We start from the raw sequence: 57671 nt of genomic DNA on the forward strand, positions 1-57671 counted from the left end.
TAAAATCTTTAAAAATATTTAAAAATTTTCTAAGAAGTCTGATAGTACTACACTATCCTTATTCTTTTAGGCGTGTTCAGCTCACCTCTATTGTATAGGATACTTAAATCCACAACTTTACTTTTTCTTAATATGTTTAATGCTCCATTACAATCTGCATTTATGAGTTTACCTTTTTTTGTTTGATATAGTCCTCTTTTTATTCTTTTTCCACTGAATATATATTCTTTTTGATTTTCTTTATCATATATTGGAATTTCATCTCCATCAAAGAAACTTGCTTTTGATGTATAACTCTCTTCTTGCAGTTTAAATTCTATTCCATATAGTTTACATAGATATATTAATTTATCTCTTAATTTTCCATATGGTATATTCACAAAATTTTGATTATTTATACTTCCTATATTTGAATTTCTTTGAAAATCCTCATTATATCCTAAAACTATCTTTCCTATATCATTATTAAGACAATAATTTACAATTATTCTTCCTGCTTTTGAAAGATAATCATTTATACGATTATTTCTCTTTCTAGTTATTCTCTTTTGTCTTAATGTTGTGCGGGAGGTCTTTTGTTTATCTTTTATGCTTTGTAATTTTGCATTTATCTTGTTATAGTATTGATTTATTGATTTTAATTTTCTACCATCTATTAAAAATGATGCTCCATTATTAGTTACACAAGTACAAAGATTGTCTATACCTAAATCTATTCCTAGTCCATTTTCTTTATTTAATTCCCTTTGAACTTCTTCTACTTCATAAGTATATTGAATTTCAAAGTACCTAGAATGTTGTTTGGGTATTATTCTAATCTCTTTTATTTTCTTGCCTTTTAATACTGGTGGTAGTTTAATTTTAACTTCTTGATGAGTTTTCTTAAACGAATTTGAATAAGGAACTATCAGAATATCATCTTTTAATCTTACAAAACCTATAACAAGAGTTGTAAATCCATCTTTAGCAAGATATTTAGGTAATTTTATTTTTTTATTATCATATTGACCATTCTTAGCAAGTTTTAAAAGTCCAAAAAATGATTTGAAACTTCCGTCTACTTCTTTTAGAATTTGTTGAGCCATATTAGAATTTAATTTCTTGTAATTCTCACTGTTTTTAAGCATTTTATAGTTTTCATTATAACTTAAATACTTTTTCTTATTAAAATAGTATTGTCTAATATTATATATAGCTTCATTAGTTAAGTTCTTTGCTATATGACATAGATATTTTAAAATTCTAAACTCCTTTTTACTAAGATGTTTTACTTGTTGTTTTAAAGTTAAATACATAGATATCACCTCCTTTTCATCAGAGATATTATACCATGTATTCTACATTTTATCTGTCAAAAAAGTAATATTTTTTATTTATTTTTAAATATTTTTAAAGTTTTTAAAACCCCACAACAGTGGGAAGCGTCGTTCACATAAGTTCGCTACTACTTATGCAGTTCTCAAAGATTTTATATCTTATGAACTTCTTGTTATCTCTAACAAGCACAGACTATATCTTATCCATATCTTATATTCATAACAATTATATTTGTTACTACCTAAGATTTAGGTGAAACCACTTCCAATACCAATCGCTTGTATTGTACTCCCCTCACGAGGGATAGTCGTTGAACTTTCCTTTTCAGGCTTAGCTGCTGATTGTCTATTATCATAATGTTTAGGATTTAACCTTGCACCATCTAGTATATTTTTTTTGCTTTCGCTACCTTCACATTTGCCTCTTATGAGTAAGATTGCTATGTTGTGGTCATACTAGCTTTAAGAGTTCCCAGCAATTCAGTTTCTTTGTTGCACGGTTTTTCTTCCGTGTCTACATACAAGTTTCCCTATATGCTTACTAAAATTCTCAAACAATTCATCTCATGACTAAAAGTCGCGAGTGTTCTTGCATTATTTAATAAAATTCCTTTTGCAATGTTTCATAACTCATATTTTTAGGCTTGAATACGACTGTTTCAGTGTCGTAGTAATACCAGTCCTCTGTAAGCAATCTGCCTTCTTCTTTTAACTGATTAAAAAAAGGTGTTCCTGGATACGGAGTAATTATGTTATATCTTGGCACATCTACTCCAATTTCCTCAATAATATCGGGAATTTGGCGAATTGACTCCACTGTGTCAGTTTCCATTCCTATCATAAGTGTGGAAAGGACTGATATTCCATAAGATTGAATCGTTTTTACGAGTTTTTTGTATTCTGCGACATTGTTAAATTTTTTATTTACTCCATCAAGATTTTCCTGAACAAAACTTTCCAAGCCAATAACCAAGCCTATACAGCCAGATTCTTTCATTAACTGCAGAATTTTTTTATCATTACCGATATTTATTGTTGCGGAAGCCGTCCATTTTATTTTTAATTTTTTCAATTCTTCCATTAGCTGAATGGCGTAATTTCTGTTGCCTAAAAAGTTTGGATCAAGGAATATCCATTTTTTGGGCTTATTTGTTTTTATTTCATTTATCACGTACTCTATGCTTTTTATCTGATTTTTTCCAGAATACATCTTTGTGATGGAGCAGTAGGAGCATTTATTTGGACAGCCGTTGTTTGCGACGATTGTGCCATAATTTTTGAAATATTTTTTATTTTTCAAAAGTTTTCGGTTTAATGGCTTCGGTTCATAATCATTTCCAACGAGGTTAAAATATTCTCTTTTTGGAGTTCCATTTGTAAAATCTTCAAGAAACATCGGAAATGAAATTTCAGCAGCGCCCGTAATTACTGTATCAAAATATTGTAATGCCTCTTCTTTCAAAGCTGTCGCATAATGTCCGCCAATTAATGTATACGCTCCTTTATTTTTCCAAAACTTGGCAATCTCTTTTGCCCTTTTCGATCCTGAAATTACCGAAGAAATACAAATTACATCAAATTTTTCATTTTCATATTTTTTAGAAGTAGCATCCCATTTTTCCACACCTTCGTCGACAATAACGACATCAGCGTTATACTTTCTGTCAATTAGTGATTCCAGCGTTATTAACGTAATTTGCGGATAATATTTTCTTTTGTGAATCGAGTTGTATTTGTAAATGTTATCCTTTGCTAAAACAAGCATTATTCTCATAATTTTATTCCTTTTTTGTTATAAACTTCTTTTCGATTGATATAATTTACAGCAAGAAATACAAGGGCATGTTTAAAATTGGCAGCACCGTCAAATAGCCTTTTCCAGATACTCGAATGTCTGTTATATTCCACCTTGCACTTCAAAATTCCCGCCTCAAATTCCTCGATCGTCATATTATATGGCTCAAAGCACGCTTTCCCATAACGAAAGTTCTCATCCAGCCACCATCTTTCATAAAGAAGTCTTCCTTCTTTTTTTAATCTTTCATAAAAAGGAGTTCCTGGTATCGGCAATGCCGGGTTAAAGCCTGCAAGAAAAAATTTATGCTTTTTAGAAAATTCCAGAATCTCATCAAAGCAGTTTTTATCATCATAATCATACCCAATTACATAGCTTGCGTGTACAAGTATCCTGTATTTTTTATAGATATCAATGATTTTTTCATAGTCAAACTTATAATTTGCAACCTTTTTCATCTTCTTAATATTTTTTATATTTATATTTTCAAATCCCAGAAGCATTTCAATGCACCCCGCTTCTGACATCAATTTTATCAATTTCTCATCTCTTGCAATATCAATACTGCCTTGACAAGCCCATTTTATCTTCAATTTTTTCAATTCTTCAAATAACTGCAAAGCCTTTTTCTTATTGGCAAAAATATTATCATCCACAAAATAAACAATTTTTGCCCTTTTATTCGTTCTAAAAATTTCTTTTACCTCGTTTATCACATTTTCAATGCTCCTATGCTGAAAATCTCCCTTGTGAACCGCTCCAATTGTACAAAATTCACATTGGTGCATACACCCTCGTCCAAACTGAACTGGTACGACAAAAGAATATTTTTTCCCCTTGTAAATGCTTCTGTCGTAGACAACATCATTAATATCAGGCAATTTTGTACACCCATATCTCTTTTTTGGTACTCCATTTTCCAAATCACGCAAAAATTCATTCCAGGTAATCTCACCACTTCCCACACAAACCGTATCAGCATGTTCCTGCACCTCATCAGGCATAAGTGAAGCGTGATACCCTCCAATCATCACATAAACCCCACGTTTCCTATAATTATCCGCCAGTTCATAAGCCCGTCTAGCCGTCATCGTAAACGTAGAAATCACAACTAAATCAACCTCAAGATCCATCGGAATATCCTCAATCCTATCATCAAACAGCATAAGCTCATGTCTAGTCTTATCCGTAAGCCCCGAAAGCACCGCAAAAGCCAGTGGCTCTATCGCATCATTGGAACGTTTCCCCCCCATATTTGGACGTAAAAAAGCTATTTTCATTTTTCTTCTCCTTATCAATAATTTAATTTATTATCTTAAACATTATAATTAAATTTAAAATTTTATTTATATAAAGTTTTTAACTATTTTTTAAATATCACAATTGGTATTATTGAATTAAAATGTTGTGATTTTTTTGGAATAAAATTGATTGTCCGAGCAAAGCAAGTTTCATTTTCGCAGTAATTTTAAGTTTATCCAAATAATTAAAATCTTGGAAATTAATAATAAATATTTTTTAGTTTAATAAACCGGCGGAGCTTTTATTTGTTCAGCTACGACTGTCTGACGACTGGAAGGAGGAGTTTCGGAGCTGGGCAAATAAAAGTCGGAGTCTAGCCATAGGTGCAGGATTTGCGGCAATGAGCAATCCTGCGAAAAAAAGAAAAACATAATAAAAATAGTAAAAACTGTTATTAAACAAAATAATCTAATATTAAATTCTATCAGAAAATAGAAACTATAATTCCTTGCTAATATAGTATGTAATTCAAATTTTAAGATTAACATCAGATATTTGGAATATCAGAATTATCTGTCATTTTTTCAAAAGTAAATTCCTCCAATTTATCTGCATAATGTCTGTATCCTAAATTTGTATTTAGAAGAATTGGTGCAATAATGCTAAATCTTGCAATTCTTTTTAAAATTGAGCTTACTTTATAAGTTTCCCTCCAAGCGTAAATTCCACCTTCCTGAAGTTCCTGTGCTGTCATTTTTTTTGGATGGAATACAGCGTGCTGAACGTCATACATTGTCCAGTTTTTTTCAAAAATTCTGCCTTGCTTTTGCAAATCATTGTAAAGTTTTGTTTTAGGAAATGGAGTTAATATAGAATATCTTGGCAAGTCAACTTTCATTTTTATTACTTCCTCCACAGTTCGCTTGAATATATCCTTATCATCGCCATCTGCACCGAATGTAAAAGTTCCGTTTACAGCAATATCATAATGATGCAGCTTTTTCATAAGCAAATGGTAATCAGCCATAACATTTACCCCTTTATTCATAGCCCGCAACGATTCCTTCGAAACAGCTTCAAATCCAATAAGCAAGCCCTTACAGCCACTTTTTGCCATTAGCTTTATCATTTCGTCATCGTGAACAAGGTTGGAAGTTGCCAGCCCGAACCACCATTTTTTTAATGGTATCAGTTCTAAGAACAATTTTTTTGCATAATTTTTGTCGGCAATTAAATTTAAATCTAAGAATAAAACTTCCTTTTTCTTAAAAGTCTCAATTTCCGCAATAATTTCATTAATCGGTCTTTTTAAAAATGTTGGATATAAAGCCTTTCCAACGCAGAAAGAACAGTCAAAAGAGCAGCCTTTGGTTGCCTCAATGCTGTTTATCGAAACATATCTTTCCTTTTTCAAAAGTTCCCTTTTTGGTAATTTCAAATTTTCCAGGCTATTTTCCTTCTGCACATAAAATTTCTTTAAACTGTTATTTCTCGCATCTTCCATTATTTCCGTAAAAAGCCATTCAGAACGCCCAATTACAACAGAATCACAATGCTGTATCGCCTCTTCTGGACAAAGTGTCGGATGCGGTCCACCTAAAATAACCTTTTTTCCTTTGCTTTTAAAGTATCTTGCGTATTTATACACTCTTTCCGAGGTTCCCGTAATAGAAGTCATAACCACAATATCCGCATCCAGTTCAAGCGGTATTTTTTCAATTGTTTCATCATGAATTACAACTTCGATGTCTTCTGGGATATACGCCGCAAGTGTCGATAATGTGAGCGGTGCATAGTGAATCGCCTTCTTAAATGTTCCGTTAAACCTGTACATTGCCCCTGCCGGTGCCAGTAATGCCACTTTCATTCTCCAAATCCTCCTGCAAATTTATTTTCCCAGCCAAAATTTTTATCTAGCAGCCGATATTTTATATCGCCTATTTTCTGCTTTTTCGATTTTTCAGCCGTATAAGTCTTTAATCCATCCTTTTCTATTAAAAATACTCTTACTTTCCTCAACTGCCCCAATTTATACGCATATTCATAATGAAATGCCTTGCATAAACTGCTATTAATTTCATTTTCAATTTGTTTCCAATTAAATTTTCTATCTTCTTTTTTTATTTCTAAAAATAAAGTATAAAAAATTCCCCCCGTTTCATTTTTTACTGGTGCAAACAGTAAAAATTCCCCCTTTATATTATTTTCTTCCAATGTTGTTAAAACCTGCTTTTCCACAAACGAATTTTTTAACTTTTCCCCGACAATGTCAGAAAAATTGTTCATTCTCCCAACAAACTTTACAATTGGAATTTTATGATAAAATCCTGTAACTTCCACAATATCATTCGTATTATATCTGTAAAGCCCTGCATTTGTCGTAACAACAACGCAATAACGCTCTCCCATCTCCAATTCATCCAAAAGTTTTGGGCTCCTGTTTTCCAGCTTATCATCAGAAACCTGAATAAATTCATAAAAAAACGAGTTATAGGCAATAGCGCTCCCATTTTTCACATTTTCCAGCGGAAAACTTACGATGCATTCCGTTGACATAAGCCCTTTTCCCTGAAATTTCAAATTTATGTTTTTTTTATTGGGATTCAATTTTTTCTTCAATTTTATAAAAATTTCATAGGAATCACTATCCGCCCAGCAGCCAACAAGCGAAAGCTTTTCCCAAATCACAGAGTAATCCACAAAGTTTTCCACAATTTTATTTCCTGATTTAGTTTCCAAATTCTTATTTTCAGCCATGATTTCATTCTCGTTATTTTTTTCCGTAATTTCCAAATTCTGAGTTTTATCATTTTTACTCAAAATATTTTTTTCATATTCATCAAAATAATTTATCAAAAATTTACTTCTATTTTTTTTCCACAATTTTCTATACTTTTTCTTAATAATCTGAAAATACTTTTTATTTCCCAAATTTTTATCGGCAAAAAACTCAGTGCCTAAATCCTCGCTTTTTACAATTTGACAAATCACTTTATGATTTTTTTCAATAAAGTCAAGCAAAATCATAAGAAACGATGGACTCCAGACAGAAATCATCGTAAGATTTTCTGACAAAAGCAGAAACACCGCTGTAATCAGCAAAAAATCCTCCATATTCTGAATGTTTTTTATTTCTTTCGGAACTGTAAACAGTTTATTTAAGAAAAATGCAGAAACTTTATCAAAATATGAAGTATCATCTTCGATTCCCACACGGATTCCTCCACTAGTTATAGCTTCTCGCCTTAAAATAGGAGAAACAGACCAGTAGGAACTTCCAAGAAAAAGTCTTTTATTATTTTGATATAAATTGTAAATCCATGCAAAAACGCCATTCATATAGCTTTTCAAAAATTTCTCTGTGTATGGAATATATTTCACATCGGATGTACTTCCGCTCGTAAGTTCAAATAGCTTGATTTTATCACTCAAAAGAACATTGTTTTCCCCACTTTTTTCCTTTTCTACAAACTCCTTAATATCCTCATAATTCACAATCGGAATTTTATTCTGAAACTTTTCTATTAATTCTTTTTCATTTTCTGCATTTAAAATTTGGCTTTCTGTTTCAAAAGTTTTTAAATATTCTGTATTTTTATTAGTTTTCAATATTTCCAAAAGTATTTTTACTTGTGTTTCCCGAATTTTATTTTTACTTTTTATATTGGAAATAAAATCTTTGTAGGATTTTTTACAAAAAAATATGAATAATCTGTTTAAAATCACATATTTTAAATTTTTTACTTCATAAAATTTACTTTTTTTACCGAATTTTTTCATCTAAATTATCTCCAATTGGCAAATCCTGAAATTTCTTTATAACAGCCTTCTGCCCAAAGCTCAAAAACAGATACATAATGGAAAATGGTATATTTTTTGTCCTTTTTAACACATCAAAAGTTCTTCCCAAAATATTTTTTACAGAATGATAGGCATATCTTACTGCAATACACCTGTCACGAAATTCATTTGTAGAAATATCATAAGGTTCAAAAAATAAATATGAATATTTTTGCGGCTCCAGCCACCACTTTTTGTACAAAAGCCTTCCTTCCTTTTCCATTTTAAAATAAAGTTCGGTATTTGGGAAAGGTACGAGATAGTTAAACTGGACAAATTCCAGATGGTTTTTCTGTGCAAATTTTACAGTATCTTCAAACGTAGTGCCGATTTTTTCCTCAAACCCAAAAACGAATGTGGCATAAATTCCAATGTTGTATTTATGTATAATCCGTGTTGATTCCTCAATATCTCCCAGCTTGTAGCTCCATTCCTTTTTCATATTGTCAAGAGCCTGCTTGTTTATTGATTCATAACCGATTAAAATAAAAAGGCATCCGCTATCTCGCATAGCCGCAAGCAGTTTCTCGTTTTTTGCCATCGTTATCGCCCCTTGCGAAATCCATTTTTTCTTTAACGGCTTTATCTTCTCACAAAGCTCCAACGCATATTTCGGATCTGCAACAAAGTTATCATCAGCAAAAAATATATATTTTGACTTTATATGCTTCAATTCCTCAATTACACTATCAACAGGTCTTTTAGCATACCGTTTCTTATTAACTGCCGAAATTGCGCAAAATTCACAGTGATGAGGACACCCACGCCCAGTTTCCACAACTGAAATTAAATATTTTTTCTTAAAAATACTTCTGTCGGGTATTAAAAATTTATTGCTAAGCCCCCCAATATAGAGTTTCTTTTCTGTCCCGTTCTTATAATCCTCAATAATTTTCCCCCAAATATCATCAGCATATCCTGTAACTACAGAATCTGCATACTTCATAGCCTCTTCTGGAACAAGCGAAGCATGTGTCCCCCCAACAATAACCTTCTTTCCTTTTTCCCTAAATCTTTTAGCAATCTCATATCCGTGCCGTGCCGTATACGTTTCCAAAGTAATTACAACAATATCTGCATCGTTATCATAGTCAATTGCCTCAATCCTCTCATCAATCAGCTCACACTCAATATCATAAGGAGTCAATGCCCGCAAGTAAGCAAACGTAAGTGGCTCAAACGTCCTCAACTGAAAAATATATTTCTGTCCCTTTTTCTTTCCAAATCCAGGATAAACAAACAACATCTTCATAAAATTCACCTTTTTTATTTATTTAGCTTACAATATTTTATCATAAAAATCATTGAATTTTATTTTTTTAAAAAATCAAATTTTATTTTTTTAATCAAACTATTTAATTTCAAAAATTAAAAAATTTCCTTCAAAACCCGTTTTCCCAAATTTGTTAAATTATCAAAGGAAATTTCGGCAAGGCACACCAGCTCATCCCCTTTTTTATAATTAGGATTTTTCTCTAAAAAAAACTGTATATTTTTATTTTTCAGCTGTTTTTCTGACAGTACAACGACATTTTCCCGCAAAAAGTCATTTGTTCCATCATTTTTTACAATTCCGTTTTCCTTGCAGTATCTGCTGTCATATATTTTTTCAGCATAAATATCTTTTATTTTTTTCTCCATCTCACTTTCAGTATAATCCGCCTTTGGACAAAAATTTTTAAAATAAGTTGGTAAATACATATATGTCTTTATCCCTTTAGAAATCAAGAACCAATAAGTTTTCACGCCATTTTTCATATTTTTTTCACTTTCCAGAAGGCAGTATTTTATCCATTCCTTCTGAAATTCAATTCCCCATGAAAATCCCTTTTCAATAATAGTGTCCCCAGAAAAAAATCCGACTATTTTCTTGTTAACTGTTTTTTCCTCATCCTCTTTTTTATTCTCAATATTTAGCTCCATTTTTTTTATTGTAGAAAATCCCTTTAATTCATTATTTTCAAACAACAGAAAAACATCATTTTTATCATACAAATCTCTTAAAAATTTATCTTTTTTCATATTTTCATAATGTTTTTTCATAAGTAAAAACATATTTTCCACAATTTTATTATTATTTTTTATATCTTTTACAGCAAAAATTTTACATTCCATTACAATAAAAAAACTCCTAATTTTTTGTTTAATAAATTATACCTCATATTTTATTCATAACAAAATAAAAATAATAATTTGATGGTTTAAAAATTTTAGGGGCAGATTTTTTAATTTCAAATTTTTTAGGTTATTCTTGATTACAAGATGTTATTTTGTTTAATATTATTTTTTTATTTTTTACATAAGGGGAAAGGACCGCCATTTCCCCTTATAATCCCCACGCTCGTCTAAGCATTTTTTTGAAGCAAAGCCGAAACTCGCGCTAAACGTGCTCAAACAGTCGTCTTTACTCCAAAAAAATCACGACACTTTTTGTATAATAGTAAAATTTAAACCGTTGGAGCATTTTTATGTGCTGACAAAACTGCCCCGCCGTAAGCGAGTTTTTTGGCAGTGCATAAAAATGTCTTGAGCCTTGCCGGGGTGCCGGGGTGCGGCGATGAGCACTTCTGCTTAAAAAAGGAATAGAAAAAAATTGTTATTTTAGTAATTTTCTGGATTGAATGAAAAACTTAAAATAGAAGTTTTTATTTACCTTTAAATGTTTTGCTTCATCTCAATTTTTTTATTATGATTGAAAAATTTTTCAAATAATGGTAATATTATTCTTGTATAATTTTATAAAAATAAAAAAATTTTAAACATAATTATTAAAGGAGAAGAATGAAAAAAGCAGTTTATAAAAAAGTTTTTTCTATAGGACTTCCAGTTGCAATAGAAAATATGATTTATAGCCTTATGAATTTTATTGATATTTTTATGGTTGGAAAAAATAATGTGGCATTGGGGCTTGGAACGGTTGCGGTTGCTGGAACAGGATTTGCTAATCAGATATTTATGATTTTTATGACTTCACTTTTTGGAATGAACAGTGGCGGTGGAATTTTGGCGGCTCAGTATTTCGGAAATAAAGATTATAAAAATTTGAAACGATGTCTTGGAATTACGGTCATTGTTGGATTTGTATTTTCCTTACTTTTTTTCTTTGGCGGGATTTTTATTCCAGAAGTTATAATTTCAGTGTTTACGAAAGATGCCAAAGTTATAAGAGTAGGAGTAGCATATATAAGAATAGTGGCTTGGATTTATCCTCTGGTGGGAGTTGGATTCGCGTTTAATATGCAGCTTCGTGCGATTGGAAAGACGAAATATTCATTTTATTCAAGTGTCATCGGACTTGTTGTAAATTTGATGTTTAATACTGTGTTAATATTTGGATATTTTGGTTTTCCTGCGTTAGGAGTTAGAGGGGCTGCAATTGCGACTGTTATAGCAAGGATTGTAAGCACCTTTTATATAATTTTTATAATTTATAAATTGAAGTTGCCGATTGCGGGGAAAATAAATGAATTGTTTGATTTATCACTGCAATTTTTCGTAAAAGTTATGAAAATTTCACTTCCCGTGTTTTTGCACGAAATATTTTGGGTTTTGGGAGCTAGTGTCTATATCGTCATTTTTGGAAGAATGGGGACAAATTATGCGGCTTCAATTCAAACTGTAAAAGCGATAAGCAGTCTCGTTTTGACATTATTTTTTGGACTTTCAAGTGCAACTTCAGCGATTATAGGTAATGAAATCGGTGCGGGAAATGAAGAGAATGCTTATAATTATTCTGTGATTTTGTTAAAGGTCTCTTTTTTTTGCGGTATTTTAGTAGGAATTTTTGTGCTTTTATTTAGTCCAGTAATTTTGTCACTAATGGGTATTTCTAAAAGTATTTACCCGCTCACAAAGCAGATTGTAAAATCGGAAGTACTTATAATTATTGTGAAATCTTTAAGTTTACAGCTTTTAGTGGGCATTTTAAGAGCTGGAGGAGATGTAATTTGGACGATATTTATGGATTTAGTTCCACTGTGGTTTGTCGCAATTCCAATTACATATTTTACAGGACTTCAGCTGGGATGGCCAATTTATATAGTTTATTTACTTTCGTGCAGTGATGAAGTTATAAAAATTTTACCTTGTATAAGAAGGTTAAAGAGTAGAAAATGGATTAACAATCTGGTAAGCTAGGGAGAATAAAAAATGAAAAAAAATATAATAAAAAAAAGTTTTGCAGTAAGTATTCTATTTTTTCTTGTGTCGTGTTCCACAATAAAAACACCGCCTGAAGGAGTTGATTATGAAAGTCCGATTAGGGATAGTAAAAATGTTGATTTTCATTACGATTTAACATATTTGGACAAAGATGGAAACGTTAAATACGATAGAAAAATTTGGGATGCAACTTACGAAGTCGTCGATAACGCAAAAGATTATCTGATAATTGAAATGTTTTTGTTTAACGACATTTACAACAAAGATGTGGATAAATTTCCTGAATTTGCAAAAGAATATACGAGAAGACTTATAAAAAAGAAAATGGAAAATCCAAATTTAAAAGTATATGTATTATCGGACGAAAATAATGATTTATATGGAGCATTTGAACACCCATTTATCACGGAGATGAAAAATGCTGGAATAGATGTTATAACTGTGGATATTTACAAGTTAAAAGACACTTTTCCGTGGTATTCGCCAATTTGGAGAAGTGTTATAGAGCCTCTTGGAAATCCACAAAATAAAGGTTGGATTCCCAATTTTTATGGACCGATGTGGCCAAAACTTACGCTTAGAAATTTATTTCGAGCTTTAAATGTAAAGGCTGATCACAGAAAAATATTCTTAAATGAAGACAAAGTCGTAATTGCGAGTGCAAATATTCACGATCCCAGTTATTTCCACGAAAATGTGGCGATTTCAGCGGATGGAGAAATAACCAAAGATGTTTTAAACGATTTGCAGTTAGTTGCAAAATTTTCAGGCGGAAATATAGATGTTTCAAGTGAGAGTGAAAGTAAGAAACCCATTCGTGTAAAACAATCTGAAAAATCAGAACCTGAATTTAAAGAAGATGAAAATTTGAAGACAGATTTACAAAAGCAAGTTGAAAAAATTGAAAAAAATAAAGAAAATTTTGTTGAAAAAGGGACAAAAGATTTTTTTGAAACGGGGGAACTTACAAAAAAAGAAAATGTATTACAAAATGATGAATTAGCTAATAATTACAAATTGCAGTTTGAGTCAGAAGCTATGATTGGAAAAAATTTGGACAAAGATATTGATAGTCTAAAGGCTGGAGATGAAATTCTTATGGGAATGTACTTTTTGGCGGATAAACCAGTTATAAATAGACTTATAAAAGCTGCTAATCGTGGGGTAAAAGTGAGAATTATTTTTGACAGGAGCAGGGACGCTTTTGGAATGAGTACGAATGGACTTCCAAATAAACCTGTTTCAAAAAAGTTAAAGAAAAAGACAAGAAATAAAATTGAGATAAAATGGTATTTCACAAATAATGAGCAATACCATACAAAGATAATGCTAATGAAAAAAACAGATGGAAGTGTTATAATACATACTGGCTCAGCAAATTATATCAAGAAAAATATTCGTGGTTATATAATGGACGCAAATTTCAGAATTTTGACAGATAAAGATTCTAAATTGACAAAAGATGTCTACGACTATTTTAACAGGCTGTGGGAAAATAAAGATGGACTGTTTACAATAAATTTTGATGATGAGCCAACAACAAAAGCAAGTCAAGATTTTATGTACAAAATATTAGATGCGGCCCAATTAGGTTCGTTTTGAAGTAGTATTAAAAATAATATAAATAAATTTTAAAGAGAGGGAAAAACTATGAAAATGAGAAAAAAAATAACATTTTTACTAATTTTATTAGCGTTGGGAACAATGACGGTGTCTTGTAAAAAGAAAGTTAAGAATAAATCAGCACAGACACAAATTTCAAATAAACCGATAAACACAGATATTTTTAATTTAGGAGCACAAGGTCAGCAAGGAAACCCAAATATTCAAAATTTAACTCCAGAAGAACAACAAAAATTAATTGACAACCAAATTGATCCTGTAAAAGTTTCTGAAGCGTTGACAAAGGCACAAAATGGAGACAAAGAGTCAATTATGTCGTTAGCGCAACTTTATTACAATTTAAAAGATACTAACAAAGTAAAACAAATTTTGCAATACGGAGTTGACAGAGGCTATCCAGAAGCAATTTATAACCTGGCAGTAATTTTAAAACAGGAAGGAAATACAGACCAAGCAAATAAACTTATGGCACAACTTCCAAGAACAGCTGAAAGAGTTGCAAGAAGACAAGGCGGTGGAAGTAGTGGCGGACCAGTTGTAATTAGACAACTTAGAATGCGACCAGGAGCAGAAGAATACAACAGAGCCGTAGATTTGGTAAAAGCTAAAAAATACGACGAGGCCAAAAAATATTTTGAAAAAGCTTATAATGCTGGAATCAAAGAAGCAGATGTACGTATAGCGCTTATAAATAAAGAACAGAAAAATACGCAGGAATCTGTGAAATGGTTTCAAAAAGCTGCTAACCGTGGTGTAAAGGAAGCAAATTTTGAAGTCGGAGCAATGCTTTATGACAGTGGAAAACAAGAAGAAGCTAGACCTTATTTGTTAAAAGCGTATAAAGCGGGAAATAAATCACTTGCAATGCCTATTGCAATGTCGTATCAAAATCAAAACAACACATCTGAAGCATTAAAATGGTACAAAATTGCAGCACAAAATGGTGATAAAAACGCCAAAGCAACACTTGAAAGATTAGAAAGACCAAATAGTTCAAATACAGCACAAGAAAAAAGTAATTCTAGCTCAAAAAATGAAACAACTAAAAGCAGTACAACTTTTTTAGGAAATCAAAATTCAAAAAGTCTTACAGAAAGTACATTAAACAGTGTTAAGAGCAAAGGTAAAGCTGAAGAGGAGAAAAAAGTAGAAGAAAAAAAAGAAACAGCAAGTGGAAAACATTCAGGTGATAAAAAAGAAGTAAACATAGACGAGATCATGAATAATAAAGCAAAGGAATACAGTAAGTAAAAAAAGTTTGACATTCAAAAAAAAATATTGTATACTAAGTGCAAGTAATTTAAAATTAAATAGCTTATCAAGAGAGATACTAGGGACAGGCCCGTTTTGAGTATCCAGCAACCTGTATTTACAAGGTGCTAAATCCTGGCATTAAATGCGAAGATAAGAATTATAATTCTCTTCCGAGCAGGAAGAGTTTTTTTTAACAATTTAAAATGAAATTTAGGAGGAAAAAATGAGAAAAAAAATTTATTTTACATCAGAATTTGTATCTCCAGGACATCCAGATAAAATTTGTGATCAAATTTCTGACGCAATATTAGACGCTTGTCTAAAAGATGACGAAAATTCTAGAGTTGCCTGTGAAGCATTTGCAACAACAGGATTAGTTGCAGTAGGTGGAGAAATCACAACCAAAACGTATGTGGATGTGCAAAAAGTTGTGCGAGAAAAGATAACTGAAATTGGGTATAGACCGGGAATGGGATTTGATGCTGATTGCGGTGTACTAAATACTATTCATTCTCAGTCGCCTGATATTTCGATGGGAGTTGACACAGGCGGAGCTGGAGATCAAGGAATTATGTTTGGTGGAGCGGTAAACGAGACAGAAGAATTTATGCCATTAGCACTTGTCCTATCTCGTGGAATTATTCAGAAATTGACAGAACTTACGAGAAATAAAGAACTTGCCTGGGCTAGGCCCGATGCTAAAGCACAAGTTACGCTTGCCTATGATGAAGATGGAACTGTTTTAGAAGTGGATACAATAGTTTTATCAGTTCAGCACAATGAAGAAGTTAATCAGAATCAGATTGAGAAAAATTTAAAAGAAAAAGTAATAAAACCTGTGCTTGAAAAATATGATTTAAAAATTGACAAAGTTAGAAAATTTCATATAAATCCGACTGGGAGATTTGTAATTGGTGGGCCTCACGGAGATTCTGGGCTTACTGGAAGAAAAATTATAATTGACACTTACGGTGGATATTTTAGACATGGTGGAGGAGCTTTTTCCGGAAAGGACCCATCGAAAGTTGACAGATCAGCAGCTTATGCGGCAAGATGGATTGCTAAAAATATTGTTGCGGCAGGGCTTGCCACTAAATGTGAGGTTCAGCTGTCTTATGCGATAGGAGTTGCCGAGCCAGTGTCAATAAGAGTGGAAACATTCGGAACTGGAGTTGTGGATGAAGTTAAAATCGAAGAAGCTGTTTCAAAAATTTTTGATTTGACGCCTAGAGGAATCGAAAAAGCTCTAAGTTTAAGAAAACCGTCATTTAGATATCAAGATTTAGCGGCATTTGGTCATATTGGTAGAACCGATATTGACTTACCTTGGGAAAAATTGGATAAAGTTGAAGAAATAAAAGAAGCTTTAAAATAAACATTAACTGTTAAGGAGGAATTTGTGAAAAAATCTTGGATTTTATTTTTCGTTATAGTTATTTTGATTTTGGGGATAGTATTAGGAAATATTTTTTTTAAAGGTAAATCAAAAAAAGATGAACCTGTCGTGTTTAATTTGGGAATTAATTACAGCACATTAGATCCGCATTTATTTACAGAAATGATTTCAGTTCAAGTGGACAGTTCCATTTATGAGGGGTTATTAAGACTTGATAAAAATGGAAATTATACTGGTGGAGTTGCCGAAAGTTTTATAGAGGATAAGAAAAATAATAAGATGATCTTTAAAATTAGAAAAAATGCTAAATGGAGTGATGGTTCAAAAATTACTGCAAATGATTTTGTCTTCGCGTTTAAAAGGGTTTTAAATCCTGAAACAGCAGCCAGATTCTCAGAAATGCTTTTTCCAGTAAAAAACGCAGAAAAATATTACAACGGGAAAGCCTCAGTTAATGACTTGGGAATTAAAGCTATAAATGACAGTACTCTTGAAATAAAATTTGAACATCCAGTAGCTTACTTTAAATATATTTTGACACTCCCAATAACAGCGCCTTTAAAAGAAGATTTTTATAAGTCTCACAAAAAAACATTTGCTGTAAATTTAGACAGTTTTTTGTTTAACGGACCTTATAAGATAATAAAATTAAGCGATGGAGAAATATTACTTGTAAAAAATGAGTATTATTGGAATGCAAAAAATATAAAAATACCTAAAATAAAATATATTGTTTCTTCAGATTTTCATGCTGTGGACAATTTGATAGAAAATGGAGAAATTGATATTTCAAGGGTTGAGAACTATAATCTTGAAAAATATAAAAAGGAAAAAACGCTAAATTCTTTTTTAATAGGAAAATTGTGGTATTTGGACTATAATCTAAACAACAAATTTTTAAAAAATAAAAAATTAAGACAAGCGATTTCAATGGCAATTGACAGAGATTTAAATATAAAAAAAATAAAAAATAATGACGGTTCAATTCCAGCAAAATCTGTTATCAGCAATCAGATTTCTGGAAACTCAGAAAAATATAGAAAAGAGTATCCTGATAAAGATTACATAAACGACAAAAATCCCGAAATGGCAAAAAAATTATACAACGAAGCCTTAAGGGAACTTGGAGTAAAAGAGTTGGAATTAGATTTGCTTGCGGGAAATTCTGACCCTGAAACATTGGAAATACAGCATATTCAAGAAGAGCTGAGAGTAAAATTGGGATTAAAGACGAAAATAACAGTCGTGTCATTAAAAGAGCGATTAAATATGACAAGAAGCGAAAAGTATGACATCGTGCTAAATACTTGGTCGCCAAAATATGACGATGCGACAACATATTTTGACAGATGGAAAACAAAAGACGATAAAAACGTTTCTGTCTGGCAAAAACAAAAATACGATTTATTAGTAGATGAAATTTATAAAATGCCAAAAAGTGCCGAAAGAGATAAGAAAATTAATGAAGCTGAAAAGATTTTAATTAATGATGCAATAATTGCTCCAATTTATTTTGCAATCGAAAATACTTACACAAACCCTAAAATTCATGGGCTAATCCGAAGAGAAATAACTGGAATTACAGATTTTACATATGCTTATATTAAATAGTTTATTGTGCTTTGGTATGCGATGGAATAAAATATTTAGGGGTAAATAAAAATTTCTATTTTAAGTTTCTTATTCAATCCATAAAGTCCTAAAATAATTTTTTATTTTTTAAGCAGAAGTGCTCATCGCCGCACCCCTGCACCCCGGCTAGTCTTCGACATTTTTATGTACTGCCAAAAAACTCGCTTTTGCTCAGACAGTTTTGTCAGCACACAAAAATGCTCCGACGGTTTAAATTTTACTACTATATAAAGGTGTCGTGATTTTTTTGGAGTAAAGACGATTGTCTGAACGAAGTGAGTTTCAGCTTTGACGCAGAAAAAATGCTTAGACTGACGTGGGGATTATAAGGGGAAAGGGGGGCTTTTCCCTTATATAACAAATAAAAGAGCAATATTAAAAAAATAACATCTTGTAATCAAGAATAACTTAAAAAATTTGAAACTAAAAATCTACCACTAAAATTTTTAAACTATCCTTCGATATAAAAAAATTTGATATAATTGATGTTTTGTAGTAAAATATAGAAGTTATAAAATATCAAAGGAGATCAACTATGATTTGTCAAGCCCTTTTTAAAAAAAATTTTTAAATTTTTGATCTTGAATTTTGGGCGAATTTAAATTAACCTATTGAAAATAGATTTTCTTAAATATTTTGTATAGTTTTTTTTAAATAAGTTGCTCAGCGTCAAATGAAATATTATCTTTCATAAGTTTGTAAATAACTCTTACAAGCTTATGGGCAACATGACCCAGTGCCTTGTAATGATTTTTCCCCTGTGAACGTTTAAGAGCATAGTAATTACTGAAAACTTCATTGTTTCGGACAGCATTCCAGGCAGTGTAGATTAGGGAATATCGTAAATATTTTGAGCCACGTTTTGACATTCGGCATGATAAGGCTCTGAACTGCCCTGACTGTCTGACTTTAGGATCTAAGCCTGCAAATGCTAATAGCTTTGAAGGGGAACGGAATCTTGATATATTTCCGATTTCTCCCAGAATGCAGGCACAGGCAACATTGCTTATGCCGGGAATAGACAGAATAACAGGTTTAAGCTTTTCAATGATGGCATTGATCTGCTTTTCAGTATTCCTTATCTGCTCTTCCAGCAGCTCAATAGAGGAAATCAGCTGTGAAATATGAAAACTTAAGGAAATGTCCTCAAAACCGACAGAAGATCTAGCCTGACTTTTGATAATATAGGCAGTCTTTTCACAGAAATGCCCCCTGGAATTAGTTTTTAAAATATTTGTTAAAACATCAATTCCTAAGGCGGCTATTTCTTCTGAAGAAGGATATTTCTTCAAAAGGGCATAGACAGCTTTAGAGTGGATGCCTGAAGGCAGCAGGTACTGAAGCTCAGGGAATATGGAATCGAGATTTCTGGTCAGCAGAATTTTGCATTTACTTTTCTGTTTGACAAGGGAATCTCTGATTCTGTTGAGTTTTTTCAATGAAAGATATTCAATATCGCTCTGTGTAACGAGAGAGTATTCACGGGAAAGCAGCATTTTAGCGATATTGATGGAATCAATTCTGTCGTTTTTAGAATCCCTGCCATAAGATTTTCTAAAATTGGCGACATTTGAAGGATTGACCAGAGTGACATTAAACTTTCTGTTAAAGAAGAAATTAACAAAATTGTCAGAATAGTGTCCAGTAAATTCAAGAGCAATAACAATGTCGTCTTTAGGGATGGACTTTATTTTATCAATTAAGGAAAGAAAGCCCTCAAGACTGTTTTTGAACATAAAATTAGAAAAAACGATATTTCCATTGTCAGAAACAAGGGAAGCAACGTGGTTGAGCTTGGCGATATCAATGCCTAAAAAAAACATAAGATCACATCCTTTAAGAAGAAATAGGGGAACTGTAGGAACCGCAAAGTTTTATCAGGCGCATTCTTGCTAAACATAAAAATTTAAAAACTTATCCAACTATAAGGGTTAAAGATAAAACAGCGGCAATAATCTCCTTTGAAAAGTAGCGAGAGCTCCTTAAGAAAAATAAAAAGTCCGCAGTTTCCCTAAAATAATTATACAAAATAAGGGAAGAGAAAAGCAATAGGAACAGAAAAGAAAAAAATAAGAAATATAAAGAAAGGAGTGTGTGGTATTTTATATAATTATTTATATATTTATCATACAAGATTAACTTATGAAATTAAAAAAATATTCTAAAATACTTATGAGCTTAACGCTTTTGGGAATGCTTTCAAGCTGTACCACTGCACCGCTTACAGGAAGAAAACAACTTAGCCTTGTCAGCGATGAAAGTGTCAGAGAGAGCTCAATATCTTCTTACAACGAATTTATTCGTCAGGCGAGTGCAAAGGGGCTTCTTGCTAATAATACGGCTGATGGGCAAAGACTTAGAAGAATAGGAAACAGAATATCTTCAGCGGTTGAACAGTATTTACGTGAAAATAATTTATCTAGTAAAGCCAAAAATTTGGACTGGGAATTTAACTTGATAAAAAGTAACGAAGTAAATGCTTTTGCTATGCCAGGTGGGAAAATAGCCTTTTATACAGGAATTTTGCCAGTTTTAAATACGGATTCTGGAATAGCGTTTGTAATGGGTCATGAAATAGGACACGTTATCGGGGGACATCATTCTGAAGGTGCAAGTAATCAAGCGCTGGCTGGAGTTGCAGCATCTGTTACAGGACTTTTTGCAGGAAACTTGGTAACTTCGCTTGTATCAGAAGGACTTAGCATAGGTTTACTGAAATTTAACAGAACTCAGGAATATGAAGCTGATAAATACGGTATGATTTTTATGACAATGGCAGGTTATAATCCAGCAGACGCTATTACAGCTCAACAGAGAATGGAATCAATAGGCGGTGGAAATATAGAAATTTTATCAACACATCCATCTGGAAAAAACAGAATAGAAGCAATGAGAAAATTTTTGCCGGAAGCTATGAAATATTATAAGAAATAAATAGAAAATAAAAAATTGTAATAAAAAATAAGATAGAGTAAAATTGAATTTTATTAAAAAAATTAAAAATAAAAAAATTTTGCTCTATTTTTTTAAGTTGCTAAAACAAATAACAGGAGTTTTAATGTAAATGGAAAAAGATATTGTGCAAAATAAAATAAGTGTCGCTCCGATGGTCGACAGGACTGATAGACACTTTAGAAATTTTGTTAGAATGATAAATAAAGATGTATTAATGTACACGGAAATGATTACAGCACAAGCAATTATAAATGGAAATTTGGATTATATTTTAGGATTTGATAAAATTGAAAATCCCATCGTTTTGCAAATTGCGGCAACAAATCCAGAAGATGCTTACAAAGCTGTTAAAATCGCAGAAAAGTATGACTACGACGAAATAAATTTGAATGTGGGATGTCCGTCAGAAAGAGTTTCTGGAAATATGATGGGAGCATCTCTTATGGCATATCCAGAAAAAGTGGCGAAAATTTTAGAGGCAATGAAAGCAGCGACAAAAAAAACTGTTTCGATAAAACACAGAATCGGAATAGATGGCAGAAAAATATTACCTGATGCACTTTCAAAAAAAGTGTTTGACACATATGAAGATATGAAAAATTTTGTAGAAATTATAAGAAAAGTTGGAATTAAGAAATTCATAATTCACGCAAGAATAGCTGTTTTAGCCGGACTTGATACTAAACAAAATAGAGAAGTTCCACCATTGAGATATGATGAAGTATACAAAATAAAAAAAGAGATACCAGATTTGTATGTAGAAATTAATGGCGGAATTAAAACAGCCGAGCAGATTGACAATCATTTAAAAGAGGTGGACGCTGTTATGATTGGACGGCAAATTTATGACAATCCAATGATTTTGACAAAATTTGGAAAATATTATGGGAAAAAAATCGAAGTTACGAGAGAAGAAATTATTGAAAGAATGATAAAATATGTTGAAAAGATGGAATTAGAAGGGATAAGACCACATTTATTTTTGAGGCATACTCACGGTCTATTTTTTGGACAAAGAGGTAGTAAATTTTGGAAAAGGGCTATAAATGATCCAAAAGCGGGTTCTTTTGTGTTAAAAAATTTGTTGAAAGAATTAAAAAATGAAAGAAAAATTTAAAATAATAAAACTATTTTTAAAACCAAAATATTAATGTAACAAATATAAAAAAGTATTTTACAAATTAAAAAATATATGTAATAATTATAATGTTGATATTAAATTAAGTGAAAAAAATAATTTAAAAGGAGAATATTTATGCATGAAGATACATTATCTAAAGTTTCAAATGCGGCAAAAGGTAAAGTTGAACTGCTGCAACAAAGTAAAGCCAGATATTTAATGTCGGCAGGACTTGCGGGATTATTTATTGGATTTGGAATTATGCTTATTTTTGTAATTTCAGGGCTTTTAGGAAAAAGTCCAGCAACTAAAATTGTTATGGGAGTAGCTTTTCCAGCTGCCTTGAGTTTGGTGGTTGCACTTGGCGTGGAACTGTTCACTGGAAACAATATGGTTGGTTTTGCAGGATTTTTAAATAGAGCGATAACTGGAAAAGAATTGATTGAATTATGGATATTTTCATACATTGGAAATCTTATTGGTTCAATTATAGGTGGAGCGTTATTTGTTTTTTCAGGAGTTGCAACGCCGCAAATAGTTGATGCATTTGTAAAAGCGGGTGTAGCAAAAACGACAGCGCCAGCGGGACAATTATTTTTTAGAGGAATTTTATGTAATTTTCTTGTCTGCCTTGCTGTACTTTCTGGAATAAAATTAAAAGAAGAAACTGCAAAATTAATTATGGTTTTCTGGTGTCTGTTTGTATTCATAACAGCGGGATTTGAACACAGTGTAGCCAATATGACGCTTTTTACAGTTGCAAATTTATTAAATGGTGTAAAAGTTACTTTGGGTGGGTGTGCTTATAACTTATTATTTGTAACGTTGGGAAATATAGTAGGTGGTGGATTTATAGGATTTGCATATTACTATATTGGAAGAGAAAAAAAATAAATAAAATTTTTTATTAATATACGGAGAGAAATTTAATTCAGGAGGAAAAATGAAAATAAGTTTAGATTACAAAAATTTTAATGCAGCACTTTCAAAATTGAGCAAAGAATATGAAATCTATGCTCCGATTGAAATACCGTATCGTGGAACTTTTTCTGATACGCCTGTTATCAGATATTCAAAAATAAATAAAGTGGAAGAAATTTGCTTTGATAAAAAATCACATTTTTCAGCAAAGGAAATAATGCTTCCTATAACTCAAACAATGTTCTATTTTACTGGTGATGAGTGTAAAATGCCAGAAGAACAAGATAAAAAATATTTAATATTTTTAAGAAGCTGTGATTTTCATGGAGTAAAAAGAGTGGATGAAATTTACTTAAATAACAAATTTTTAGATATTTATTACAAAAGAGTGAGAGATAAGGTTAAATTTGTTGTATTTGGTTGTCCAAATTCATTTGAAAACTGTTTTTGCGTGGATATGGGAACTAATAAAACTGATAAATATAATTTGGGGATTAAAGTTACAGAAAATGAAGTTTTTGTTGATATAAAAGACGATGAAATGAAAGAGTTTTTTGAAGAAACACAAAATAAAGAAAAAGATTTTGAAATGGAATTTGTAGAGGACAATGAAATTCATGTAGATATTCCAGACAATATTGAACTTTCTGATATTATAGATCTAGATTTATGGCGTGAGTATGACAGCCGATGTATTGCTTGTGGAAAATGTAATTTTGTTTGTCCAACTTGTACTTGTACGACAACGCAAGATGTATTTTATAGTGAAAATGACAATAATGGAGAAAGACGAAGAGTGTGGGCTTCGTGTCATGTGGATGGGTTTACAGATATGGCTGGAGGACATTCATTTAGACAAAGACATGGGGATAGAATGAGATTTAAAGTTATGCACAAAATATCTGACTTTAAAAAAAGATTTGGGTACCAGATGTGTACTGGTTGTGGACGATGTGATGACGCTTGCCCTGAATACATTTCATTCTCAAACTGCATAAATAAATTAAGTGCGGAACTAAAGAGAATTTCTAAAGAAAAAAGGGGTGAAATCTAATGGAAAATATTTATTTGCCGACAGCGCACAAAGTTTTACTTGTGGAACAGACGACAGAGTTGGAGTGGCTTTTTCGTGTGGAATATAACGGAGGAAATGTAAACGCTGGACAATTTATGCAGGTATCTCTTCCAAAAGTTGGAGAAGCGCCAATTTCAGTTGCAAATTTTGATTTTGAAAAAGGGTATTTAGATTTTTTAATAAGAAAAGTGGGAAAAGTGACAGATGAAATTTTTAAATTAAAAGCTGGAGATAAAGTATTTTTGCGTGGACCTTATGGAAATGGTTTCCCAATTGAGAAATATAAAAATAAACATATTGTAATGGTTGTCGGTGGAAGTGGAATTGCGCCGGTTCGTCCGATTATTGAATATTTTACAAAACATCCTGATGAAATGAAATCTTTTAAAATAATTGTAGGTTATAAAAATTATGAAAGTGTGATTTTTGAAGAAGAATTTTCTCGTTGGAGAAAAAATATTGAGATTTTAGTCACTTTGGATAATGCCCAAAGTGCAAGAGATTTAGGGAAAACTGAAGAAGAATTTCATGAAGGAATGGTAACTAAATATATTCCAGATTTGAAAATTGAAAATATGGATGAAACCGAGTTTATTGTAGTGGGACCGCCAATAATGATGCACTTTGCCTGTCTTGAAATTTTGAAATTGGATGTGCCACTTGAAAAAATATGGGTTTCATTTGAGAGAAAAATGTCGTGTGCAGTTGGAAAATGTGGGCATTGTAAAATTGATGAAACGTATATCTGTTTAGAAGGACCTGTATTTAAGTATGACAAGGCACAAAAATTGTTGGATTAGAAAAATTTTTAGAAATTTTATTTTAAGAAAGAAGGCAATAAAATGAGTATGGATTTAAATAGAAAAGTTGTTACAAAAAATGCATATAGAGTGACAAAAGACAGATCAAAAGCTGCACTTCGTGTAAGAGTTCCAGGTGGAGCAGTTACAGCAGAAATAATGGGCTTAGTTGCGGACATAGCAAATACTTATGGAGATGGAAATGTGCACATTACAACTCGTCAGGGGTTTGAAGTTTTGGGAATCAATTGGAAAGACATTGAAAAAGTCAACAAAATGGTTCAGCCAATTATGGAAAAATTAGATATTAATTACAGAGATAAAGATAAAGGATATGCAGCGGCTGGGACAAGAAATGTGGCAGCTTGTATTGGAAACAAGGTTTGTCCAAAAGGAGCTTATAACACAACTGAATTAGCCAAAAAAATAGAAAAAGTGATTTTTCCAAATGATTTTCATTTCAAAGTGGCTCTAACTGGCTGCCCGAATGATTGTCAGAAAGTGAGAATGCACGATTTTGGAATAATCGGAATGGCAAAACCTGAACTTGATGAATCAAAATGTGTTTCTTGCGGAATGTGTGAGAAAAAATGTAAAAAATTATCAACAGGAGCGATTACATATAAAAATTATAAACCTGTGAGAGATCACGACAGATGCATAGGTTGCGGAGAATGCGTCTTAAACTGCCCTACAGGAGCGTGGACAAGATCGCCTAAAAAATACTATAAACTTACAATAATGGGAAGAACTGGAAAGCAAAATCCAAGACTTGCTGAAGATTGGCTTTTGTGGGCAGACGAAGAATCAATTATAAAAATTATGAAAAATACTTATGAATATGTTGACAAATATATAGATAGAAGTCTTCCAAAAGAGCATATCGGTTATATCGTAGACAGAACTGGTTTTGACGAGTTTAAAAAATGGGCGTTAAAAGGTGTCAATTTGCCTGAAGAAGCTATTATGATTGATAGAATTTACTGGGGAAATGGTATAAAATATCCTGGAATTAAATAATTTTTAAATGAAAGAAACAATATACTTGAAAAGAAAATAATAATTTGATACTATTTAACTAAAGAATAGTATCATTTTTATTTAATTAAAAAAGGGAGTCAAAAAATTGATAGAAGAACATATAAAAAATGCAAAAGAAATACTTGAAAAAATGAACCGAAATCAAAAAATTAATTATCACACAATTTTGGGAAAATTAATAGATGATTGGAAAAAAAACGAAATCCGACCGAAAATATTGGTTCATAGCTGTTGTGCGCCGTGTAGTACTTACGTTTTGGAGTTTCTTACGCAATATGCCGATGTTACAGTACTTTTTGCCAATAATAATATTCATCCGAGAGCTGAGTATAAAAAAAGAGCTTTGGTGCAGAAGGAATTTATTGAAAAATTTAATAAAAAAACTGGAAATAGTGTGGGATTTATTGAGGACAAGTATAAACCTGCTGATTTTTATCGTGCTGTAAAAGGTTTGGAAGGCGAAAAAGAAGGTGGGAAAAGATGTACAGCTTGTTTTCAAATGAGACTTGACATAGTGGCAAAAAAGGCACAAGAATTGGGATTTGATTATTTTGGAAGTGCATTGACGCTAAGCCCACACAAAAATAGCCAACTTATAAATACATTGGGACTAGAAATACAAGAAATTTTTGATGTAAAATATTTACCATCAGATTTTAAGAAAAATAATGGTTATAAGCGTTCAGTCGAGATGTGTGCTGAATATGATGTTTATAGACAATGTTATTGCGGCTGCGTATTTGCGGCGCTGGATCAAGGAATTGATTTAAATGAATATAAATGATGGTTAGAGAGAATTTTAAAATTCTCTCTTTTTAGTTGTGGGGGCAAAATGGGGGCAAGTTTAAAAATCAATCTCTTCCAGAATTTTTCTTAAATAGTCGTTTGATTTAGGGATTAAATGAGAATAAGTCTCCAGTGTTACTTTAACGTTTTTATGTCCTAATCTTTTAGAAATAGCTGTTATATCAACTTTTTTATATAATAAATATGAAGCATGAGAATGTCTAAAATCATGAATTCTGATTCGTTTTAAACCACATTTTTTAGAAATAGAAATAATTCTTCTTCTAAGAGCATCATGTGTAAAACAAAATATTTTATCTGTTTCAGTTACATCATAAAGTGAATTTTTATATTTCTCTATTTCCTTGATCAAAGAATCAGGACAATATATAGTTCTGATTGAATTTTTTGTTTTAGGTGGGGCAATAGTAGTTCCTTTAATATCTCTTGAAACAGTTTTATTGATGTCAATAGTATGTTTTGAAAAATTAATATCTTCAAACGTTAAGGCTAATAATTCCCCAACTCTTAATCCACACATAAATAGTATTTTAAATGCAATGGAAAAATTTGTTTCTTTAACTTCCTTAATAAAAATAGAAAACTCCTCTTCTGTCCATATATTAATAACTTTCTTTCTTTCGTTACTTCCAATGCTTTGACTTATTTTATATGGATTTTTCTGCAAATTATAAAATTTTTCAGCATAAGTAAAAATAGAAGAAAGAACCTGTGAAATTGTCCTTAAGTAATTTTCTGAATAACTACATTCTAATAAATTATTTTGCCATTCTCTTATAATTTTTGGAGAAATATCCTTAATCTTTAAATCTTTAAAAAATGGAAGAATATGTTTAGTAATAATATGATTCCTCATTTTTATAGTAGAGACTCTAGCACGAAATTTAAAATCTTTAATAAACTCTTCATATAAATTTTGAAAAGTTATTTCAGGGTCAGATGACAAAGAGTTTATAAATTCTGCTTCCCATCTTCTAGCTTCAGATTGTTTCTTAAATCCTCTTTTTTTCTTTTTCTTATTATTTCCAAAAATATCTTTATACCACAACTGGACAAACCAAGTTCCTCTTTCTTTATCCTTAAAAACAGGCATTTTCCCTCCTTTCAAAAAAATACTTTACCACGCGTGGGAAAATATAATTTGATATTGTAAAATATCTTCTCTTATTAACAAATATTTATACAATGTAAGTTATCTCGTGTTAGAATCTAAAGCTACCGCCTTTCGCTATGCTTCAGTTGCTCGAGTTACAAATTATTTTTTCTTCGTGAAAAATAATTTGCAACTTAACAATTTTATAAACTTTGTTATTTTAGTTTATAATTTTTGAAATATTTAACAAACATTCTTGCTTCTTTTTCCATTTTTTCCCTATCTTTATTACACTCCTTAATTTAAAAGAATTTGTCGATGAAGTATAAAATGCGCAAATTCGTGAATTAAAATATCAATTTTCTCTTGTTTGGATAGAGACTTTTTTAAGAAAATGAAATTAACTTTATTAGTATCTATAAAAAATATTCCCTTTATATTGAAGTTTCCTTCTAAGATGTTAATTTTATAGTGATTACACAAAAAGTAAATATCTTTTGTGTTATGAAGAGTCATTAAAATTCTTATTCGTTTTTTTATGTAATTATATTTCATAAATCCTCTTTACATCAAATAAAAAATATATTATTCGTATATTTTTTTACCTATTTTTTGACAATCCTCTCTATCTGAAGTATATAAAGTATTATAGATTTTTTTATATTTTTCAATTTGTTTTATAAAATTTGTTTTGACATTTTCATCTAAACTTTTTCCAATAAATTCAGCTCTATGAACAGTTTCTAATTTTGAATAAAATCCATCTCCAGTAAAATTACTAGAACCTATGTAAATAGTATTGTTTATTATGTAAATTTTACTGTGTAAATTTATTCCGTCAAGAATATAAAAATTTATTTTTTTATCTTGAAATTTTACCATTTGTTCGTTTATAAAAGTTAAGAAATATCCATCTTTATTTTTGCTAAATTTTATAAATTTCTTCAAAAAATTTTTTTTATTTTCTTGCATTTCAGAAGTTGTTAGTATTTTTACTCTTACACCTCTTTTTATCAAATCCATAATTATCCTAGACAAATCAGAAAAATCATTATCACCAATGTATGGAGAAACAATGTAAAAATCTTCTCCAAATTTTAATTTACTCAGATCTTCTTTTATATTTTCGCCCACTTTAAAACCACTTATCCAACTAATTTTATAATTATTTGAAGTGGGAGAAAAACGAAAATTTAAAATATCAGGGAATAAATCAAGCAGGTCTCTTTTATTTTTTACATACGGACTTAATTTTTCAAAAATTATATCTTGACTAGAAGTATCTATTTGTTCTTCAAAATCAGAAATTCTAGAAATTCTTTTATCTAAAACTAATTTGTAATATGTAATAAAATCATCAATTGTATAATTCATAAATTCACTCCTAAAATTATATTTTAACCACCCCTTTTAATTTATATATTATTTTTCATATTTTTGTTTATAATAAAATTCCTGCAATAGCTCAATCATTTCTTTTTTATCTTCATCACTAATGTCTTTTGCTTCAAAGAAAGCCATATTATCTTTAGTTAGCTGCTCTTTAGTAATAATATTGTCTTTTTTCTTATCATCTTCAAATCCTAGAAGATATTCAGGAGAAACTTTAAAAAAACTTGAAAGTTTCATTAAATTTATACTACTTATTTTTCTTTCTCCAACCTCATATCTAGATAGAGTAGTTTTCGGTATATCCAATTTTTGTGATAGTTGTCCTAAAGAATATTTTTTTTTTTCTCTCAAAATTCTTAAATTATTTTTAAATTTTATCTTGTTAGTCATAATTTAATAACTCCTTTATTAAATAGTATAACACAAAAAATAAAAATATTGTGTATTTTTATAAAATAATTGTTGACAAAACGGAACAAATATTGTATAATATTTTCAGATAGAAAAAGAAAGAGAGAAGATAAAATGAATAAAAAACTTTTAAAATCAAAAATGGCATTAAATGGTGATAATAATCGTACAATAGCGGAGAAAATAGGGATTACACCCGCTTCTTTTTCAAATAAATTAAATAGTAAAAGGGAATTTACAAGGGATGAAATGATAAAAATAAGAAATATTTATGGATTATCTAATATGGAATTTCTTTTAATTTTTTTTGTTCCTTTTGTAGACAAAACGGAACAAAACAAAATTTAAAGGTGGTTTATTTATGAAAAGAATAAAAATAGATGATGTTGAAAAAACTAATTTTTATAAAATGCCTAAAAAAATATATGAGTTTGATTTAAAACCAGTAGACAGGGAATTATATATGTTATGTCTTGAGAATTGGAGATTATCAGTAAAAAATAATTGGATAAATGAAAATGGTGAAATATTTTTTTATGCAAGCCAAAATAAATTAGCCAAACAAATGAAAGTTAGCAAACCAACCATCATAAGTTCATTTAAAAATTTAATTTCAAAAGAATTATTAGAAGCAGAAAAAGAATTGGGAGAAGCAAATATGTATTATTTGGCTGAGTTAAATAGTATAGAAGTAAAAAATTTTAACCAGTCAAAAAATTTAACTGGGGTAGTAAAAAAATTTAACCAGTACCAGTCAAAAAATTTAACTGGAGTAGTAAAAAATTTTGACTCAATAAAGAATAATACATTAAGAATAAATGGAGAAAGAATAAATAAGCAAGAATTATCTTCTTCTGAGATTGAGAAAAATCAAGGTGTTGAAAACCAAAGTATTGAAAATCGATCACAATTAAAGACTAATACATTAAGTACTAAAGAATTAAATACTTATTCTCTCTTTATGGAAAAATGGAATGAATTAGCAAAAGGATGTGAATTAAGTTTAATTAAATCTTTTACAGAGAATAGGAAGAAAAAATTATCTGAACTACTTGAGAAATTTACTCAGGAGGAAATTTTAGAAACAATGTTTAAAATAAAGAATATAAACTTTTTACTTGGAAGAACTGATAAATCAAACTGGAAAATATCATTTGATGATTTTCTTAATGAGGATAAGTTTATGAAAATAATGGAGGGAAGTTATTATGATAAAAATAAGCGAACTAGTTCAAAAGAAGCAGGAAAAACAATCGAAAAAAACTACGACCTTTGGTAATAACGAGTATACAGATGAAGAAATAAGAGTAAGTCTTAGACTGAGAGAAGACAAGATTAAACAAAAAATATCATTTTTTAAAAGAATTTCAAGTATTCCTACTAACTTTGAGCAATTTAATTTTGAAAATGCAGTTGTAGATTCTAAACAGGAACAGGAAGTGAAAGCTAAACTGGAGTATTACTGTGATAATTTTAAAAAAGCAAAAAATATGGGGATTGGGTTATGTCTTGTGGGAAAAATAGGAACTGGAAAAACATTTTATTCATTGTGTGTGATGAACCGTCTTATTGAAAAACGTTATAAAATTTACAGAACATCGTTAAACAGTATTTTTCAAAGAATGAGAGATACAATTAATAAAGAGTCGAAAGAAACGATAGAGGAGATATTTAAAAACTTGACTGAGGCAGATTTAATTATTTTAGACGATGTTGGTGTTGAATATATGACAAGCTGGGGAAAAGCTCAATTATTTGATATATTTAACTTTTTTTATGAAAAAAATAAATGTATTGTGATGACAACAAGTTTAGAGCAGGAAAAATTTAAGGAATTTATGCAAGTAAATGATGATAATCCAATTTTAGACAGATTTTCGCAAAGAATAAAAACTTTAAAATTTACCTGGAAAAGCAAGAGAAAAGAAATTGGTGAAAAAATATTTAAAGAATTTTGGAATGAAATATAGGTGTTAAAAAATTATGGAAAGAAATAAAATTTTATACGACATAAAAGATATTTCGGATATATTACAAATATCAATACCAACAGCATATAAAGTTGTAAAGTGTTTAAATGACGAATTAAGCAAAAAGAAAAATAAGTATGGAGACAATTATTACACTTTTGGAGCAAAAATATATTCTAAGTATTTTGTAGAACGATTTTATGATAACAAGTTTTTGAAAATAAAACAAATAATGGAAAAATTGGAAATAAAGGAATTTGAGGCAAAAAAAATATGGAAAAAATCTAAAAAAGAGCTTTTAGAAAAAGGATACTTGATAATAAAAGGCAGAGTTCCTGAAAAATTTCTAATGGAGAAAATAAGAGTTGTTTAAAAAATAGAAATCAATTTTAAAATGTAAAATATCGTTTTTTAGGCAAATTTTTACAAAAGGCAACCAATTATACCAAAAATTAAAAAAACGAGCAATATACCACCTTAAAATCGATTTTAGAGTGGGTTAAGAGACAATAAGACAATAACAACTAAATAAAAATGTAATCCCATTTTTGTGTGAAGTCATTTTTATATCAAGACAATGAGGACAGAATAATAAAAAAAGATGTGATTGCAGAAGTTTACGTGATAATAAAAATCCCTAGAGAGTTGAGGAGTAAGTGACAGGTGATAAAGTCGCTAAAACACAAAAAAATTAAAATTGAAGGATGTGATTGTAATGAAAAAATTAAAAAAAGATTGGATGTATTTTGTATTGCTAGGATTAGTGGCGTATATAGATTCCTCGGAAGCATATATAAACGGAGATTTGAGAGTAGTCATAATAGAAAATGTATTTTGGATGGTACTGTCGCTTAGGGTAGTAAGTTTTTTGATGTATCTTTATGAAAAAAGAAAAATTAAAATCAAAAAAGAAAAAGCCGCTGAAGAAAACAGCGACAATATTATAATTTTAAAATAGTATTCGTGAAATCGAACAAGTAAATTATACAGAAAAAATGAGAATTTGTAAAGAAAAATTTTTGATAAAAGGATGGAAATTTTATGAAAAATAAATATAAATTCAATAAAATTTATGATAGGGCAGAAAAATTGATCAATAAATTAAGAAAAAAAGGAGGATTTGAAGATGAAATTGAAGAAGCTAAATATTCATTATACGAAGATAAGGATATAACGTATGACGAATTAAAAACAATTTTAAAAATAATGGAAGAATTATTGAGATAAAAAAATTAATTTCGAGGAAACAATGGAAAATAAAAAGAACAAAAAAATTGTATGAAACTTGTTTTAAATAGAAAATTATATTTGAAATGGAGAGAAAGAAATGGACAAAGCGACATATATAAATACTGTATTTTACTTAGCAACAACAGGATTAATATTATTTATTTTTGGTTTAGTCTGTACTTTCGTAACTAAAGAAAAAAGCAAATATTTATATTATCCTGTTGCATTGCTGATAATGATAATATTTTTAACGGGTTATTTCGTTATTTTCAATAAGTGATTTATCAAGAACGATAGTGTTATATCTTAACATATCAGTAAACCAGTTTAAATTGTGAAAATCATAATCTTTTTTCAAGGAAAAGTTTTTAGAGAAAATTTTTAAGAAGATGATTAACTTCTCTTTGCTGATTTCTTGATAATTAGCACTTTTAGCATTTTCACCATTTAAAATATAGGCGCAAAAATCAGTATAGGCATTAAAGGATTTTCTGTCAAAAAATAATAAATCTGCTGAAAATTTATCAGTTTTTTTAATAATGGAATCAAGATTATATAAATTTTGGGTAAGTTGCTTTAGATAATCAACATCAGGATCTCCTATATTCTTACGATGAAAATTATACATATCCTTATTTGACATTATATATCAGAAAGACAGCTTAAAATTTCAAATTCAATTGATGAATTTAAAGAAAACTTTATAAAATTAGGGTATAATATTAAATTTTCAGAGAAAAATATTACTATAACTGACAAAGAAAATAGAAGTGTAAGATTAAAAACTTTGGATAAGGCTTATACAAATGAATATATTATCAATTTTTTTGAAAGAAAAAAGAAAATAGTAATTAAAAATGGACAAATAGATAAAAGATTTGGAAATAAAAAATATTATAAAAACAATTTAATGAGCTTTACTAGTTTACGAAGAGTAGCAAGGGAATTTGGCGCAGCAAGGTTTGCAACAAGAAGGTTTAAATAATTAAGGAGGAAGCAATAATGAAAATGATAAGTTTTGTAAATCCAAAGGGAGGAGCAGGGAAAACTACTTCTGCGATCAACATAGCATACGCACTAAAAAATAAAGATAAAAAAGTACTTTTAATTGATACTGATCCAAGAGGAGCGGTTGCAACATATCTTAATATTCACAATGAAAATACAATTTTACAACTTATAAAGGAAATTTATGATAATTTTGGAATAATAGAAAATTTGGGAAAATATATAACTATAAAAAATGGAGTTGATTTGATTGTATCAGATTCATCAATGATAGATTTTGATAAGATTTTTCCTGAAGAAGAACATTATCAGGATGTATTCAGAGAATTAAGACAGAAACTTCAAAATTATGATTATGTGATAATTGATACTGAAGGAACAATAAGCAATACTGTTAAGTCTGTATTAAATGCTACTGATTATATTTTCGCACCAACGAAATCAAGTTATATTGATATGAATGGAATTGTCGATTTAAAAAGTATATATGAAATTGCCAAATTAAGTAATCCTAATATTAAATTGACAAAAATTTTTACAGTTCAGGCTGAAGTAAATACAAGAATCTTTAAAAAATCACATAATGATTTAAAAACAGCTTTTGAAAGTATGAAAGATGAATTTGGTAAAAATCCATATTCTGAAATATATATAAGAAAATCGTCAGATATATTAAACAGTATGGAATTGAATAAAGATATATTCAGTTATAAAAAAACAACAACGGCAGGAAGAGATTATAAAAACTTAGTTTATGAATTTTTACAGGAAGAAAAGAAAATTGATTAGGTTTAAAAATACTTTCCCACGCGTGGGAAAGTATATTCAGAAAGGAAGAAATATGAGAAAGAAAATAATAATTTGTTCTTTAATTTCAATAATTGTGTCAAGCACTGTATGGTATGGAATAATAAGTTATCAGGCAAAAAAATATCGAAATGAATTAAACATGGAAAAAGAAAAAATAAAAAAATGCAATGAAAAAATATCAATGTATGAATTTTATATAAAAGAACAAGAAAAAAGTATAGAAAATTTTTATAACTCAATCTTAAACAAGGATGGAATGAATTATAGGGAATAAAGAAAGCAAGGAAAAATAATGATAGATTTGAATAGATATTTTTACGATGATAAAAAAATTCATTCTTTAAAACTTACGGAAAATTCATTGATTATAAATTACTGGGATTGTTGTTTTGATGAAATTAAAATTACAACAGAAGAAGATAAGAAGGAAATTTTAAAATATTATATTAATTATATTATGAAGAAAGGAGAAACGATGGGAAGAATAGAAATGCTCACAAAGACTAATAATTTAGTACAGACTGCATATAAAAGCGATTTTGAATTTAAAAAATATGAAATTGAAGATGAAGAACTCATATTAAAACTTTCAAAATCTGAGGAGGAAGTGATGAAGTCAGGAAAAGTTGTAGCTAAAGAATCACTGAAGTTAGGGAGAAAGTTTTTTGAAATTCAGGAATTATTATCCAATTGTAAGTCTGGGACTTTTGTAGCTTGGATTAAATACATGAATATTGATAAGAACTTTGTTTATAGAAAAATAGATGCCTGGAAGTTATTTATGAAATATCAGAATCCAATGATAGCAGAGGCAAGTGTAAGAACAATAGAATTTATTAAAAAAAATGACGAAATTTTAGAAACGAAAAAAATAAATGAAATTTTAGAAGAACCTAAGAGCGCTCCTGAAAAAATAAAGGAAATTCAACAGGCAGAGATAGTGGAAGAGGAAAAAACAATAGAAGATAAAGTTTCTGAAATAGATAAAAGGATAGAAGCAGAATACGAAAAGATAGCAAAATCTGAAGAAAAGATAGAGTTACTGAAAGAAAAGAAAAATAAATTGAAAATGGATAAAATATTTTGAAATAAATTATGAAAATAAAAAATAAATTTGAATTCAAAAAATAAGGTGAAAATATACATTGAAAGGAAAAATAATGAAAAGAAATTTAATAAAAAAGATAGAAAATAAAATTTATGAAATTGAAGAAAAATATGAAAATAAAGAATATATTTCAAATCAATTGGATGAAGCAAGAGAAGCAATAGAAGATGATGAAATTACTTTTGGTGAATTAAAAATAATTTTGGAAAATTTGGAAGAATTGGAGGATTAAGATGGAAAATGTAGTAACTGTAAAAGAAATGGTCCTATTTAGTGGTGAAGAAAAAATGACAGAGACAGTGAATAATTTTATCAATAATATGATTATTTATTTTCGTGAAGAAGTGAAACTGGAAGAAGTAGAAAAATATATTATAAAACAGAGGGAACAAATTTTGAAGTTTATTTTAAAATTTGAAGATAATAGTATTGAAGATAACTTTTTTTGCTTTTTAGAATTTAAATATGGAAATATCGAAAAACAAAAAGTTGTTGATGAAATGACATTTGATGAAATTACAGTAAAAGATTTTTGCCGCGCATATGGTATGGTAAATGCGAGAAAATATATAGCGGAACATATAAAAAAAATTTTTGGAACAACTAAAGATGAAAAAGAGTTTTTAGATAGTGGGATAGCAGAAATTCTTGCATATAATGTATCAATGCTTATGAATGAGATGACTGTCAATAGCGCAATAGAAGAAATCGTGGGAAATGAAGAAAATTATTATAAAAGAAATAAATATTAGTCAGATTCAAAAATACTTTCCCACACGTGAGAAAGTATTTTAAACCTAATAAATTAGAAAGGTGGAAATAATATGAATGATGTAGTTGAAAGATATGAAAGTAGTTTTAATTATGAAGAATTTGAGGTGAACAATGAAGAAAAAGAGTATTTTATTGAAAAAGAACAAGAATTGATTAATTTAGGACAGCAAGTGGTAAAAGCTACACTTGAAATTGGGAAAAAATTATCGGAAGTTCAAGAAAAAATAGGAAATCCTAATAATGGAATGTTTTTAAAGTGGTTTGAACATATTGGTTTTAAAAAAAATTATGTTTATAGAGAAATTAATAGATGGAAAATGTTTGAAAAATATCAAATTTCTGCTATTGCTGAAGCAAGTATAAGAACAATAGATTTCATTAAAAAGAATGAAGACAAAGTTGCTAAGAATGAAATAGAAGAAATATTAAAAATGCCTGGACAGGCAAGTAATAAAATAAAATCATTAAAAGAAAACATTGAAATAAAAAAAGAAAGTATAATAACACCTGAAATAGAGATAAAAATAATTAATGAAAAGATAGATTTTTATTTTGAAAAAATTAATAAATTGGATTTGAGAAAGAAAGAACTGGAAGAAAGAATAAAAAATAATTAAAAAATTTCAATTTTATTAGAAACATTCCCACGCGTGGGAAGGATTGAAAGGTGTGGGAAAGGATTAATTATGATATTCAAATTTATAGAAATTGAAAATGAAGGACATAAAATTCCTTTATTTTTTGGTAAATTAAAAGATAATAATTATAAAAACTACATAAGAAAGATTGAGAATATAACATCAGAAAGTTGGGATGGCGAAGGTGGTAAATTGAAAAGATTTTTGAAAAAATTTAACTTTGAAAAAATAAGAAATATAACAATTGATAGGAAATCATCTATTGAAGTTTATAAAACAACTGAATTGGAATTTTCAATAATTAGAATAAAAAGAATAACGCCAGTGTATGAATTACTTGATTATATAAAAAAGATAATATTTTAGAATATTTGATTTGCAAGCAGGGAAATTTAACAACTTATTATATTTTGGAAAGGAGATAGTATGGCGATTTATCATTTTCATTCACCGCTTCCATCGAATATTAAAATAAATGTTTTAAATAAACACGATTATGACAATAGAGAAGGAAAATTTAGAAATATAAAAGATTTATATAGAAAAGAGACCTTTAATCTTCCTGAAGAGTTTAAAAATGTTAGGGATTTTTGGAAAACTGCTGATGTCTATGGGAGAGTAAATGAAAGAACTTATCTGATTTATGAATTTGCATTGCCAAAAGAGTTTTCAGATGAAAAAAATTGGGAAATTGGAACAGGATTTTTAAAACAACATTTTGGAGATAAATTTGTATATAATGTCAGTATGCACAATGACAAAGGAGATAGTCCGCATATGCACGTGATGTTTTACACAGGTCAGTTAGATGGCATAAAAAGAAATAAAATGGACTATTTCAAAAATTATAATTCTAAAAATCCTGAAAAAGGAGGACTAAAAAAAAGAGGTGGTAAATTTTCTTCAGATGGCGGAGATGTTATGCGAGCAACAAGAAAAGAATTTGAAATTTATGTAAATAAATACTTGAGAGGAGCGGGAATTGAAGAAATATCAAGTGAAAGTTTAGAAACTCAAAAAAAACAGGCTGAAAAAGATGGTGATATATTAAAGGTGAAAATGCTTGATAGAGAAGCAGCGCAAATTGACGGTAACGTTTTGAAAAGACTGAAAAAAGATAAATTAATTGGTGGAGATAAGGAAAAATTGGAAGAATTTAAAGAGAAGAAAAGGATAAAATATTTGAAGGAGAAACTATATGAATTACAAAAAGGGTTAAAAGAAAAATTAGAAGAATATGAAAAATACAAGAAAACTAATAAAAATTATTCTGATTATTTTAGAGATATTAGTGATATTGATGTAAAAATTTATAAAAATAACCAAAAACTGAAAACAGTGGAAAATTCAGTTTTTAATAAGATGACGAATGGTGAATTTTCTAAAAATTTATTTGAAATAACGGAAATAAATAAACGGTTAAAGAAAGAAAAAAAACAAAAAGATGTTATTTTAAAAGATAGATTGATTAAAAAACTGAATGATATGAAAAAGGTAATTTTAGAAGATGAAGTAAAAAAAGAGAATTTGAAAAATTAAAAAAACAGTTTGAGATAAACTATAAAAGGACTAATGAAAAACTTGAAAATAAGAAGAATGAAATTATAATGGATTTGAAGGAAAAGGGGATAGATTTTGAAAATACTGAAGAAGGGAGTATAAATTATTTGCTGTTACTTTATGATAATAGTAAATTAAAATTTGAAGAATATGTTAAGTACGCTGAAAATAAGGAAAAAGAATTACAAAAAGAATTAAACGAAATAGACTGGGATAATGAAATTTTAGATGAAATAACAGATGGAGAATACGGTAAATTAAAAGAAAAATGTGAAAAATTAAAATCTGAACTATCTGATGATGAAAAAAATTTGAATAAGATAAAGTCCAGCTTTCTTAATTTTAAAAAAAAGAAAGAGAATCAGCAGGCTTATGATGAAAAAAAGAAAGAATTGGAAAAATTGAACAAAATAAGAGAACAGTTGGAAAAGGAGAAAAAAAAGACTATTTTAAAAATAAAAAGTCTAATAAAACATCAAAAAGAAATGAACAAATACAAAAATTTAGACTTATTAGATCTAATGGAAAAATAGTAAAAGAAATATTCAAATTATGGAGTACTTCCAAAAAAAATATTGAGATTATGAATTTGAGAGAAAATGAGAAAGAAGAAGAAAGATATGAAGATTTGGAAAGGGATTAGATTATGAAAATATTGATGTTATTTGTTATATTAACTAATGCGGTATTTTATTTGTATTTACTGTTTAAGCAAATAAAAAAATACCAGGAATTAGAATTAGAAAAAGTAAGAAGCAAAAAGGATAAAAATAAAGTTGAAAGTAGTGAAAATTCAGAAATAAAAAAATTAATGTCGAAGAAGTATTAAGAAAAAATGTGATAGGAGTATTAATTGTTACTTTTGTAATGGTAGTGAGTACAGTTAACAAAGAGCCTTTTAAATTTAAAAATTTTTCAAATTTAACCATAATCCTTATGATATTTAATACATTATATTTTGACTATATAAATAGACAACTAAAAAAAATAGATGAATTTGATGAAAAATTAAAAAGAAGGATCTTAATGATTGGTAGTTATGTATTACCAGTAATAACAATGCTTCTTATAATTCTACAAAAATTATTTGTAAAATAGAGGGATGTGCAAAAATCGACTTAACCCATAGACTAAAGTCTATGGAATTTGTGTCGATTTTTTGTTTAAACTTGCAGTTTAAATCAAAAAAATTCCTTGTAAAAATTGCAGATTTTTAAAAGGCACGCTTGTGTGTTTCTCTGTTAAACAGAAAAACACTGCGTGCCTGAAATAAATTTCAGGAAAAAAAATAACCGTTGTCAAGGACAGCGGTTATAAAAATATACTTAAGTATATTGAGAAAATATTAGTAATCCAAAATTCAATGTTTTAGATTTCAATACTTAAAGTTTATTTTTTAGAATTAGAATATTCAATATAAACTACCGCACTACCGTTTGGTGATTGGACACAAAAAGTTTTCAAAACTCCGTTTCTCTTCGTAATGAAAAAATTTTGCGCCCGTTATATAAAAATTTTTTTTAAATTTCTTGACATTTTTTAAAGAAATGATATAATACAGGTAAGAAATAAAAATATACAATTAAATAGATGTTAAGACTAACGAAAGGTGTCTATACTTGCAGTTCTGGAATTTTAAATGTCAAGGAACTGTGGGAGACACCTTTTTTTATTTTTATTTTCAAAAATTTTTTTGATAAATAAATATAAAAGAAAGGAGATAACTAAGATGAAAAAACAAATTAAAAGTTCATATAAAGTTGGATTTCTATTTTTACTATTGAGTAGTATGAGAGTGTCCAGAATTTTGTGTAAACTCAAAATATAATATATGGTACAGGATGGTATTTTTATCATCCTGTTTTTAAATCCTTCCTTCAAAATAAATACTTAACTGAGAATATATTTCTCCCCAGCCCGGTATTCTTCCAGTCCATTTCCTTGTTGCTTCCTTTAAACTTAAATATACTGACTTCATCAATGCTTCATCTGTCGGATAAAGTGATTTTGTCTTCGTATACTTTCTTAATTGTCTGTTTAAGCTTTCTATCGGGTTTGTCGTATATATCAGCTTTCTTATCTTTGTATCATATTTAAAGTATGTTGTCAACTCATTCCAGTTACTTCTCCAGGAATTAATTACTGCCATATACTTTTTACCCCATTTTTCTTCTAGTTCATCCAGTTTAAACTCTGCCTGTTCCAGTGTTGGTGCATTGTACATTTCTTTTAAGTCTGATGTAAATTCCCTTACATCTTTGTAAGATATGTATCTTATGCTGTTTCTAATTTGATGAACCACACATTTTTGAATTTCTGTCTTAGGGAACACCGAAGATATTGCTTCGCTGAACCCTTTTAAATTATCAACAGACATAATTAGTATATCCTGAACTCCTCTGTTTTTTAATTCATTTAAAACATTTAGCCAGTACTTGCTTGATTCATTTTCTCCTATCCAAAATCCTAAGACCTCCTTTCGCCCTTCCTTATCTATTCCTATAGCTAAATATACCGCCTTTTTAACAACAACTCCATCTTTTCTTACGCTGTAATGGATAGCATCCATAAAAACTATTGGGTATACATCCTCAAGCTGTCTAGACTGCCATTCCCTAATTTCAGGTATAATTTTATCTGTAATTTTACTGATCATAGATGGCGAAACATCAATTCCATAAAGATTATTGAGATGGTCCTCGATATCTCTATTGCTCATTCCTTTAGCATAAAGAGAAAGAATCTGTCCTTCAATGCCAGTAATTTCTCTTTGATATTTAGGGATGATTTGAGGCTCAAACTCAGCATTTCTATCTCTAGGAATATCTAAATCAAGATTGCCATACTCACTTCTAACAGTTTTCTTGGAATGTCCATTTCTAGCATTAGAAGTAGTCTTATCTTTCATAGAATGTTTAGCATACCCCAGTTCATGCTCAATTTCAGCTTCAAGCATGGTTTGGATAGTACCCGAAAGCAAATCCTTAAGCATATCCTTAATATCATTAGTATCTTTAATATTGTAATCCTCAATCAGTGTTTTAAAAATTTCGTTGTCAATTTTCTTTTTAGTCATAACAAAAACCTCCAAATATTATACAGTTATTTTACCATATATTATCTAGAGGTTTACACAAAAATTTTTACACACCCAGTAGTATTGTTTTATCAAAAACAGCAACAAATGGACAATCACAAATTTTTGGTAAATTAGTTGAATGGATTTCACAATCTTGGAGTGATATTCAAATTTTTGGAACTTTTGCAGGACTTATTGCAATTGGTTGGTTTGCATTTAACCAAATGGCTGACCATGAAACTTCAAGAACAATGATAAAAATAGGTTCAATTGTTTTAATAATTGTTGCAATCTGGTTTATAGAACCTACTGTAAAAGCATTAGGTGGAAGTACAATTGCAATTGAGTATATTCAGGCAATAAATTAAAGAAAAAAATGAAAGATGAGGGAAATGAACGAGAAAAAGATACGACAGAAGAAAAAATTTTTTCTGAATAAAAGTAAAAAAGAAAAAATTGAAAATTTCAATCCATTTGACAGATATATGGATTTATCTAATGAACTAACCCATGAGAGAAAAAGATTTAATTTTTCTTTTTTGGTAAATATAATTTTAATTTTTGCTTTGATTTATCTTTCTCTTAGGAGTCATTATCTGCCTTATGTAATTGAGGTGGATAATCAAACTAAAAAACTTTTAAATTCAACGGTATTACAAAAAAATAACAATGAACTTCCTGAAGAAACAGCAAACTATTTTTTGGGAAGATTTATATTGGATACAAGAAGTATATCACTAGACCCAAAATTATATGAAAGTAATTTAAAAGAAGCTAGTTATTTTTTAACTCCAGCGACACAACAAAAATTAAAATCAATAATTGAGGCAGAAAATAATTATCTAAAAATACAAAATAAAACAACAGTTAATGCAACTGTAAAAACTATAAATAAAATTCCTAATCAAACAAACTCTTATCAGATTAGATGGGAAGAGAGTCAATATAGAAATAATGGAGAATTAGAATTTACAAATTATTATGTTGGTATATTTTCCATTGATAGAGTAAGCGTGAAAAATGAAGAGATGGTAAAAATTAATCCGTTTGGAATAATAATAAAAGATTTTAATATTTCAAGAGAAGATGCACCACAAGAAAAGTAAAAGGAGAAAGTAAATAATGGGAAAAAAGAGTATAAAACCTTTAATTATGGGGTTACTGTTACTGATATTTTCATTTGGATTTACAAATGACGGAGTAACGATTACACCAGCAAATAAAAATGTAAAAATAGAATCAAAAATATTTGATGATGATAGTGATGATGGAATAATTTCTGGAAAAAAAGAAGCAATAAAGAAAACAGCCGTAACTTTTCAGTATGCAGATAATTCTGTTTATCAAATTTATTCAAAACCTAATTATTTAACAACAATAAAATTACAACCAGGAGAAAAAATAATTTTTAAAGCAGGAGGAGATACAGAAAATTGGCAATTGGAACAAACAACAGGTGGAAAAGATAATAGAGAAATTTTGTTGTTAGTTCCAACTGATACTGATTTAAAAACAAATCTGGTAATCACAACAGATAGACATACTTATTTGATTAATGCAGTTTCTACTGAAGATAAATATAATCCATTAGTTGAATGGCAATATCCTCAAGAAAAAAAATTATTTTATGAGAACTACAATAATAATACAGAAAATTTATCAGTTAGTGATGTAAAAAATCTTAACTATGGTTATACAATTACTAACAAAAATTATAATTTTTCTCCAGTTTTAGTATTTGATGACGGGACAAAAACTTATATTTTAATGAAAAATAATTTGCAAGAAATGCCAAGTTTTTATGTAAAAGGAACTGATAATCAATTAACATTAGTTACAAGCAGAGTGGAAGGAAGATATGTAGTTTTGGATTATGTAACAAAAGAAATTTTCGTTATAAATGGTAAAAAAACTGTAAAAGTTAGAAATAATAAGAAATAAAATATGGGAGGTGTTAAAAAGTGGCAGAAGAAAATGATGTTGAATTTGATGAAAGTAATAGCACTGACAATTTTGTAAATAACAATAAAAAACCTGAATCAGAAAATACTTTTTATAACGAAGAAAAAGAAAGAGAAGGAGATTCAGAAAATATAAATACAGATGAAATCAATAGTACTCAAGAAGAGGAAAAAGGAATTATTAGAAGATTTATACCTGATACAGGGATGTTTAATGAAAAGAATCTTAAAATTATGGGGTTTGTACTAGTCGCAATGATAATTTCATTTGGTGTATTACCCAAATTTATTTCTGATAAAAAGAAAAAGGATAAAAAGGCTGATGAAATTGCCGTTGCTAATCCTGAAGCAATGAAAGTAGATGATATAAATGGAGAAACTGCTGATCCAAATGCAATGGCAGAAGTGAATACTCCAGTTGACCCTAATGCTCCTGTTAATCCAAATGCAGTAACAGATGATCAATTACCTAGTTATTACAGTACTAATAATGGAAGCGGAGGAAGTAGCGGAATTTCAAATGATGATTTACCATTAGATAATATTGATATGAATGATATAAGGAAAAATACTAAACAAGCATATGATTTAAGTGAAGTAAGAGGGATAAATACAAATACAGGAAGTAATTATGGCGACATTAGTAATAGTAGTGGGATTATGGATGAAATAAATGCTAGTTCAACAAATAACAATAGCGGTAATGTTGGTAAAGGTACGGGAAGAAATACAGAAAATAAAAAAAGAGGAATAGAATTCGTAAGTAATAAAAATAACGTTGAAAATCCAGTTGGACAACTTGCACAAAATCCTGCCAGTTACTCAGCGCAGCAACCACAATTACAACAGACGCTAACACAAAAATCACAAGATTATGACCAAAATAGGCAAGTTTCAAAACAAAATTTTTTAAATACTCAATCTGGAAGTTTTGTATCAACAAAAATGTTGAATAGAAATTATAGTAGATTTGAATTAAAAACTGGACATATAATACATGGAATAATGATTACAGGAGTAAATTCAGATTTACCTGGACAGGTTTTAGCACAAGTATCACGAAATGTTTATGACAGTGTTACTGGAAAACACCTATTGATACCGATGGGAACAAAAATATATGGAGTATATGACAGTAACGTAACTTATGGACAAAATAGACTTTTACTTGTTTGGCAAAGATTGGTGTTTCCAAATGGATTTAGTTTGGAACTTGAAAATATGCAAGGTGTAGATTTGATGGGAAATTCGGGATTTAAAGGAAGAGTAAATAATCATTTTTTAAAATTATTGAGAAGTGTACTTTTATCATCAGCAATTGCAACAGCTTCAGGAAGATTGGATAGCATTAATGTAGACGTTAATACTGGAAATCGTTCAAGAGTAAGTATAGGGACAGGGGCTTCTAATGCTTCTGAAAAAATACAGAGCATTGGAGAAAGACTTGTTGAAAAAGATTTAAATAGGCAGCCTACAATATATGTAAAAAAAGGTTATAAATTCAATATTATTGTTAACAAAGATTTAATTTTAGTTCCATACAATCAATTGAGACGGTAGAAAGAAGGTAATTTATGCAAACAGGAAAAATACCTAATTTAAAAATAACAAGTCTTAAACAAAAATTAATAAAAGCTTCAATAATGTCAGCTATATTACTTATTGCAACTTTTATTATATCATCGACTTATTATGTTGCAATATTGCAGTATCCTGATTTTTTTGGAGAAGGACTATTTACAATATTTAATCAAAAAATATATTTATTAAATTTATTTGATAATGATATGAAGGTAGTTTTTGAAAGAACGCCACTTGCAACACAAAAATTAAAAATAGTATTTTTCGTACTTTTTTTATCTGTTCCTGTTCCTTTTCTATTTTTAAGAAAAAAAAAGTGGAAAGATGAATTTGGTTCGGCAAGATGGGGTAATTATGACGATCTAAGACCAAATAAAAAAGGAAAAAATAAAATTGCAACACTTGATTTTTTAGCAGATGAAGGAGTAGTAATCGGAGAAGTTAAAGAAAAAGTATTGCATGATAATGAAAATACACATATGTCTTTAATTGCACCAACTAGAGGGGGAAAAGGAGTTGGGTTTGTAATTCCTACGCTTGTAGAAGGCTGGAAGCAATCAGTAGTTGTATTGGATATAAAGAAAGAAAATTTTAATATGAGTTCAGGGCATAGAGCACAAGCTTTTGATAATAATATTATAAAATTTGAAGCACTTGCTGACACCAGCTCCAAATATAATCCGCTTGATGAACTGGGATTTATGACTTCAAGAGAAATAGAAAAAGTTAGAAGTATTGCTCTTAATATTGTCGGAGAAGAAAAAACAAATGATCCATTTTGGAATTTATCGGCAGTAGATATTATGTCTTCAGTATTACTTTATGCTTTTTATTCTAAAAGAAGAATAGGGGATAAGCCTACAAAAGTTAGAGCAACAATAACAGACGCTGTAAAATTTATAACTGACCCAAATGTTAATTTGTTAGATAAATTGAAAAAATATAAAAATGGTCAGGATTTTTTACTTTTTGATGATGATAAAGAAATACTTAAAAAGATTTACTATAATGAAAGTGATAAAGTGCTCATCGAAAAAGGATTACATCCCTTTGTAGCAAATCAGTTTTCATATTTAGCGCAAATGCCTGATAGAACACTGCAAAGTGTTGTTGCAATAGCAAAGGCAAAATTAGCAGTATTTGAGTTGCCTACTGTAACGAAAAATACATCAAGAAGTGATTTTAAAATAATGGATATTGTTGATGGAGAAAAACCAGTAAGTTTGTATATAGTAGTTTCTCCGGGAGATATTGAGCTTTTATCACCTTTAATAAGAGTAATGATAGTACAAATGGTAGATAAATTATCATCAGACATTAGAAAGAAAAAAAACAGAGTTTTATTTTTGTTGGATGAATTTACAAGTATTGGTAAAATGACAAAAATAGAAAAAGGATTAGCATATGTTGCTGGATTTGGAATAAAAATTGTAATTGTTTTGCAAGGGATAGACCAATTAATAGCAACTTACGGTAAAGAAAATGGAATTTTATCAAATTGTCAAACAAGGATATTTTTTAGACCCAACGATAATGAAACGGCAGAGTATCTTCATAAACAGTTAGGAGTAAAAACAATAAGAACAAGATCTTATTCGTATTCTAAAAGTGGAAGAAGCAAAAATACAAACTGGACACACAGAGATTTACTTACATTATCAGAAATAGCACAATTTCCAAGTGGAAAGTCAATAATTTTAACTGGAATAAAACCACCACTTGCACCAGATAAAGTTTTATTTTTTGAAAGAGATGATATGTTAAAAGCAACTAAGGAACAACCACGATTTTATTCTGAAGGTCAGTTATTTTTTGAAAAAAAAGATAATATGGGAAGATTTGAAGTCGATAGATTGAAAACAAAAATAGTAAATAAAAGATTATATCATCAAATTCTTGAAGAAAAAGAACAAGAAAAGAAGTATGAAATTGAGCAGATAGAAAAGATGAAAAGAATTGAGATAAATAAAATATTAAAAGAAATATCGGATACAGACCAGGATACAACAGAATATAAGAAAAAACTATTAGAAATTGTACAGTCATTTAGAGATAATGAATTAATAAAAAATATAGGTTTAATAGTAATTGCAGAATTGAGAAAACTAGATAAAATTGATTTCGAAAAGGATAAAGATTTGATAGAACAATTTAGAAATGTTGTAAAAAAAGCTAATAGTTTTCCAAAAAATGAAAAACTAGATGAAATAGATTCTAATAAAATTATTATGATGGCAAAAAGACAATTTAATTAACTAAAAGGAGAAATGACGATGTTAAGTGAGGAAGAGAAACAAAAAAGATTAGAAAATTATAGGAAAAAGAAAGAAAAATTATTGGTAGAAGAAACTAAGACAAAAGAGAAAAAAGAAAGCTTACTCGCTAAAATAAAAACACAACGTGAAAACATAAAAAAAAGCGAAGAAAAGCAAAAAAGAATTAGAACTCAAAAAGACTTGGAGCTCATAAAAATGCTTAGAGATATGTACGATGATGAAGAAATAGATGATTTACTTTTAGAAACACTGGGTGTTTCAGAAAATATTATAAAAAAGGTACAAGATCAGGAAGAAGATTATGAACGATAATTTTTATCAAATGAATGAAATTGAGAAGCAAAAATATAAAAAAGAGCAAGATCGGTTATATTTTGAAAGACTTTTGGGAGAAGATTTTTTAAAATTACTTAAAGATGATTTTGTAACTGAAATTATGCTGAATAATGATGAAGAAAAACATTTGTGGGTGGATAAATTTGGCGAAGGAATGGTTGAAACAAATATTATAGTTAACAATGTTGAAGCATTAAAAATTATTGAAAATGTAGCAAATTTAAATAAAAAGGTTGTAAATGATGATAATCCAATTTTAAGTGGTTCTCTTCCAAATGGAGAAAGATTTGAAGCTATAATTGGAGAATGTGTAAATTTTAGTCCGATTATGGCAATAAGAAAGCCACCTGCAAAGATTTTTACTTTAGATGAATATGTAGAAAAAAAAGTTATAACTGAAAAACAAAAGGATTTTATAGTTCAAAAATTTGTAAGTGAAAGAAAAAATATATTAATTGTTGGAGGAACAAGTAGCGGTAAAACAACTTTTGCTAATGCTTGTTTGGAGAAATTAACGAATACAAAAGATAGGATAATCATTATTGAAGATACACAGGAATTAAAATGTAAGTCAAAAAATATTGTGAGGCTTAAATCAACTTATAAAATAGTAACTTCATTACTATTAAAGTCAACGATGAGATTTAATCCTACTAGAGTAATGATTGGAGAAGCAAGAGATGGGCAAACGTGTTTAGATTTTCTTATGGCACTAAATTCAGGACATCCAGGTGGACTTGTAACAGTGCATGCTGATTCTGCTGAACTTGGATTAAAAAAAGTAGAACAATACATAAATATGGTTAGTCAGAAGCCACAGGAAGAAATGATAGCCAGTGCATTTGATATTATTGTATTTATTGAAAGAGATGAAAATCAGAACAGAAAAATAAAAGAAGTTTTATATTTGGAAGGTTGGGATGAAGTTAGTAAAAAATACATCTTAACCCCTGTAGTAAGTTAAATTAGTTATTTAAAGTATTTATATTATTCAATATAAATAGTTATAAATAAGAAACATAGGACAATGGCAACTGAATAAAAAATCTAGTCTAAAAATAAAAAAATTTAATGCTTTAATTATTTATATTAAATAATTGGAGCATTAAAAAAAAATATGAAAACTAACAGAGATATAGAATTATAATGAAAGGATGAACATATATGAAAATACCAGTATATAAATCATTATTAGAAATAAAAACTTTTTTTGGAGTTCCACAACCTGTATTCATTGGATTAGTAATGTTTAGTGTAGTTTTATTTGTTTTCATAAAATTTTGGGCAATGTTTCCATTTACGATACTTCTTATGCTATTGAAAGCAGTATCAAAAGATGATCCATTATTTTTAATAATTTTTTTGGGTTCGTTTAAAAATAAAAATTATTATAATCCTTAATTTTTAGAAAGGAGTAGTGTATTTTATGTATAAAAATAAATTATTACAGGATTATGAACAAAGTATGCAGTTTTTTATTCCAGCTGCTGCAATGGTCGATGAAGATGGAAATTCAGAAAATCAAAATCCAAAATTTATTGTAGTGAATAAAAATTTCAGTTATTCAATGTGTCTAAAAATAAGATTTCTTGACTTAGATTATTTTACTGAAGAAGAAAAAGAATCAAAATTAAAGATACTCAATAATTTAATAAAAAGATTACCTGAAGGATTTGTTATTCATTCAGAATTTCAAAGGGAAAAAATAAATGATACTAGAATAAAAAGAAATTATGAAAAAATTCCAACTTTTCTTATAGAGAATAGAAGAAAAGAGATATTTTCATCAGATAATTTTTATAAAACTGAATATTATATAACTTTATCTTATTTCATACAAAATGATTTGAGTAGAAATATTTTTGAAACAGTAATTGAAAAAAAAGATGAGGAAGAAACAGCAGAAAGCTTTTTATATATGAAAAGATTGCAAGAATTTAAGGAAGGAGTTGCTGATTTTATTGAGCAATTGAGATCAGTTTCATTAGAAATTGAAATATTAAGTGATGATAAACTTATGGGTTATCTATATTCAACGGTAAATCAGAAATTTATTGAAAAACTTAAATTATCTAATTCAATTTTACTTGATTCACAACTTTCTAAAAGCTCTTATACATTTGGAAAACATCCACAAGTAGGAGATAAGTATTTAGCTACTTTAACACTTACAGCATTTCCTGAAGAAATAAAAGATAGAATATTTCAGGATTTAGAAAAATTAAATTTTGAATATAGGTTTTGCAGTAGATATATAGTTTTAGATAGAGAAGAATCGAAAAAATTAATTGAAAAATTTAGAGATTTTCATCGAGGGAAAAAATATAGTTTTTTACAATATTTTACTTCAGCCATAAACAAAAAAGAATCAAGTAATCCTGATGAGTATGCAATAATTAAAGCAAATGAAGCAGGTAATGCTTTAACAGAATTAAAAACAGGATTTTTAGAATATGGAATTTATACAATTGCGATAATTGTAACTGCTTACACAAAAAATGAATTGGAAGAGTACATTAAAGATATAAATAAAATTTTAACGGCTCTTGATTTTACAGTTTCTGTCGACAAATATAATACTCTTGATACAGTAATTGGAGCAATACCAGGGCAAGTATCGAGTAATATACGTAGGATGCCTATAAATAGTATGTTATTTACGGGATTATCTCCTGTTTCTTCAATATTTCAAGGTTTTGAAAATAATGATTATTTAAGAGATGAAGCTTTAATGATAACAAGAACTAGCAGTAGAGATATATTTTATCTCAATTTACATATAGGGGATGTAGGTCATAGCTTTATAATTGGACCAACTGGGGCAGGAAAATCAGTATTGATTGGTATGATTGCAGCTGAATTTGCTAAATACGATAATTCTCAAATTTTTATTTTTGATAAGGGTCGTTCAAGTAAAATACTCACTACATTATGTGGTGGAGATTTTTTTGACTTGGGAAATTATGAGTTATCATTTCAACCACTTGCTGATATTGATATAAGCAGTGAAAAAGAATTTGCGAGAGATTGGCTTATTAATATTTTTGAAGCTGAAAATATTGTGGTAACTCCTGCATTGAAGGAGAAGATTTGGGTAGCGCTTACAAATTTATCGACAAATGATAAAAGAGACAGAACAATAGAAAGATTACATTCGCATTTACAAGATGATGAATTAAAACAAGCAATATATCAGTATACTAAATATGGAGCATATGGACAATTTTTTGACAATAATACTGATAATTTTTCTAATAACTCTTTCATTTCCTTTGAAATGGGAGATGTAATGGAACAACCAAAAGTAGCACCTCATATTTTAAATTACATGTTTCACAGGCTTGAAAGAGATAAATTTAAAAAAGGGAAAAGAACATTACTCGTTTTAGACGAAGCATGGGTGTTCATAGATAATGCACAAATGCGAAATAAAATTAGAGATTGGCTTAAGACATTAAGAAAATTAGGGGTAGCAGTATTATTTGCAACACAATCATTAGATGATATTATAAATTCTAATATTGCTTCGGCAATAATAGATGCTTGTAAAACAAAAATTTTATTGCCAAATGAATACGCAAAAACAAGTTGGTCAGATCTTTATAGGAAATTAGGATTAAATGATAAAGAAATACAAGATATAAATGACGCACAACAAAAACAAGATTATTTTTACAAATCAACTAAAGGTGCTAGAATGTTCCAGCTGGAATTATCTCAATTGGAATTGGCATTAGTTGGATCAACAGATAAAGTTGATTTTGATAAAATTGATGAATTAAAACAAAAATATAAAAATGACTTAAAAATGCTTAATTTATCATGGTTAGATTGGAAATTAAGTCATTTAAACATAGAAACTGAAAAAAGATTAATACGTGAAAATTATTAATATACTTTCTCACGCGTGGGAAAGTATAATTTTAAGGAGAGATTTATTATGAGAAGTAGAATTAAAAAAATTTTTGCTTTAGTAAGTATAGCAGGTATATTTTCAATAACTTCAGCAACTACTTATGCAGGTGTATTTGGTGGAGGAGGAGCTGATTCATCTTACTGGATGATGAAAGATTATTATGAAAATTTGGCAAGCAAATTACAAATTGTAAAGGATTATGAATTACAACTTGAAAAATTCAAATTGCAATTAGAACAGTGGAAAAATCTTCCTGAAGCATTACTTAGACAAAAAACAGAACAACTAGTACATAAAATTAATGAAATGTACAAAGCTAACCAGTATGCACAAGGAGCGTTAAAGTCAACAAAAAAAGCAGAAGTTGCATTCAATAATTTATATAAAGATTTAATAAATGGTGGGAACTTGAAAAGTTACAATCGAGCGATAGATAATTATTATTTAGAAATGAAAAATATTGGAGCAGATATTTTAGCAAAAAATGGGCAAAATCAATTAGCACAAAAAGATTTTAAAACTAAAATGGTTGCACTTGCCAGCGAATTAGAAACTGCAAAAAATCCTAATCAATTACTTAATATAATTGGAAGAATTAATCAAGAAATGACAATAACATTAGAAAGAGTAGCAACTCTAATGGAACAAACCTCAAGTGCTGATAGACTTATGAAAGCCAGAGAACTTGCGGAGCAGCAAGCAATTGAAGAAAGAAATAGAGCAACTAGGGAATCCATAAGAAAATCAATTAAATATCATGAAAGTCAGGCTCAAAAATACAGAAGTTTACGAAATAAATAAAGAGGTAAAAAAGCAATGAAGGAAATAAAAATATTCGAATGGATTGCTAAACCGCTTATAGATATAATAGATTCAGGATTAACATCTTTAATAACTGCAATGATTATATTTGCAGTAATTCTTGCATTATATGATTTCGCATTAGCAACTATAAATCATCAAGATATACGACAAGTTATTATTACAAAAATATTAAAATATGGCTTTTTTTTAGGTATAATAAGCGAATATAAAAAAGTTAAAGATGTCTTGCTTGATGGATTTGTATCATTTTTTAAAATATTCACAGGTAGTGAAACTTCATTAGAAAATGTAGCTGATGAAATATTGAATGAAACAATGAAAAATTTAAATAAAATGTTTGAGGAAGCAATGATTACACCAACTCCAAACAATGTCGTAAATATATTGTTTTTAATATTTATCTATATCTTATGTGTTGTCTTGCTTGTGTTTGTATTATATAAAGTATTACATGCGATAATGAGATTTTATATAGTTTTAGGACTTGCAATAATTTTTATTCCTTGTTTTTTGTTTGAGGGAGTAAGAAGCGTTGGTCAAAAATTTATAAATGCTGTATTTTCAGCAGGAATAAAATTAACAGTGCTTTTAATAATTCAAAAAGTTTCAATGGATATAATTATGCAACAAACGGTAGGAACAACTAAAAAAACTGGATTTTGGTCAACTGTTACATTTGGATTTATACAAAATATTGATATTAGTCAAATAATATCGTTTGTTACAGTATTTGGAGTATGTTCTGTCATAATATTTTTTTATGAACCAATAACTTCATTTTTTTTGTATGGAGCTGGAGAAACCTTAACAATAGGACAAATTTATAAAGGCGCAAAAGGTATGGCAAGTAATACTTTAGGATTTCAAGAGATGAGACAGACATTAGGAGGTGGTGAAGAATAAATGGAGATAAATTTTGATGAAATTTTAGTTAAGCCATTTATTGATAAAATAGACTCGGGACTTATAACAGTATCACAAGGGGTTTTAGTGTTTGCAACTCTACTTGCTTTAATAGATTTTACCTTTACTATGATAAGAACAATTGAAAATCGTGATCAACTTATGAAATCAATGATGGAGCGAATGTTAAAATATACTTTTTGGTTTGGAATAATCCTAAATTATACAAAAATAAAAGAAATTTTACTTGATACTTTTATTGGTCTTGCTAATGTTTTTTCTGATAAAAATATAGATACTTCAGTAATAATTGGAGATGTGTTTAATAAAAATATGGCTGATATAAATAAAATTTTAGATGCAGCGAATACAATGACTGGATTAGGAAATATGGGGTGGAAATTACTTTATTATTTTTGTTGGATTTTAGCCTTTATATTATTGATATGGATTATTGTATCAATTCTTTTTGCGGTGATTGCATTTCATTTTGTCGCTGGTATATCAATATTGTTTATATGTTTTGCAACATTTGATGGAACAAATTCATTAGGAGAAAAATTTATAACAGCAGTAGTAGGTGCAGGAATGAATCTTGCTGTTATACTTATAATAGAACTACTTTGTAACAATGTTATGGAAGATTACCTTTTTCCAAATGGAGCAGTAACAGATGCTATAAATAAACCTCAATTAATTTTTGGATGGCTTGGAATTTTTGCGGTTTTTTCATAACTAAAGCTAGTTCTCTTGCTTCAATAATTACATCAGGTTCAGGGGAAGGATTAACTGCAACAGGTTTAGGAAAAGCGGTAATGAGCCAAGTATCAGGTGTTATATCTGCGGCAGGAGTGGTTGTAACAGCAGGAGCAGCAGGAGCTGGGGCAATAGCAGGAGCCACTGGAGGAATGGTATCCCAAACAATGGGAGCAACCAAAACAGTTTCAACAGCAGTAAATGGAGTTAAAACAGGAACAATGGCTACGAATACTGCAACAAAGTCGCAGAAAGTTCAAGCGGTTTTAAAAGGTGGATTTGAAGGAGCAAAAGAAGGATTTAAAAAAGGTAAAACAGTCGGTAGAATAACAAGTAAAGCAATAAAAAATACAGCGGATGTTGCTTCAAAAGGAATAAAGATAGTAACAGATGATCCAATAGATAATGTTAAATCAATATTGTCAGGAAAAGGAATTTCAACAGGAATAGAAACAGAAAAATTAACTGAAGAAGAAAAAGCAGTGATAAAAAAAAGTGCAGAAAACGTTGTAATTACAGGTTCAAAAGGTATAAATTATGGACTTAACAATATAGAAAATATTGTAGAAGAATTTAACTTAAATTATAAAACATTTACAGTATGAAGATATTGTTATACAAAATAGTAAAGGAAAACTTGTATTTTCTTACAACGATGGGTCAAAAGGATATTTTAAACCTGTAGGAAAAGGACTTTATGTCCCAGTATACACGGTTAATAAAAATTATCACGGATATGGAACAATGGAACTTTACTTTGCATATGATTTAAAATTAAAAACATTAGTTATGGTAGGACAAGGAAATGAAATCATAGAAGCTTATAAAAAAGTAAAGTAAGGAAATAATGATATTAAATATTTGGAAATGGATGGGTGTAATAATGAAAAAAATAATATTTTTATTAATGTTGATAATGAATGTATTTATATTTGCTGAAAAGCTTCATACAGATGGTAAAAATAATTTAAATAAACTTGTTGGAAACTGGGGAAATTCTGCTGATGATTTAGTGTCAATAAGGTTAAAAAATAATAAATGGTATTTCGGTAGTTATTGTCCTGATTGTCAAGAACTTTCTGGATATAATAATGGAATGGTCTGGGACATTATACAAAATTATAAAAATGGAGTATTTATTGTTAAAAATTTTTATAAAATTCCGTCTAAAAGAGATAAAAATTTTTATTTTGCATACGATACAAAATATAAAAAATTAGTAGAATTAGATTCGCAATTAAATATTATTGGAATAATAAATAAAAGATAATTTAAAACTATAAAAAGGCTAGAAAAATATTCTAGTCTTTTTTTTGTACAAGGAGATATTTTATGAAAAGAATAATAATAGTAATATTATTTTTTATATTAAATATACTGGTATTTTCAGAGAAAACTTGTAATGACACTGACTTCAGACAAGCAATGGTAAATTATGCCAATGCTCAAGTTGGAAAACCTTACAGTATGATAGGACCTCGTGTTGGACCTACGTCTTTTGATTGTTCTGGACTTATGTCAGCTAGTATAAAAGCGGGTGGTATGACTTCTATTTCAGGAAAGAAAGGAGATTTTGGTACAACAGCTTTAGGATTGAGACAATCTAGTGGAACATTAATATCTAGAAATGATTTTTCTAATTTAAAACCAGGAGATATAATACATTTTTCACCTTATTCAAGTGGAACAACAGGACACGTAGGTATAGTAGTTTCAAATCTTGGTAATGGTAGAGTAGAAATGATTGACGCAAGAGGAAAAAAATATGGAGTGCGAAGAAGAATAAAAAATTTAGCAGCAGATGGTCATTATTTAGGGGCGACAAGTGCAACTCAAATTTTGAAGAATAATAGCTGTACTAGTATTGTGGATGAAAATGGACAGATAGTTGTCCCGCCCGCAGGTTCAACGGTGGGCGACACTTTAACTGGAGATGACGCAAGTAGGGGATTTACAAATGAAACTTATGAAATTGATTGGGATAAAATATCACAAAAATTTTTAGATCAAATTAATTCAGGAGTTGATAGATTACTAGGTGGAATTGGTTATCTTATGGTTATAATGTGCTGTATTGATTTTACGTATTATTTGATTAAAAAGAAAGGAGAATGATGTGTTTTCAAGTGAAAGTTTAGTTAGATTCGTAAAATATGCTTTTTGGTTTGGAGTGATTAATCAATTTAGAGAACTTCAGGAAATATTTTATGATAGTTTTTTATCAATCGCACTTGCATTTGGAATTAAGTATCCAAGTTTAAATAGCATTTGGAATAAATTAATGTCAAATGTTGAAAAAATACTAAATATTATTACAACATGGGGTTCACATATGTTTTTAGGGAAGATACAATTATTACCACAATTAATTTTGATGATAATCATTTTAATAATATTTTTAATTTTAGTTATAAGAATAATGATTGAATTGGTTTTGGTAAAAATACAATTTTTTCTTACAACTGGAATATCAACTTTTTTTATACCCTTTGAAGTTTTTGAAAAAACAAGAAGAGTATTAGGTGGAAAAGTCTTGATGACAACTTTAATATCAGGAATAAGGATAGCTGTTATGGTAACCATTGTTTCAGTGGTTATAAGTGGATTTGACAAAGTAACAATTGAAAGTATTAAGACAATGGATGATATAAAGGACGGATATCAAGAAATTGTAAGATATCTAATTTTAACAGGGATAGGAGTTCTTCTGGTACAAAAGTGTGATGATATTGTGAAAACATTAAATGGAAGATAGGAAGGAATAAAATGAAAAAAATAGTATTGCTAATGATATTTTTTGTATCTTCAATAATTTTTTGTGCAAATGATGCAGCGATGGTTGATTATATTGTAAAAAATTCAGGTGGAAAGACCAGTAGAGCAGACGCACAAACAATTGTAAATACGGTTAATAGAGTATCAGCTCAGTATAATTTCTCTCCAGCATATATTTATGGAATTATCCAAACGGAATCTAATTTTAGAAATTTAAAAGCAAATAGCGCCAATGCACGAGGTGTTATGCAAGTAACTCCTGGTACTTCAGCTGCTGAAGTAGGATGTACA

Annotated in this window: 61 protein-coding genes and 1 riboswitch (1 of these 62 only partly in view); of the genes, 47 read left to right on the forward strand and 14 right to left on the reverse strand. The window is 29.1% G+C overall.

The genetic code is table 11. The features are described 5' to 3' along the window. Positions 1-47 precede the first annotated feature (47 nt). The 7 genes from AXF11_RS10035 to AXF11_RS10065 all read right to left on the reverse strand — a co-directional run bounded on the left by AXF11_RS10035 (position 48) and on the right by AXF11_RS10065 (position 10308). The gene (locus AXF11_RS10035) at positions 48-1295 is read right to left on the reverse strand and encodes an RNA-guided endonuclease InsQ/TnpB family protein (RefSeq protein ID WP_068157864.1); all 1248 of its coding nucleotides are present in this window, start codon (positions 1293-1295) and stop codon (positions 48-50) included. 619 nt (positions 1296-1914) lie between these two features. Then, positions 1915-3090, reverse strand: a complete 1176-nt coding sequence (locus tag AXF11_RS10040) for a B12-binding domain-containing radical SAM protein (protein ID WP_231724709.1) — start codon at positions 3088-3090, stop codon at positions 1915-1917. Beyond that, positions 3087-4391, reverse strand: a complete 1305-nt coding sequence (locus AXF11_RS10045; RefSeq protein WP_068157871.1) for a B12-binding domain-containing radical SAM protein — start codon at positions 4389-4391, stop codon at positions 3087-3089. Before AXF11_RS10045 ends, AXF11_RS10040 begins: the two co-directional genes overlap by 4 nt. Before the next feature lie 509 nt (positions 4392-4900). Next, positions 4901-6220 carry a B12-binding domain-containing radical SAM protein gene (locus AXF11_RS10050; protein ID WP_068157873.1) on the reverse strand — a complete coding sequence of 440 codons (1320 nt, stop codon included), beginning with the start codon at positions 6218-6220 and terminating at the stop codon, positions 4901-4903. Further along, the gene (locus tag AXF11_RS10055) at positions 6217-8133 is read right to left on the reverse strand and encodes a GH3 auxin-responsive promoter family protein (protein WP_068157875.1); all 1917 of its coding nucleotides are present in this window, start codon (positions 8131-8133) and stop codon (positions 6217-6219) included. Before AXF11_RS10055 ends, AXF11_RS10050 begins: the two co-directional genes overlap by 4 nt. Further along, entirely contained in the window at positions 8117-9445 is a 1329-nt protein-coding gene (locus AXF11_RS10060; RefSeq protein ID WP_068157879.1) for a B12-binding domain-containing radical SAM protein, read from the reverse strand. The genes AXF11_RS10055 and AXF11_RS10060 overlap by 17 nt, the downstream gene beginning before the upstream one ends. Positions 9446-9561: 116 nt before the next feature. Continuing rightward, positions 9562-10308 carry a hypothetical protein gene (locus tag AXF11_RS10065; protein ID WP_231724710.1) on the reverse strand — a complete coding sequence of 249 codons (747 nt, stop codon included), beginning with the start codon at positions 10306-10308 and terminating at the stop codon, positions 9562-9564. Between the two features lie 666 nt (positions 10309-10974). Between AXF11_RS10065 and AXF11_RS10070 the strand changes: the two genes are divergently transcribed. From AXF11_RS10070 to AXF11_RS10090, 5 genes are all read left to right on the forward strand, one after another. Next, on the forward strand, positions 10975-12330 hold the full coding sequence (locus AXF11_RS10070) for an MATE family efflux transporter (RefSeq protein WP_068157888.1): 1356 nt from the start codon (positions 10975-10977) through the stop codon (positions 12328-12330). 12 nt (positions 12331-12342) lie between these two features. Then, positions 12343-13956: a phospholipase D family protein gene (locus AXF11_RS10075; RefSeq protein WP_068157891.1), complete on the forward strand. Its 1614-nt coding sequence runs from the start codon at positions 12343-12345 to the stop codon at positions 13954-13956. 48 nt (positions 13957-14004) lie between these two features. After that, positions 14005-15228, forward strand: coding sequence for an SEL1-like repeat protein (locus tag AXF11_RS10080; RefSeq protein WP_231724711.1), 1224 nt, complete (start codon positions 14005-14007; stop codon positions 15226-15228). Positions 15229-15289: 61 nt separating this feature from the next. Beyond that, a riboswitch (SAM riboswitch) is annotated at positions 15290-15388 on the forward strand. A gap of 66 nt (positions 15389-15454) precedes the next feature. Beyond that, positions 15455-16606, forward strand: a complete 1152-nt coding sequence (gene metK, locus AXF11_RS10085; protein WP_068157892.1) for a methionine adenosyltransferase — start codon at positions 15455-15457, stop codon at positions 16604-16606. 24 nt (positions 16607-16630) lie between these two features. After that, positions 16631-18238 carry a peptide ABC transporter substrate-binding protein gene (locus tag AXF11_RS10090; protein ID WP_068157893.1) on the forward strand — a complete coding sequence of 536 codons (1608 nt, stop codon included), beginning with the start codon at positions 16631-16633 and terminating at the stop codon, positions 18236-18238. 671 nt (positions 18239-18909) lie between these two features. Here the strand turns inward: AXF11_RS10090 and AXF11_RS10095 are convergent. Further along, entirely contained in the window at positions 18910-20082 is a 1173-nt protein-coding gene (locus tag AXF11_RS10095; protein WP_068156953.1) for an IS110 family transposase, read from the reverse strand. A gap of 319 nt (positions 20083-20401) precedes the next feature. Here AXF11_RS10095 and AXF11_RS10100 point away from each other — a divergent pair, with 319 nt between their 5' ends. From AXF11_RS10100 to AXF11_RS10130, 7 genes are all read left to right on the forward strand, one after another. Continuing rightward, a complete protein-coding gene (locus AXF11_RS10100; protein WP_068157894.1) occupies positions 20402-21193 on the forward strand; it encodes a M48 family metallopeptidase in 792 nt (263 codons plus the stop codon). A 130-nt stretch (positions 21194-21323) separates the two neighbouring features. Further along, a complete protein-coding gene (gene dusA / locus AXF11_RS10105) occupies positions 21324-22331 on the forward strand; it encodes a tRNA dihydrouridine(20/20a) synthase DusA (RefSeq protein WP_068157900.1) in 1008 nt (335 codons plus the stop codon). Between the two features lie 138 nt (positions 22332-22469). After that, on the forward strand, positions 22470-23228 hold the full coding sequence (locus AXF11_RS10110) for a formate/nitrite transporter family protein (protein WP_068157903.1): 759 nt from the start codon (positions 22470-22472) through the stop codon (positions 23226-23228). A 49-nt stretch (positions 23229-23277) separates the two neighbouring features. Continuing rightward, entirely contained in the window at positions 23278-24309 is a 1032-nt protein-coding gene (asrA, locus tag AXF11_RS10115; protein WP_068157906.1) for an anaerobic sulfite reductase subunit AsrA, read from the forward strand. Then, positions 24309-25130 (forward strand): anaerobic sulfite reductase subunit AsrB, encoded by an 822-nt coding sequence (gene asrB / locus AXF11_RS10120; protein ID WP_068157909.1) that lies wholly within the window; start codon positions 24309-24311, stop codon positions 25128-25130. The genes asrA and asrB overlap by 1 nt, the downstream gene beginning before the upstream one ends. Positions 25131-25172: 42 nt before the next feature. Further along, positions 25173-26150, forward strand: coding sequence for a sulfite reductase subunit C (gene asrC / locus AXF11_RS10125; RefSeq protein ID WP_068157912.1), 978 nt, complete (start codon positions 25173-25175; stop codon positions 26148-26150). 151 nt (positions 26151-26301) lie between these two features. Further along, positions 26302-26955, forward strand: a complete 654-nt coding sequence (locus AXF11_RS10130) for an epoxyqueuosine reductase QueH (RefSeq protein ID WP_068158413.1) — start codon at positions 26302-26304, stop codon at positions 26953-26955. A 60-nt stretch (positions 26956-27015) separates the two neighbouring features. On the opposite strand, the gene AXF11_RS10135 is transcribed toward AXF11_RS10130, so the two are convergent. From AXF11_RS10135 to AXF11_RS10150, 4 genes are all read right to left on the reverse strand, one after another. Next, complete coding sequence (locus tag AXF11_RS10135; RefSeq protein ID WP_068157915.1) at positions 27016-28071, reverse strand: site-specific integrase; 1056 nt, start codon at positions 28069-28071, stop codon at positions 27016-27018. A 297-nt stretch (positions 28072-28368) separates the two neighbouring features. Then, positions 28369-28626: an ImmA/IrrE family metallo-endopeptidase gene (locus tag AXF11_RS11090; RefSeq protein WP_068157917.1), complete on the reverse strand. Its 258-nt coding sequence runs from the start codon at positions 28624-28626 to the stop codon at positions 28369-28371. Positions 28627-28656: 30 nt separating this feature from the next. Further along, positions 28657-29445: a phospholipase D-like domain-containing protein gene (locus AXF11_RS10145; protein ID WP_068157920.1), complete on the reverse strand. Its 789-nt coding sequence runs from the start codon at positions 29443-29445 to the stop codon at positions 28657-28659. A 48-nt stretch (positions 29446-29493) separates the two neighbouring features. After that, positions 29494-29853, reverse strand: coding sequence for a helix-turn-helix domain-containing protein (locus AXF11_RS10150; protein ID WP_068157921.1), 360 nt, complete (start codon positions 29851-29853; stop codon positions 29494-29496). Positions 29854-29988: 135 nt separating this feature from the next. On the opposite strand from AXF11_RS10150, the gene AXF11_RS10155 reads away from it, so the two are divergent. The 6 genes from AXF11_RS10155 (at position 29989) to AXF11_RS10180 (ending at position 33071) form a co-directional block, all read left to right on the forward strand. Beyond that, positions 29989-30222 carry a transcriptional regulator gene (locus tag AXF11_RS10155; protein ID WP_068157922.1) on the forward strand — a complete coding sequence of 78 codons (234 nt, stop codon included), beginning with the start codon at positions 29989-29991 and terminating at the stop codon, positions 30220-30222. A gap of 13 nt (positions 30223-30235) precedes the next feature. Next, positions 30236-31153, forward strand: a complete 918-nt coding sequence (locus tag AXF11_RS10160; protein ID WP_068157923.1) for a replication initiator protein A — start codon at positions 30236-30238, stop codon at positions 31151-31153. Next, positions 31083-31844: an ATP-binding protein gene (locus tag AXF11_RS10165; protein WP_068157926.1), complete on the forward strand. Its 762-nt coding sequence runs from the start codon at positions 31083-31085 to the stop codon at positions 31842-31844. Before AXF11_RS10160 ends, AXF11_RS10165 begins: the two co-directional genes overlap by 71 nt. A gap of 13 nt (positions 31845-31857) precedes the next feature. After that, positions 31858-32217 carry a hypothetical protein gene (locus tag AXF11_RS10170; RefSeq protein ID WP_068157930.1) on the forward strand — a complete coding sequence of 120 codons (360 nt, stop codon included), beginning with the start codon at positions 31858-31860 and terminating at the stop codon, positions 32215-32217. A 342-nt stretch (positions 32218-32559) separates the two neighbouring features. Continuing rightward, positions 32560-32802 carry a hypothetical protein gene (locus AXF11_RS10175; RefSeq protein WP_068157938.1) on the forward strand — a complete coding sequence of 81 codons (243 nt, stop codon included), beginning with the start codon at positions 32560-32562 and terminating at the stop codon, positions 32800-32802. A gap of 83 nt (positions 32803-32885) precedes the next feature. Next, entirely contained in the window at positions 32886-33071 is a 186-nt protein-coding gene (locus AXF11_RS10180; protein ID WP_068157941.1) for a hypothetical protein, read from the forward strand. A 250-nt stretch (positions 33072-33321) separates the two neighbouring features. On the opposite strand, the gene AXF11_RS10185 is transcribed toward AXF11_RS10180, so the two are convergent. After that, positions 33322-33717 carry a hypothetical protein gene (locus tag AXF11_RS10185; protein ID WP_156440413.1) on the reverse strand — a complete coding sequence of 132 codons (396 nt, stop codon included), beginning with the start codon at positions 33715-33717 and terminating at the stop codon, positions 33322-33324. A gap of 144 nt (positions 33718-33861) precedes the next feature. Here AXF11_RS10185 and AXF11_RS10190 point away from each other — a divergent pair, with 144 nt between their 5' ends. From AXF11_RS10190 to AXF11_RS10245, 12 genes are all read left to right on the forward strand, one after another. Next, positions 33862-34059, forward strand: coding sequence for a hypothetical protein (locus tag AXF11_RS10190; protein ID WP_068157945.1), 198 nt, complete (start codon positions 33862-33864; stop codon positions 34057-34059). 17 nt (positions 34060-34076) lie between these two features. Beyond that, the gene (locus AXF11_RS10195) at positions 34077-34871 is read left to right on the forward strand and encodes a ParA family protein (RefSeq protein WP_068157947.1); all 795 of its coding nucleotides are present in this window, start codon (positions 34077-34079) and stop codon (positions 34869-34871) included. Positions 34872-34923: 52 nt separating this feature from the next. Continuing rightward, positions 34924-35166, forward strand: a complete 243-nt coding sequence (locus AXF11_RS10200) for a hypothetical protein (protein WP_156440414.1) — start codon at positions 34924-34926, stop codon at positions 35164-35166. Between the two features lie 18 nt (positions 35167-35184). Continuing rightward, complete coding sequence (locus AXF11_RS10205) at positions 35185-35979, forward strand: hypothetical protein (RefSeq protein WP_068157955.1); 795 nt, start codon at positions 35185-35187, stop codon at positions 35977-35979. Positions 35980-36052: 73 nt separating this feature from the next. Beyond that, a complete protein-coding gene (locus AXF11_RS10210) occupies positions 36053-36232 on the forward strand; it encodes a hypothetical protein (RefSeq protein WP_156440415.1) in 180 nt (59 codons plus the stop codon). A 1-nt stretch (position 36233) separates the two neighbouring features. Further along, complete coding sequence (locus AXF11_RS10215; RefSeq protein WP_068157961.1) at positions 36234-36752, forward strand: hypothetical protein; 519 nt, start codon at positions 36234-36236, stop codon at positions 36750-36752. 72 nt (positions 36753-36824) lie between these two features. Then, positions 36825-37391 (forward strand): hypothetical protein, encoded by a 567-nt coding sequence (locus AXF11_RS10220; RefSeq protein ID WP_068157965.1) that lies wholly within the window; start codon positions 36825-36827, stop codon positions 37389-37391. A 69-nt stretch (positions 37392-37460) separates the two neighbouring features. Continuing rightward, positions 37461-37778 carry a hypothetical protein gene (locus tag AXF11_RS10225; RefSeq protein WP_068157968.1) on the forward strand — a complete coding sequence of 106 codons (318 nt, stop codon included), beginning with the start codon at positions 37461-37463 and terminating at the stop codon, positions 37776-37778. A gap of 60 nt (positions 37779-37838) precedes the next feature. Then, entirely contained in the window at positions 37839-38951 is a 1113-nt protein-coding gene (locus AXF11_RS10230) for a MobA/MobL family protein (RefSeq protein ID WP_068157971.1), read from the forward strand. Positions 38952-39019: 68 nt separating this feature from the next. Then, positions 39020-39505: a hypothetical protein gene (locus AXF11_RS10235; protein WP_068157974.1), complete on the forward strand. Its 486-nt coding sequence runs from the start codon at positions 39020-39022 to the stop codon at positions 39503-39505. A 113-nt stretch (positions 39506-39618) separates the two neighbouring features. Then, the gene (locus AXF11_RS10240; protein ID WP_068157986.1) at positions 39619-39801 is read left to right on the forward strand and encodes a hypothetical protein; all 183 of its coding nucleotides are present in this window, start codon (positions 39619-39621) and stop codon (positions 39799-39801) included. Positions 39802-39809: 8 nt separating this feature from the next. Next, a complete protein-coding gene (locus AXF11_RS10245) occupies positions 39810-40070 on the forward strand; it encodes a hypothetical protein (RefSeq protein ID WP_068157989.1) in 261 nt (86 codons plus the stop codon). A gap of 766 nt (positions 40071-40836) precedes the next feature. Here AXF11_RS10245 and AXF11_RS10250 read toward each other — a convergent pair. After that, on the reverse strand, positions 40837-42048 hold the full coding sequence (locus tag AXF11_RS10250; protein ID WP_068153993.1) for an IS256 family transposase: 1212 nt from the start codon (positions 42046-42048) through the stop codon (positions 40837-40839). Positions 42049-42275: 227 nt separating this feature from the next. On the opposite strand from AXF11_RS10250, the gene AXF11_RS10680 reads away from it, so the two are divergent. From AXF11_RS10680 to AXF11_RS10330, 17 genes are all read left to right on the forward strand, one after another. Continuing rightward, a complete protein-coding gene (locus AXF11_RS10680; protein ID WP_156440416.1) occupies positions 42276-42419 on the forward strand; it encodes a hypothetical protein in 144 nt (47 codons plus the stop codon). Positions 42420-42443: 24 nt separating this feature from the next. Beyond that, positions 42444-43157 (forward strand): type IV secretion system protein, encoded by a 714-nt coding sequence (locus AXF11_RS10255; RefSeq protein ID WP_197416828.1) that lies wholly within the window; start codon positions 42444-42446, stop codon positions 43155-43157. A 16-nt stretch (positions 43158-43173) separates the two neighbouring features. Next, entirely contained in the window at positions 43174-43992 is an 819-nt protein-coding gene (locus AXF11_RS10260) for a TrbG/VirB9 family P-type conjugative transfer protein (protein ID WP_068157997.1), read from the forward strand. Between the two features lie 20 nt (positions 43993-44012). Continuing rightward, complete coding sequence (locus AXF11_RS10265) at positions 44013-45572, forward strand: TrbI/VirB10 family protein (RefSeq protein WP_068158001.1); 1560 nt, start codon at positions 44013-44015, stop codon at positions 45570-45572. A gap of 14 nt (positions 45573-45586) precedes the next feature. After that, entirely contained in the window at positions 45587-47848 is a 2262-nt protein-coding gene (locus tag AXF11_RS10270; protein WP_068158004.1) for a type IV secretory system conjugative DNA transfer family protein, read from the forward strand. 18 nt (positions 47849-47866) lie between these two features. Beyond that, positions 47867-48181 (forward strand): hypothetical protein, encoded by a 315-nt coding sequence (locus AXF11_RS10275; protein ID WP_068158006.1) that lies wholly within the window; start codon positions 47867-47869, stop codon positions 48179-48181. Continuing rightward, positions 48171-49169 (forward strand): P-type conjugative transfer ATPase TrbB, encoded by a 999-nt coding sequence (gene trbB, locus AXF11_RS10280; protein ID WP_068158009.1) that lies wholly within the window; start codon positions 48171-48173, stop codon positions 49167-49169. Before AXF11_RS10275 ends, trbB begins: the two co-directional genes overlap by 11 nt. A 200-nt stretch (positions 49170-49369) precedes the next feature. Continuing rightward, the gene (locus tag AXF11_RS10285; RefSeq protein ID WP_068158011.1) at positions 49370-49606 is read left to right on the forward strand and encodes a VirB3 family type IV secretion system protein; all 237 of its coding nucleotides are present in this window, start codon (positions 49370-49372) and stop codon (positions 49604-49606) included. A gap of 25 nt (positions 49607-49631) precedes the next feature. After that, entirely contained in the window at positions 49632-52097 is a 2466-nt protein-coding gene (locus AXF11_RS10290; RefSeq protein WP_068158012.1) for a TraG/VirB4 family ATPase, read from the forward strand. A 48-nt stretch (positions 52098-52145) separates the two neighbouring features. Further along, positions 52146-52922: a hypothetical protein gene (locus AXF11_RS10295; RefSeq protein WP_068158014.1), complete on the forward strand. Its 777-nt coding sequence runs from the start codon at positions 52146-52148 to the stop codon at positions 52920-52922. 15 nt (positions 52923-52937) lie between these two features. After that, a complete protein-coding gene (locus tag AXF11_RS10300) occupies positions 52938-53849 on the forward strand; it encodes a type IV secretion system protein (RefSeq protein WP_068158021.1) in 912 nt (303 codons plus the stop codon). Beyond that, positions 53850-54584 carry a type IV secretion system protein gene (locus AXF11_RS10305; RefSeq protein WP_068158026.1) on the forward strand — a complete coding sequence of 245 codons (735 nt, stop codon included), beginning with the start codon at positions 53850-53852 and terminating at the stop codon, positions 54582-54584. It begins immediately after the preceding gene. Then, positions 54554-55210 carry a hypothetical protein gene (locus AXF11_RS10310; protein WP_068158029.1) on the forward strand — a complete coding sequence of 219 codons (657 nt, stop codon included), beginning with the start codon at positions 54554-54556 and terminating at the stop codon, positions 55208-55210. Before AXF11_RS10305 ends, AXF11_RS10310 begins: the two co-directional genes overlap by 31 nt. A gap of 278 nt (positions 55211-55488) precedes the next feature. Next, the gene (locus tag AXF11_RS10315; protein ID WP_156440417.1) at positions 55489-55875 is read left to right on the forward strand and encodes a hypothetical protein; all 387 of its coding nucleotides are present in this window, start codon (positions 55489-55491) and stop codon (positions 55873-55875) included. Positions 55876-55937: 62 nt separating this feature from the next. After that, the gene (locus AXF11_RS10320; protein ID WP_068158043.1) at positions 55938-56720 is read left to right on the forward strand and encodes a C40 family peptidase; all 783 of its coding nucleotides are present in this window, start codon (positions 55938-55940) and stop codon (positions 56718-56720) included. A gap of 1 nt (position 56721) precedes the next feature. Then, positions 56722-57360, forward strand: coding sequence for a type IV secretion system protein (locus AXF11_RS10325; RefSeq protein ID WP_068158044.1), 639 nt, complete (start codon positions 56722-56724; stop codon positions 57358-57360). A gap of 11 nt (positions 57361-57371) precedes the next feature. Continuing rightward, positions 57372-57671 carry the beginning of a transglycosylase SLT domain-containing protein gene (locus tag AXF11_RS10330; RefSeq protein ID WP_068158045.1) on the forward strand. Its footprint extends 1110 nt past the window's final position, so 300 of the gene's 1410 nt are visible here — the first part of the coding sequence; it begins with the start codon at positions 57372-57374; its stop codon lies off the right edge, out of view.

It is taken from the genome of Leptotrichia sp. oral taxon 847 (genome assembly GCF_001553645.1).
In the GTDB taxonomy this organism is placed as follows: domain Bacteria; phylum Fusobacteriota; class Fusobacteriia; order Fusobacteriales; family Leptotrichiaceae; genus Leptotrichia.

Excerpts from the sequence above, each read along its gene's own strand:
- AXF11_RS10305 (WP_068158026.1), top strand. The coding sequence starts at position 53,850 with ATGGAGATAAATTTTGATGAAATTTTAGTTAAGCCATTTATTGATAAA.
- AXF11_RS10270 (WP_068158004.1), top strand. The coding sequence starts at position 45,587 with ATGCAAACAGGAAAAATACCTAATTTAAAAATAACAAGTCTTAAACAA.
- AXF11_RS10165 (WP_068157926.1), top strand. The coding sequence starts at position 31,083 with ATGATAAAAATAAGCGAACTAGTTCAAAAGAAGCAGGAAAAACAATCG.
- asrB (WP_068157909.1), top strand. The coding sequence starts at position 24,309 with ATGGAAAATATTTATTTGCCGACAGCGCACAAAGTTTTACTTGTGGAA.
- AXF11_RS10170 (WP_068157930.1), top strand. The coding sequence starts at position 31,858 with ATGGAAAGAAATAAAATTTTATACGACATAAAAGATATTTCGGATATA.
- AXF11_RS10130 (WP_068158413.1), top strand. The coding sequence starts at position 26,302 with ATGAACCGAAATCAAAAAATTAATTATCACACAATTTTGGGAAAATTA.
- AXF11_RS11090 (WP_068157917.1), bottom strand. The coding sequence starts at position 28,626 with ATGAAATATAATTACATAAAAAAACGAATAAGAATTTTAATGACTCTT.
- AXF11_RS10285 (WP_068158011.1), top strand. The coding sequence starts at position 49,370 with ATGAAAATACCAGTATATAAATCATTATTAGAAATAAAAACTTTTTTT.
- AXF11_RS10095 (WP_068156953.1), bottom strand. The coding sequence starts at position 20,082 with ATGTTTTTTTTAGGCATTGATATCGCCAAGCTCAACCACGTTGCTTCC.
- AXF11_RS10225 (WP_068157968.1), top strand. The coding sequence starts at position 37,461 with ATGATATTCAAATTTATAGAAATTGAAAATGAAGGACATAAAATTCCT.
- AXF11_RS10055 (WP_068157875.1), bottom strand. The coding sequence starts at position 8,133 with ATGAAAAAATTCGGTAAAAAAAGTAAATTTTATGAAGTAAAAAATTTA.
- AXF11_RS10045 (WP_068157871.1), bottom strand. The coding sequence starts at position 4,391 with ATGAAAATAGCTTTTTTACGTCCAAATATGGGGGGGAAACGTTCCAAT.
- AXF11_RS10235 (WP_068157974.1), top strand. The coding sequence starts at position 39,020 with ATGGATTTGAAGGAAAAGGGGATAGATTTTGAAAATACTGAAGAAGGG.
- asrA (WP_068157906.1), top strand. The coding sequence starts at position 23,278 with ATGAAAATAAGTTTAGATTACAAAAATTTTAATGCAGCACTTTCAAAA.
- AXF11_RS10160 (WP_068157923.1), top strand. The coding sequence starts at position 30,236 with ATGAAAAGAATAAAAATAGATGATGTTGAAAAAACTAATTTTTATAAA.
- AXF11_RS10035 (WP_068157864.1), bottom strand. The coding sequence starts at position 1,295 with ATGTATTTAACTTTAAAACAACAAGTAAAACATCTTAGTAAAAAGGAG.
- AXF11_RS10080 (WP_231724711.1), top strand. The coding sequence starts at position 14,005 with ATGAAAATGAGAAAAAAAATAACATTTTTACTAATTTTATTAGCGTTG.
- AXF11_RS10220 (WP_068157965.1), top strand. The coding sequence starts at position 36,825 with ATGAATGATGTAGTTGAAAGATATGAAAGTAGTTTTAATTATGAAGAA.
- AXF11_RS10135 (WP_068157915.1), bottom strand. The coding sequence starts at position 28,071 with ATGCCTGTTTTTAAGGATAAAGAAAGAGGAACTTGGTTTGTCCAGTTG.
- AXF11_RS10230 (WP_068157971.1), top strand. The coding sequence starts at position 37,839 with ATGGCGATTTATCATTTTCATTCACCGCTTCCATCGAATATTAAAATA.
- AXF11_RS10215 (WP_068157961.1), top strand. The coding sequence starts at position 36,234 with ATGGAAAATGTAGTAACTGTAAAAGAAATGGTCCTATTTAGTGGTGAA.
- AXF11_RS10680 (WP_156440416.1), top strand. The coding sequence starts at position 42,276 with ATGGCTGACCATGAAACTTCAAGAACAATGATAAAAATAGGTTCAATT.
- AXF11_RS10065 (WP_231724710.1), bottom strand. The coding sequence starts at position 10,308 with ATGGAATGTAAAATTTTTGCTGTAAAAGATATAAAAAATAATAATAAA.
- AXF11_RS10150 (WP_068157921.1), bottom strand. The coding sequence starts at position 29,853 with ATGACTAACAAGATAAAATTTAAAAATAATTTAAGAATTTTGAGAGAA.
- AXF11_RS10295 (WP_068158014.1), top strand. The coding sequence starts at position 52,146 with ATGAGAAGTAGAATTAAAAAAATTTTTGCTTTAGTAAGTATAGCAGGT.
- AXF11_RS10290 (WP_068158012.1), top strand. The coding sequence starts at position 49,632 with ATGTATAAAAATAAATTATTACAGGATTATGAACAAAGTATGCAGTTT.
- trbB (WP_068158009.1), top strand. The coding sequence starts at position 48,171 with ATGAACGATAATTTTTATCAAATGAATGAAATTGAGAAGCAAAAATAT.
- AXF11_RS10050 (WP_068157873.1), bottom strand. The coding sequence starts at position 6,220 with ATGAAAGTGGCATTACTGGCACCGGCAGGGGCAATGTACAGGTTTAAC.
- metK (WP_068157892.1), top strand. The coding sequence starts at position 15,455 with ATGAGAAAAAAAATTTATTTTACATCAGAATTTGTATCTCCAGGACAT.
- asrC (WP_068157912.1), top strand. The coding sequence starts at position 25,173 with ATGAGTATGGATTTAAATAGAAAAGTTGTTACAAAAAATGCATATAGA.
- AXF11_RS10175 (WP_068157938.1), top strand. The coding sequence starts at position 32,560 with ATGAAAAAATTAAAAAAAGATTGGATGTATTTTGTATTGCTAGGATTA.
- AXF11_RS10100 (WP_068157894.1), top strand. The coding sequence starts at position 20,402 with ATGAAATTAAAAAAATATTCTAAAATACTTATGAGCTTAACGCTTTTG.
- AXF11_RS10205 (WP_068157955.1), top strand. The coding sequence starts at position 35,185 with ATGATAGATTTGAATAGATATTTTTACGATGATAAAAAAATTCATTCT.
- AXF11_RS10310 (WP_068158029.1), top strand. The coding sequence starts at position 54,554 with ATGGCTTGGAATTTTTGCGGTTTTTTCATAACTAAAGCTAGTTCTCTT.
- dusA (WP_068157900.1), top strand. The coding sequence starts at position 21,324 with ATGGAAAAAGATATTGTGCAAAATAAAATAAGTGTCGCTCCGATGGTC.
- AXF11_RS10300 (WP_068158021.1), top strand. The coding sequence starts at position 52,938 with ATGAAGGAAATAAAAATATTCGAATGGATTGCTAAACCGCTTATAGAT.
- AXF11_RS10195 (WP_068157947.1), top strand. The coding sequence starts at position 34,077 with ATGAAAATGATAAGTTTTGTAAATCCAAAGGGAGGAGCAGGGAAAACT.
- AXF11_RS10040 (WP_231724709.1), bottom strand. The coding sequence starts at position 3,090 with ATGAGAATAATGCTTGTTTTAGCAAAGGATAACATTTACAAATACAAC.
- AXF11_RS10145 (WP_068157920.1), bottom strand. The coding sequence starts at position 29,445 with ATGAATTATACAATTGATGATTTTATTACATATTACAAATTAGTTTTA.
- AXF11_RS10200 (WP_156440414.1), top strand. The coding sequence starts at position 34,924 with ATGAGAAAGAAAATAATAATTTGTTCTTTAATTTCAATAATTGTGTCA.
- AXF11_RS10110 (WP_068157903.1), top strand. The coding sequence starts at position 22,470 with ATGCATGAAGATACATTATCTAAAGTTTCAAATGCGGCAAAAGGTAAA.
- AXF11_RS10315 (WP_156440417.1), top strand. The coding sequence starts at position 55,489 with ATGAAAAAAATAATATTTTTATTAATGTTGATAATGAATGTATTTATA.
- AXF11_RS10070 (WP_068157888.1), top strand. The coding sequence starts at position 10,975 with ATGAAAAAAGCAGTTTATAAAAAAGTTTTTTCTATAGGACTTCCAGTT.
- AXF11_RS10210 (WP_156440415.1), top strand. The coding sequence starts at position 36,053 with ATGAAAAGAAATTTAATAAAAAAGATAGAAAATAAAATTTATGAAATT.
- AXF11_RS10155 (WP_068157922.1), top strand. The coding sequence starts at position 29,989 with ATGAATAAAAAACTTTTAAAATCAAAAATGGCATTAAATGGTGATAAT.
- AXF11_RS10275 (WP_068158006.1), top strand. The coding sequence starts at position 47,867 with ATGTTAAGTGAGGAAGAGAAACAAAAAAGATTAGAAAATTATAGGAAA.
- AXF11_RS10320 (WP_068158043.1), top strand. The coding sequence starts at position 55,938 with ATGAAAAGAATAATAATAGTAATATTATTTTTTATATTAAATATACTG.
- AXF11_RS10240 (WP_068157986.1), top strand. The coding sequence starts at position 39,619 with ATGAAAATATTGATGTTATTTGTTATATTAACTAATGCGGTATTTTAT.
- AXF11_RS10180 (WP_068157941.1), top strand. The coding sequence starts at position 32,886 with ATGAAAAATAAATATAAATTCAATAAAATTTATGATAGGGCAGAAAAA.
- AXF11_RS10060 (WP_068157879.1), bottom strand. The coding sequence starts at position 9,445 with ATGAAGATGTTGTTTGTTTATCCTGGATTTGGAAAGAAAAAGGGACAG.
- AXF11_RS10075 (WP_068157891.1), top strand. The coding sequence starts at position 12,343 with ATGAAAAAAAATATAATAAAAAAAAGTTTTGCAGTAAGTATTCTATTT.
- AXF11_RS10185 (WP_156440413.1), bottom strand. The coding sequence starts at position 33,717 with ATGTCAAATAAGGATATGTATAATTTTCATCGTAAGAATATAGGAGAT.
- AXF11_RS10250 (WP_068153993.1), bottom strand. The coding sequence starts at position 42,048 with ATGACTAAAAAGAAAATTGACAACGAAATTTTTAAAACACTGATTGAG.
- AXF11_RS10260 (WP_068157997.1), top strand. The coding sequence starts at position 43,174 with ATGGGAAAAAAGAGTATAAAACCTTTAATTATGGGGTTACTGTTACTG.
- AXF11_RS10255 (WP_197416828.1), top strand. The coding sequence starts at position 42,444 with ATGAACGAGAAAAAGATACGACAGAAGAAAAAATTTTTTCTGAATAAA.